Origin of the sequence: Methylobacterium adhaesivum, assembly GCF_022179065.1 — a bacterium.
GTDB classification, from domain to species: domain Bacteria; phylum Pseudomonadota; class Alphaproteobacteria; order Rhizobiales; family Beijerinckiaceae; genus Methylobacterium; species Methylobacterium adhaesivum.
On the sequence record NZ_BPQD01000026.1, the window covers coordinates 1 to 57,107 of the forward strand.

General features: G+C 70.3%; 42 protein-coding genes and 1 tRNA gene. 21 read left to right on the forward strand and 22 right to left on the reverse strand.

From position 1 onward, the window contains the following. Positions 1-552: 552 nt before the first annotated feature. From MFF01_RS17150 to MFF01_RS17160, 3 genes are all read left to right on the forward strand, one after another. Entirely contained in the window at positions 553-1,992 is a 1,440-nt protein-coding gene (locus MFF01_RS17150; protein ID WP_238227289.1) for a pentapeptide repeat-containing protein, read from the forward strand. Between the two features lie 75 nt (positions 1,993-2,067). Beyond that, entirely contained in the window at positions 2,068-5,037 is a 2,970-nt protein-coding gene (locus MFF01_RS17155; protein ID WP_238227291.1) for a response regulator, read from the forward strand. Between the two features lie 370 nt (positions 5,038-5,407). Then, the gene (locus tag MFF01_RS17160; RefSeq protein WP_238227293.1) at positions 5,408-5,935 is read left to right on the forward strand and encodes a hypothetical protein; all 528 of its coding nucleotides are present in this window, start codon (positions 5,408-5,410) and stop codon (positions 5,933-5,935) included. Positions 5,936-6,309: 374 nt separating this feature from the next. Here the strand turns inward: MFF01_RS17160 and MFF01_RS17165 are convergent, their stop codons facing one another. From MFF01_RS17165 to MFF01_RS17180, 4 genes are all read right to left on the reverse strand, one after another. Further along, positions 6,310-8,280 carry an AI-2E family transporter gene (locus tag MFF01_RS17165; protein WP_238227295.1) on the reverse strand — a complete coding sequence of 657 codons (1,971 nt, stop codon included), beginning with the start codon at positions 8,278-8,280 and terminating at the stop codon, positions 6,310-6,312. A gap of 46 nt (positions 8,281-8,326) precedes the next feature. After that, a complete protein-coding gene (locus MFF01_RS17170; protein WP_238227296.1) occupies positions 8,327-8,710 on the reverse strand; it encodes a response regulator in 384 nt (127 codons plus the stop codon). Between the two features lie 294 nt (positions 8,711-9,004). After that, complete coding sequence (locus MFF01_RS17175; RefSeq protein WP_238227297.1) at positions 9,005-9,190, reverse strand: hypothetical protein; 186 nt, start codon at positions 9,188-9,190, stop codon at positions 9,005-9,007. A 144-nt stretch (positions 9,191-9,334) separates the two neighbouring features. Next, positions 9,335-10,714: an FAD/NAD(P)-binding protein gene (locus tag MFF01_RS17180; RefSeq protein WP_238227299.1), complete on the reverse strand. Its 1,380-nt coding sequence runs from the start codon at positions 10,712-10,714 to the stop codon at positions 9,335-9,337. Between the two features lie 269 nt (positions 10,715-10,983). On the opposite strand from MFF01_RS17180, the gene chlG reads away from it, so the two are divergent. Then, positions 10,984-11,880: a chlorophyll synthase ChlG gene (gene chlG, locus MFF01_RS17185; RefSeq protein ID WP_238227301.1), complete on the forward strand. Its 897-nt coding sequence runs from the start codon at positions 10,984-10,986 to the stop codon at positions 11,878-11,880. Between the two features lie 12 nt (positions 11,881-11,892). Here chlG and MFF01_RS17190 read toward each other — a convergent pair whose 3' ends face one another. Continuing rightward, positions 11,893-12,243, reverse strand: a complete 351-nt coding sequence (locus MFF01_RS17190) for a hypothetical protein (protein WP_238227302.1) — start codon at positions 12,241-12,243, stop codon at positions 11,893-11,895. 645 nt (positions 12,244-12,888) lie between these two features. On the opposite strand from MFF01_RS17190, the gene MFF01_RS17195 reads away from it, so the two are divergent. From MFF01_RS17195 to MFF01_RS17220, 6 genes are all read left to right on the forward strand, one after another. Continuing rightward, on the forward strand, positions 12,889-13,611 hold the full coding sequence (locus MFF01_RS17195) for an amino acid ABC transporter permease (RefSeq protein WP_238227304.1): 723 nt from the start codon (positions 12,889-12,891) through the stop codon (positions 13,609-13,611). 41 nt (positions 13,612-13,652) lie between these two features. Beyond that, positions 13,653-14,345 (forward strand): ABC transporter permease subunit, encoded by a 693-nt coding sequence (locus MFF01_RS17200; RefSeq protein ID WP_238227306.1) that lies wholly within the window; start codon positions 13,653-13,655, stop codon positions 14,343-14,345. 86 nt (positions 14,346-14,431) lie between these two features. Continuing rightward, positions 14,432-15,160: an amino acid ABC transporter ATP-binding protein gene (locus MFF01_RS17205; RefSeq protein WP_238227352.1), complete on the forward strand. Its 729-nt coding sequence runs from the start codon at positions 14,432-14,434 to the stop codon at positions 15,158-15,160. Between the two features lie 82 nt (positions 15,161-15,242). Further along, positions 15,243-16,358, forward strand: a complete 1,116-nt coding sequence (locus MFF01_RS17210) for a hypothetical protein (RefSeq protein ID WP_238227308.1) — start codon at positions 15,243-15,245, stop codon at positions 16,356-16,358. A gap of 58 nt (positions 16,359-16,416) precedes the next feature. After that, entirely contained in the window at positions 16,417-17,232 is an 816-nt protein-coding gene (locus MFF01_RS17215) for an FAD binding domain-containing protein (protein WP_238227309.1), read from the forward strand. Continuing rightward, positions 17,229-19,982 carry a molybdopterin-dependent oxidoreductase gene (locus MFF01_RS17220; protein WP_238227310.1) on the forward strand — a complete coding sequence of 918 codons (2,754 nt, stop codon included), beginning with the start codon at positions 17,229-17,231 and terminating at the stop codon, positions 19,980-19,982. The genes MFF01_RS17215 and MFF01_RS17220 overlap by 4 nt, the downstream gene beginning before the upstream one ends. Positions 19,983-19,988: 6 nt before the next feature. On the opposite strand, the gene MFF01_RS17225 is transcribed toward MFF01_RS17220, so the two are convergent. The 4 genes from MFF01_RS17225 to MFF01_RS17240 form a co-directional block, all read right to left on the reverse strand. After that, entirely contained in the window at positions 19,989-21,425 is a 1,437-nt protein-coding gene (locus tag MFF01_RS17225; protein ID WP_238227311.1) for an acetamidase/formamidase family protein, read from the reverse strand. Between the two features lie 124 nt (positions 21,426-21,549). Then, positions 21,550-21,801: a hypothetical protein gene (locus MFF01_RS17230; protein ID WP_238227312.1), complete on the reverse strand. Its 252-nt coding sequence runs from the start codon at positions 21,799-21,801 to the stop codon at positions 21,550-21,552. 403 nt (positions 21,802-22,204) lie between these two features. Further along, on the reverse strand, positions 22,205-23,044 hold the full coding sequence (pucL, locus tag MFF01_RS17235; protein WP_238227313.1) for a factor-independent urate hydroxylase: 840 nt from the start codon (positions 23,042-23,044) through the stop codon (positions 22,205-22,207). An 85-nt stretch (positions 23,045-23,129) separates the two neighbouring features. After that, positions 23,130-24,545: a nucleobase:cation symporter-2 family protein gene (locus MFF01_RS17240; protein ID WP_238227314.1), complete on the reverse strand. Its 1,416-nt coding sequence runs from the start codon at positions 24,543-24,545 to the stop codon at positions 23,130-23,132. Between the two features lie 222 nt (positions 24,546-24,767). Between MFF01_RS17240 and uraH the strand changes: the two genes are divergently transcribed. The 3 genes from uraH to MFF01_RS17255 all read left to right on the forward strand — a co-directional run bounded on the left by uraH (position 24,768) and on the right by MFF01_RS17255 (position 26,266). After that, positions 24,768-25,619 carry a hydroxyisourate hydrolase gene (gene uraH, locus MFF01_RS17245; protein ID WP_238227316.1) on the forward strand — a complete coding sequence of 284 codons (852 nt, stop codon included), beginning with the start codon at positions 24,768-24,770 and terminating at the stop codon, positions 25,617-25,619. A gap of 78 nt (positions 25,620-25,697) precedes the next feature. After that, the gene (locus MFF01_RS17250) at positions 25,698-25,919 is read left to right on the forward strand and encodes a hypothetical protein (RefSeq protein WP_238227318.1); all 222 of its coding nucleotides are present in this window, start codon (positions 25,698-25,700) and stop codon (positions 25,917-25,919) included. 86 nt (positions 25,920-26,005) lie between these two features. Continuing rightward, complete coding sequence (locus tag MFF01_RS17255; RefSeq protein WP_238227320.1) at positions 26,006-26,266, forward strand: hypothetical protein; 261 nt, start codon at positions 26,006-26,008, stop codon at positions 26,264-26,266. A 76-nt stretch (positions 26,267-26,342) separates the two neighbouring features. Here MFF01_RS17255 and MFF01_RS17260 read toward each other — a convergent pair whose 3' ends face one another. The 9 genes from MFF01_RS17260 to MFF01_RS17300 form a co-directional block, all read right to left on the reverse strand. Then, the gene (locus MFF01_RS17260; RefSeq protein ID WP_373319797.1) at positions 26,343-27,413 is read right to left on the reverse strand and encodes a BMP family ABC transporter substrate-binding protein; all 1,071 of its coding nucleotides are present in this window, start codon (positions 27,411-27,413) and stop codon (positions 26,343-26,345) included. A gap of 61 nt (positions 27,414-27,474) precedes the next feature. After that, positions 27,475-28,401 carry an ABC transporter permease gene (locus tag MFF01_RS17265; protein WP_238227324.1) on the reverse strand — a complete coding sequence of 309 codons (927 nt, stop codon included), beginning with the start codon at positions 28,399-28,401 and terminating at the stop codon, positions 27,475-27,477. 29 nt (positions 28,402-28,430) lie between these two features. Next, positions 28,431-29,519: an ABC transporter permease gene (locus MFF01_RS17270; RefSeq protein ID WP_238227325.1), complete on the reverse strand. Its 1,089-nt coding sequence runs from the start codon at positions 29,517-29,519 to the stop codon at positions 28,431-28,433. A gap of 12 nt (positions 29,520-29,531) precedes the next feature. Then, complete coding sequence (locus MFF01_RS17275; RefSeq protein ID WP_238227326.1) at positions 29,532-31,136, reverse strand: ABC transporter ATP-binding protein; 1,605 nt, start codon at positions 31,134-31,136, stop codon at positions 29,532-29,534. A 2-nt stretch (positions 31,137-31,138) separates the two neighbouring features. After that, positions 31,139-32,503 (reverse strand): 8-oxoguanine deaminase, encoded by a 1,365-nt coding sequence (locus tag MFF01_RS17280; protein WP_238227327.1) that lies wholly within the window; start codon positions 32,501-32,503, stop codon positions 31,139-31,141. 63 nt (positions 32,504-32,566) lie between these two features. Further along, positions 32,567-33,571 carry a hypothetical protein gene (locus tag MFF01_RS17285; protein ID WP_238227329.1) on the reverse strand — a complete coding sequence of 335 codons (1,005 nt, stop codon included), beginning with the start codon at positions 33,569-33,571 and terminating at the stop codon, positions 32,567-32,569. A 646-nt stretch (positions 33,572-34,217) separates the two neighbouring features. Continuing rightward, positions 34,218-34,307: transfer RNA gene (locus MFF01_RS17290), tRNA-Ser, on the reverse strand. Between the two features lie 71 nt (positions 34,308-34,378). After that, positions 34,379-36,475, reverse strand: a complete 2,097-nt coding sequence (gene mdoH / locus MFF01_RS17295) for a glucans biosynthesis glucosyltransferase MdoH (RefSeq protein ID WP_238227353.1) — start codon at positions 36,473-36,475, stop codon at positions 34,379-34,381. 38 nt (positions 36,476-36,513) lie between these two features. Beyond that, positions 36,514-38,196 carry an OpgD/OpgG family glucan biosynthesis protein gene (locus MFF01_RS17300; protein WP_373319798.1) on the reverse strand — a complete coding sequence of 561 codons (1,683 nt, stop codon included), beginning with the start codon at positions 38,194-38,196 and terminating at the stop codon, positions 36,514-36,516. A gap of 379 nt (positions 38,197-38,575) precedes the next feature. Between MFF01_RS17300 and glmU the strand changes: the two genes are divergently transcribed. The 5 genes from glmU (at position 38,576) to MFF01_RS17325 (ending at position 44,832) form a co-directional block, all read left to right on the forward strand. Further along, positions 38,576-39,958 (forward strand): bifunctional UDP-N-acetylglucosamine diphosphorylase/glucosamine-1-phosphate N-acetyltransferase GlmU, encoded by a 1,383-nt coding sequence (gene glmU / locus MFF01_RS17305; protein WP_238227333.1) that lies wholly within the window; start codon positions 38,576-38,578, stop codon positions 39,956-39,958. A gap of 256 nt (positions 39,959-40,214) precedes the next feature. Continuing rightward, positions 40,215-42,041, forward strand: coding sequence for a glutamine--fructose-6-phosphate transaminase (isomerizing) (gene glmS, locus MFF01_RS17310; RefSeq protein ID WP_238227335.1), 1,827 nt, complete (start codon positions 40,215-40,217; stop codon positions 42,039-42,041). Between the two features lie 159 nt (positions 42,042-42,200). After that, entirely contained in the window at positions 42,201-42,620 is a 420-nt protein-coding gene (locus MFF01_RS17315) for a ribbon-helix-helix domain-containing protein (RefSeq protein ID WP_238227336.1), read from the forward strand. A 26-nt stretch (positions 42,621-42,646) separates the two neighbouring features. Next, complete coding sequence (locus tag MFF01_RS17320; protein WP_238227337.1) at positions 42,647-43,924, forward strand: extracellular catalytic domain type 1 short-chain-length polyhydroxyalkanoate depolymerase; 1,278 nt, start codon at positions 42,647-42,649, stop codon at positions 43,922-43,924. A 143-nt stretch (positions 43,925-44,067) separates the two neighbouring features. Next, positions 44,068-44,832, forward strand: coding sequence for a DUF502 domain-containing protein (locus tag MFF01_RS17325; RefSeq protein ID WP_238227338.1), 765 nt, complete (start codon positions 44,068-44,070; stop codon positions 44,830-44,832). 12 nt (positions 44,833-44,844) lie between these two features. Here MFF01_RS17325 and MFF01_RS17330 read toward each other — a convergent pair whose 3' ends face one another. After that, on the reverse strand, positions 44,845-47,325 hold the full coding sequence (locus tag MFF01_RS17330; RefSeq protein ID WP_238227339.1) for a putative bifunctional diguanylate cyclase/phosphodiesterase: 2,481 nt from the start codon (positions 47,323-47,325) through the stop codon (positions 44,845-44,847). Positions 47,326-47,417: 92 nt separating this feature from the next. Then, positions 47,418-49,562 carry an ATP-dependent DNA helicase RecG gene (recG, locus tag MFF01_RS17335; RefSeq protein WP_238227340.1) on the reverse strand — a complete coding sequence of 715 codons (2,145 nt, stop codon included), beginning with the start codon at positions 49,560-49,562 and terminating at the stop codon, positions 47,418-47,420. 215 nt (positions 49,563-49,777) lie between these two features. On the opposite strand from recG, the gene MFF01_RS17340 reads away from it, so the two are divergent. Both MFF01_RS17340 and mfd read left to right on the forward strand, forming a co-directional pair. Further along, on the forward strand, positions 49,778-50,071 hold the full coding sequence (locus MFF01_RS17340; RefSeq protein WP_091969628.1) for an FAD assembly factor SdhE: 294 nt from the start codon (positions 49,778-49,780) through the stop codon (positions 50,069-50,071). Positions 50,072-50,176: 105 nt separating this feature from the next. Further along, positions 50,177-53,776, forward strand: a complete 3,600-nt coding sequence (gene mfd, locus MFF01_RS17345) for a transcription-repair coupling factor (RefSeq protein ID WP_238227341.1) — start codon at positions 50,177-50,179, stop codon at positions 53,774-53,776. Positions 53,777-53,922: 146 nt separating this feature from the next. Here the strand turns inward: mfd and MFF01_RS17350 are convergent, their stop codons facing one another. Together MFF01_RS17350 and MFF01_RS17355 are read right to left on the reverse strand one after the other, a co-directional pair. Continuing rightward, entirely contained in the window at positions 53,923-54,264 is a 342-nt protein-coding gene (locus tag MFF01_RS17350) for a response regulator (protein ID WP_238227343.1), read from the reverse strand. Between the two features lie 293 nt (positions 54,265-54,557). Then, the gene (locus tag MFF01_RS17355; protein WP_238227346.1) at positions 54,558-55,766 is read right to left on the reverse strand and encodes an AMP-binding protein; all 1,209 of its coding nucleotides are present in this window, start codon (positions 55,764-55,766) and stop codon (positions 54,558-54,560) included. A gap of 517 nt (positions 55,767-56,283) precedes the next feature. Here MFF01_RS17355 and MFF01_RS17360 point away from each other — a divergent pair. Beyond that, the gene (locus MFF01_RS17360; RefSeq protein ID WP_238227349.1) at positions 56,284-57,045 is read left to right on the forward strand and encodes an invasion associated locus B family protein; all 762 of its coding nucleotides are present in this window, start codon (positions 56,284-56,286) and stop codon (positions 57,043-57,045) included. Positions 57,046-57,107: the final 62 nt, after the last annotated feature.

Here is a 57,107-nt window from a genome sequence, read left to right on the forward strand (position 1 = left end):
GAACCCACCATCGGTGGGCCGCCCCAGCGGTTCGGAGCGTCTAGAGCCCCGTCGCCGCCCTGTCAACCCGGACAATCCAGCGAACCCGCCAAACCACCCAACCGACAGAACAACATCCAAGAGACAAAAACAGTGGACCATCCAGCCAAAGCCGGATCATCCATCCGCTAAATCTCCAAGATGACCGGCAAACCGCCCCGCCAAGTCCCGTAAGACCCGCTGGCCGCCGCCGATGAACAGGCTTCTAGAGGCCGCCCCGCCCACCGTCAACCGCGAAATAACCGCCACGCGCATTTTTTGCGACAGGTCCAAGACAGCCCGCCCCAAACCCCTGAATTCGCTCGCAAACGGACCTCCACATGGCGAGCGGACTGGTTCGGCTCGTGGTCCGTGCGCCCAGACATGAGTGCGAATGGGCAGGGGAGGGGGCGCGACGCCGCTCCGGTTTGACACGGGTTCGACCTGCGTGAACACCGCCGGAGACTTGAGTCCCGCCGGCACGCGGCCGCGGACCGCCCCCTGGACGCTCGTCCGGAACGAAAGAGGCCTGCCTTGACGGATCAATCCGGCATTCCCCGCGCGCCCCTCGCGGGGATGGACCCGGGCGCCGATCTCCTGCCCGACGCCGATCCGCGGGCCACGGCCCTGCTCGCCCGGATCGAAGGCCTCCGGCAAACCCCCGAGGGGGCAAGTGGCTCCTCCCGGCACTTCGAGGGTCGGGGCATCGATCTGCGCGGTCTTCGGCTCGGTCGCTCGGCCACCGGATTCGTCCACGAATCCGGTGCGGTGCCGGACTGGTGGGACGGTGGGCAGGACGGCCTGCGGCTCACAGGCGCCGACCTGCGCGACGCGATGCTGGAAGAGACGGACCTGTCGGGCGCTCACCTCGCGGGCGCGCAGCTCTCCGGCGCCCTCGGCCGCTCCGCGCGCTTCGACGGAGCGGTCCTGGAAGAGGCGGATCTCGGTGGCGCCGATCTCAGTGGCGCCCATTTCACCGCCATCGCGGGCGGCGAGGCGAATTTCGACGAGGCCATGCTGGAGGATGCGCGCTTCGGGCAGGCCTCCATGCGGTTCGCCAAGCTGCGCCGCACCCTCCTCGACGGCGCGGACTTCACCGGCACCGACCTATGGGGCGCCGACCTCACGGGGGCGGATGCGGACTACACGGTGTTTCGCGGCGCCCACCTCGACGAGGCCAAGCTCGGCAACGTCAATCTCACCTATGCGGATTTCGAAGGCGCCAGCCTGAAGAAGGCCAACCTCACGGGTTCGCGCCTGCGCGGCGCGAATTTCACCGGGGTCAAGCTCGACGGAGCGAATCTCGACCACGCCGATTTCTCCGAAACCAGCCTGGTGCGGCTCAACCTCTCGACCTGTTCCCTGCGCCACGTGCGCTTCGCCGGGGCCTGGCTCAACGGCACGCGGATGCGGGCGGAGCAGCTCGGCGGGGCCGTGGGGGAGGAGATCGCCGGCGAGTACAAGGCCGCCCAGGCGAGCTACCTCGCCCTCGAGCAGAACTTCAAGAGCATCGGCGCCCATGACGAGGCGAGCTGGGCGTACAAGCGCGGCCGCCGCATGGGCCGGCTCCAGGCGGGCACCGAAGCCCGCGCGGCCTGGAAGGCCAGGGCCGGCCGGGACCTCGCCCGCCACGGCTACCAGTGGGTCGCCGACCGCTTCGTCGAGTGGCTGTGCGATTACGGAGAGAGCCTGTCGCGGATCGCGCGGGCGTTCGTTCTCGTCATCGCCCTGTTCGCAGCCCTCTACGGCGTCGCCGGCGGCCTCGTGCGCGAAGGCGGCGACGGCAGCCCGACCTACAACGTCCTCGATCTCGTGAGCTACAGCGCCCTCAACATGATGACGGCCAACCCGCCCGAGATCGGCATCAAGCCGATCGGGCGCTTCACCAACCTCCTCGTGGGCATCGAGGGCGCTGCGGGCATCATCCTCATGGGCCTGTTCGGCTTCATCCTCGGCAACCGCCTCCGGCGCTGACGCGTTCGGCCAAGGCCGACCTTCGGGCTCCGCGCGTCACCGCCCTCTTCCTCGATCTCCAGTCCAGGCCGCACGATGACCACAGCCTCCCCTTCGCGTTCGGCCGGCGGCCGGCGCGAGCCGCGTCTCCTCGCCGGCCTGCCGAGTTCCCCCGTCGCCCTCGTGCTCATCGCCATCGCCGTGATAGCGGGCGTCGCGAATTACTGGGTGGGCGAGCGGGGACGGGTCGAGGCCGCGCGCCAGCACGCCATCCTCACCCTGGGCGATCGCCTGCTCGCCAACATGGTCGAGCTCGAGACCGGCATGCGCGGCTTCATGCTGTTCGGCGCCGAGGAATACCTCGAACCCTATCAGGCCGCCGAGGCGACCATCGGCGGACAGCTCGACGCCCTCGAGGCCATGACCCGGGATTTCCCCGGGCCCGGCCCCGGACGCCTGCGCGCCTTCGTCGACGCCAAGCGCGGCTTTGCTGCCCGCGTCATCGCCGCCCGCCGGAACGAGGGCTACGACGCCGCCGTGACCCTGGCGCGGACCGGTGAGGGCAAGCGCACCATGGACGGGGTCCGCGCCGCCACGAAGGTGCTTCAGGACCACGCCAACGAGACCCTGGCCGAGGTCGAGGGGCAGGACCGGGCCTGGTCCATCGCCCTGCTCCTCATCTCCATCCTCTCGGCCCTGGGCGCCGTGGGTCTCCTCGCCCGCCTCGCCCTCGTGCGGCGGCGCGAGGAGCAGCGGATGGCCGTCCTCCTCGACGGCGTGTTCGCCAATGCCCCCGTCGGCCTCGGCTTCCTCGACCGCGACCTGCAGATCCGCCACATGAACCGGGCGCTCGCCACCATGAACGAGCGCGGCTTCGGCGCCGATCTCGGAGCGCCGATCTGGTCCGCCGTTCCGACGTTGCGGGAACAGCTGATGCCCAAGCTGCGCGCCGCCCGCGACGAGGGCCTCGTCACCACCAACGTCGACGTCGCCGTCCCGACGCCGAGCGCGCCGCGCGGGGTGCGCCACTTCCTCATGAGCTTCTATCCGCTCCGGGGCGGCGGCGGGCCGACGGGCGCCCAGGCCGAGGGCGTCGGCCTCGTCGTCTCCGACGAGACCCTGCGCAAGCTCTCCGAGGAGCGGATGCGCCACAGCGAGGAGCGCTTCCGGTCGCTGACGGAAGCCACGGCCTCCATCGTCTGGACCACCACCCCCGACGGCGGCTTCGAGACCGCGCCCTCCGAATGGACCCGCTTCACCGGCCAGACCGCCAAGGAGGCGGCCGGCCACGGCTTCATCGAGGCGATCTTCCCCGAGGACCGCGACCGGACCATGGCGGCCTGGAACCAGGCGGTCGAGACCCTGTCGCCCTACGAGATCGAGCACCGCATCCGCCGCCACGACGGGATGTGGCGCTTCATGGCCGCCCGCGCCGTGCCGATCCTGGAGGAGAACGGCAGCATCCGCGAATGGGTCGGTGCTCATACTGACATCACCGCGCGCAAGGAGGCGGAACTGGCGCTCGCCGCCGCCAAGGAGGCCGCCGAGGAGGCCAACCGGGCGAAAAGTCAGTTCCTGGCCAACATGAGCCACGAGCTGCGCACCCCCCTCTCGGCGGTGATCGGCTATTCGGAGATGCTGCAGGAGGAGATCGAGGATCTCGGCGAGGAGAGCCTCCTCGTCGACATGCGCAAGATCGAGGCGAACGCCCGCCACCTCCTCGGGCTCATCAACGACGTCCTCGACCTCTCCAAGATCGAGGCCGAGCGGATGGAGATCTACGCCGAGACCTTCTCCGTCGCCGAGATCGTGCACGACGTCGCCTCCACCGTCGAGACCCTCGTCGACAAGAAGGGCAACACCCTCGCGCTCGAGATCGGCGACGATCTCGGCGACGCGAACACCGACCAGACCAAGCTGCGCCAGTGCCTCATCAACCTCCTGAGCAACGCGGCGAAATTCACGGAAGGCGGCCGGATCACCCTCTCGGTGACGCGCAGCGAGGCGAGCGGGGCCGGCTGGCTGACCTTCAGCGTCAGCGACACCGGCATCGGCATGAATCCCGATCAGCAGGCCAAGCTGTTCCAGCGCTTCACCCAGGCCGATGCCTCGACGACGCGTCGCTTCGGCGGCACGGGCCTGGGTCTCGCCATCACCCGCGCCTTCGCCGACATGCTGGGTGGCGCCATCGAGGTGACGAGCCAGGAGGGCGTCGGCACCACCTTCACCCTGCGGGTGCCGGCCCGCTACGTCAGCACCTCGCCCCTGGAGGCCATCGGCCATGCCGGCGCGCATGCGGCGAGCCGCCTGCCCCTGCCCGACATGGCCTCGGGCGGCCAGGTCCTCATCATCGACGACGATCCCTCCACCCGCGACCTCCTCGCGCGCTTCCTCGAGCGGGACGGCTTCACCGTGGCGACGGCGAGCGACGGGCGCGAGGGCGTCGAGCGCGCCCGCACCCTGCGGCCCCGGGTGATCCTCCTCGACGTGACGATGCCGCGCATGGACGGCTGGTCGGTGCTGCGCACCCTGCGGGCCGACCCGGAGCTCGGTGCCACGCCGATCATCATGGTGACGGTTCTCGACGAGCAGAACCTCGCCTTCTCCCTCGGGGCCACGGACTACCTCCAGAAGCCCATCGAATGGGGGCAGCTGAAGACCGCCATGGAGCGGTTCAAGCCCTCGGAGACGGAAGGGCCGGTGCTCATCATCGACGACGATCCGGATGCTCGCGAGCGCATGGCGGCGATGCTGATCCGCGAGGGCTGGCGGGTGGCCTCAGCCGAGAACGGTGTGGCCGGACTCGAGGCGACGGCGGCGAAGAAACCCTGCCTCATCCTCCTCGACCTGATGATGCCGGAGATGGACGGCTTCGGCTTCCTCCGGGCCCTGCGGGCCAAGGCGGAATGGCGCGACATCCCCGTGGTGGTGCTCACCGCCAAGGACGTCACCGCCGAGGACCGCCGCCGCCTCGCGGGTCAGGCCGACCGGGTGCTGCAGAAGGGCCGCCTCAGCCTCAACGACCTGTCGGAGGCGCTTCGCTCGCTCGTGGCGCCGGGGGGGTGAGGGCGCTGAAGCGCGTCCTGCGATTTATTTTTCGCCGAACCGGTATTCACTTCGGCAAAAAATGCTCTCGCATATACCGGTATGCCCCCGCCGCCAGTTCGGGCGCGGGGTGAAACCCAATCCGTTCGATCGTGCGGAGGCCGGTCGAGGAGGGAGACCGTGTGATAACTCGATCGCAACCGAATGATAGAAGCGTCTCTTACGCCTCTGTCGTTTCACACGGCCTCCTCCTTTGCCGTGTATCTAAGCGATCAATCGAACATCACAAAATCAGTAATACGGCGGCGAATCTTGAAAAGAGGACCGGTTTAGAAATCTTACAAGCAACGTATAGATTTGATCGCATACTATTTGATACCTTGGGACGCTCATGAACGCCCTGTCACTAACAGCCTTGACCGTTGGAAGCCTTCTTGTTTCCACGTTGCCCAATTTAGCACAAGAAATCAGAACGCCATTTGGTTCTCTGCACATGAGAATGAGTATTATTGAAGCAGAATTGTCGCTCGGAGCGAAGTCTTATTCCACAGATCGGGGAGCGATTTTTATAGCGTCCAATTTTAATGGCCAGAGATATCTCGTATCATTTGACTGCCCTGATAGAAATTCACGATGCGATAAAGAAGCGATGAAGCCAAGGACCATCACAGCTTCCTATACCAATGAAATTATCATCGATCTTCGGCCAAGAGAAGCAAGCAAAATTCTTGAAAATTTTGGCTTTGATAGCGCAAAAGCTCGAAATTACGCGAATTGTGCGAAGTTAAATATAGCGAAGACTATAATTATTGCAGGTCGTATATGTGGAAATTGGGGAATCCGAATGAGATATTGGCGAGCTTTTCCGGACGGTTTTGGCTTGGGAGGTTTTACGCCGTGCACGGACAGCTGCTTCTGAGAATTTGCATCGCGTGCAATGGACAAAACGATGCCGTCCGTCCGAATGCGACGCCCTGAGCCCGCCTCCTCGTGGGCGGATTATCCGCTGTCTCAAAGGCCCCCCAGGGTCCCGGCTCTCAGCCACGACACGGACCGCCGGGACCTCACGGAGGAGAGGCGATGGAAGCAAAGGCCGATAGAATGGGCATGTTCTCAAATTCAGGTCGAGCGTAAGGCCCGCGCGCATCCCTTCTCCCCTCTGCGGGAGAAGGTTGCCCGCGAAGCGGGTCGGATGAGGGGAGAGCCAAATCTGGAGAGGTCGCCCTCTCTCCCGCCTGCTCCGCAGGCACCCTCCCCCGCAGAGGGGGGAGGGTCAGGTTCTCGCCCCCTGCTTCAAGCCGGAACGGCCGAACCCACCAGGAGTGGCCCCGCCGGCGCCGGCACCTCGACCATGTCCGCCTTGCGCTCCGAGAACCGCAGGGCCGCGTCCAGGGCCCCGTTCAGGGACGTCACCAGCACGTCGGCCGAGACCGTCCGACGTAGGCGCTCCAAGGTCGAGGGATCGCGCTCGCGCCAGAAGCCGACGAGAACCTTCACGCCCGGGATTGCCTGGCGGGCCTGGCGGACGTTGAGGCGGATCTGCGACAGGCTCACGGGCTCGAGATAGGAGAAGCACACCATGGCGATGCCCTCCACGACGGCGGGGCGCTCGCCCTGACGCAGGGCCGCCATGGAGACGACCTGCGCGGCAAGACCGTGCTGACCGAGGATCTGGCTCAGCATCAGGGTAGCGGCCTCGTCGAATGGACCGCGGCTCGACACGCACAGGACGGGGCAGGGACCGCGCCATCCTGGCGCGAGGTCGGCCGGGGTGCGCACGATGGCGGCGACCTGACGGTCGGGTCCGACGGCGGCCACCGCCGCCGAGGTCTCGCGGTTGCCGGTCTTGGCACGGCCGCTCTTCGCCCGGCGCACGGGCCGGGTGCCGAGACGCGTCACCACGGTCCGCAACGAGGCGCCGACCTCGCCCTGACGCTCGCGGTCGAGGGCGCCGCGGGCAAGATCGTCCTGCGCCATGAGGAGGCCGGCGAGCACCACCTCGTCGTAGTAGGTCACCAGGGCGCGGGCCTTGAGGAACAGTTCGCCCTGGTCGATGGCTTCGGCCGGATCGCTCGCCAGCATGCGCTGATAGAAGATCTCCGGCGGCGACAGGGCCGGCTGGTCGCCCAGGATCACGTCGAGGAACCACAGGCGTTCGATGTGGCGCCCCAGCACCACGAGGCAGACGGTGATGGGGGTGGCCAGCACGAGGCCGATGGGTCCCCACAGGAAGGCCCAGAGGGTCGCCGCCAGGATCACCGCGATGGGCGAGAGACCGGTGGAATGGCCGTACAGCAGCGGCTCGACGACGTGGCCGGCGATGGGCTCGACCACGAGGAATAGGGCCGCCGTGGCGATGACCATGGTCCAGCCCGGATCCACCGCCGCCGCCACCACGAGGGGCAGGAGCGCGCTGATGGCTGCGCCCACGTAGGGCACGAAGCGCATGATGGCGGCGAGCACGCCGAACAGGATGGGGTTCGGCACGCCGATCCACCACAGGCCGAGGCCGATGACGACGCCGAAGGCGATGTTGAGGCAGAGCTGGGCGAGGAAGAAGCGGCTGAGGCGGCTCACCGCGTCGTCGATGGCGGCCGTGGTCCGGCGCAGGTCGCCCGAACCGGCCAGGCGGATGGCCCGGTTGCGCAGGTCCTCCCGCTGCAGGAGGATGAAGATCGTGAAGATGAGGATCAGGCCGGTGGTGGCCAGGGGGTGCAGGATGGGGGCCACGACGGCGCCCAGGGTCCCGAGCAATCCGGCCTTCGCCGCCGCGATCTGAACATGAAGCGGATGGTCGAGGCTTCCGGCTTTTGGAGCCTCCGCGACGATGTCCTTCGTCTCCGGCTGAAGCTGCGCGCCGATGTCCTGCACCATGTCGATCACCCGCGTGAGGGTGCCGCTCCCGGCGGTCGCCTCCTTCAGAGAGGCGATCTTCTCCTTCATCGTCACCTGATAGCGCGGCAGGTCGGCGGCAAGCTGCGCCGTCTCGTTGGCGATGAGAAGCGCGATGCCGAGCAGGGCCCCGAAGGCGGCGATCACCACCAGCATCACCGCCAAAGCGCGCGGCAGGCGCAGGCGCCGCAGGAGACGGACCGCCGGCACCAGGACGAAGCTGAGCAGGATGGCGAGCGTCACCGGCACGAAGATGTCGCGGCCGAGATAGAGCGCCGCCGCGATGGTGATGACGAGCAGGCAGGATGCCAGGGTCGTGAAGACCGGCATCGCCTGCCGGAGGAGGCGGGCGGTGATGGGATCGTCGCTCATGGGTACGCTTACGGTCTCGACAGGGCGGGAGCGACGGACGGGCCGATCAGGCGACGGCCGGCGCCTGAGGGCCGACGGCGGCGTTGATCTGAGTCAGGAGCTTGGAGAAATCGACGGGCTTGGGGTGATAGTCGTTGCACCCCGCCTGGATCGCCTTGTCGCGGTCGCCCGACATGGCGTGCGCGGTGAGCGCGATGATCGGGATGCCCTGGGTGTCGCTGCCCGATTTGAGGACCCGCGCGGCGGACCAGCCGTCGAGGATCGGCAGGTTCATGTCGAGGAGGATCACGTCGGGCCGGGCGGTGCGGGCCTGCTGAACGCCGGCCTCGCCGTCATGGGCCAGGATGACGTCGTAGCCGCGCCGCTTCAGCCGGCGGGACAGGAAGTCCCAGATTTCCTCATGGTCTTCCACCAACAAGATCTTGGCCATCATCCGCTCCCTCAAGTTCCCCCGCGAACGGGACCATGCATGTCCCACGCCCGTGCCCGAAAGGCCGGGCGATTGTCCACCCTCGTACGTCCGGCACGGCGCGCGGGGAGGAGCCCCGCCCCGAAGGCCGGCGTCCCGCACGCCCGTGCCGCCCGTCGGACCGCGCTCACGAGTCCGGACCGGATCGCGCCGTTCCGGCACCGTCCGATCCCTCACCGTGCTGTGAACGCACAAGTCGTGCGAACGGTCCCGCACGATCCGCGGGCCGATCGCGCGGGACCGCGGCGGGACGCCTCACGGGCGGGCCGACGGGGAGGGGACGGGCTTCGTCGGAAGGAGGCCGCTGTCCTGCATCACGATCAGGCCGAGCATCGCCGCCAGCAGCGTCGCCAGGGAGGCGAGGCGCCCGAGATGGCGCCGCCGCACCACCATCAGGACGAGGACGACGAGCAGGGCCACGAGAAGCACGAGGGTGAGCATCGAATCCGCAACGGGCGAGAGGGGCGACGGGCGCGGGAGCGGCCCCGGGCGATCCCGACGCCCGGGGGCCGCCGTGACGCCGTGAGGCCCGGATCGTCACAGACTCCGCCCGCCTGGGCAAGGACGATGCCCGGCGGGCGCCCGTCAGGTCGGGTCGGAGAGCGTGCGCGCCGCGGCCTGCGCGAGACCGGCGGCCTGATTGCGGATGTCGGGCACCGCCGTGCATTCCCACAGGACGCCGCGCAGGAGCGGCCCGACCACCCAGAGCGGGCCGGCCTCCACCGGCCCGAGCGCCCTGAGATCGGGGGCGGCGTCGAGACCGAGGCCGAACGGCCCCGGCCGCACGAGGCCCCGCGCCATGAGCCGGCGGATCAGGGGATCGTCGGTTTCCACCACCCGCCCGATGCCGGTGGCGTCGAGGATGCACTGGACGGCGAGGGTCTCGTCCCCGGCCGCCCCGCGCGGGCGCAGGGTCACGCGGGCCTCGCCCGCCGTGTCGGCGATGGCGCGGATGCGCCCGGCCCGCACCGTCAGGGTGCCCCGGGCGATCTCGTCGGCGATGGCCTCGGCCGCCGGCGGGGCCGCGCGGTGGCGATGGACGTCCCAGAACGGCCGCAGATGGCGCAGGAAGCGATCCTTCTCGGGCGCGGGCAGGGCGCGCCACAGGGTGTCGGTGACCGGCCGCAGGGCGTCGATGACGCCGCGCCAACCGATTCCCGCCACCGCCGCCCGGTCGATCTCGCGCCGGATGCGGGTGGTGAGGGCGGACAGCGTCGTCGCGCCGGAAAGATCCGGCATCGGCCAGGGCTGGACCGGTGCGTGAGCGCTGGGCAGAAGGCCGCGCCGGGACAGGGCGACGATCGGCCCGGAGAACCCGTGGCGCCGCAGGGCCGCCACGGCATCCACCATGGTCAGGCCGGTGCCGACGATGAGGACCGGCCGGTCCGGATGGAGGCGCCCGAAGCTGTCGGGCGACCACGGATCGGCCTGATGCCGGCTGCGCGGTGCCCCCGGGGCCCCGAGATTGCCCATGGCGAGGACGGCGCCCGCGATCGGATAGGACGCCCCACCCTCCGTGCGCAGGGTGAAGCCGCCCGGCCCCGGCTCGAGATCGGTGACGGCGTCGTGGACGAGGTCGAGGCGCGGCGGGCCGTCGCCGCCGGTGACCGCGCGGGTGAGAAGCTCCGTGAGGTAGCGGCCATAGAGCCCGCGCGCCGCGAAGGTGCCGCCCGGCGTGACGCGGATCCCGGACGCCTCGGCCCTGTCGAAGGCCGTCGTGTCGAGCCACTCCGAAAAATGCTCCGGCCGGTCGGGATAGGCGCTCATATTCGTCGCCCGGACGTTGAGGAGATGGTCCGGGTTGACGGTGGCATAGGCCCGCCCCCGGCCGAACGTCCCCGCGCGCTCGCACAGGAGCACGCGCCGCTCAGGCTCCAGGCGCGACAGGAGCTGGATCGCGCTCATGGTGCCGCTGAAGCCCGCGCCGATCACGGCGACGGGGTGCGGGAACTCCTTCGACATCATCCGGCCTTCCCAACTCCGCCCATCGGCAGCGAGACTAGGGCCGTCCTTTAAAACGGACAAGGCTGGAACGGAAGCTCCGCGCCGTCAGGGTGAAGCCTCGGACTCCAATGGCATAATGCATACGGGATAGGGGCGGGCCAGGGGAAGATCATTCCTTAAAACGAACAGCCGGGCGGCCCGAACCGGCCGCTTCCGTTCGCTTCGCCGCCCTACCAAACCGCCGGAGCTTCCGTTAGCCTTCGGAAGGCGGCGCGCGGGTTGGGGGATGCATGAACGGGACACGCCTCCATCCCGGCACGCCGGCCCCGGCGGCGGTGCTGGAACTGCTCAAGCCGGTGACGTGGTTCCCGCCCATGTGGGCCTTCGGCTGCGGCGTCGTCGCCTCGGGCGTTCCCCTGGCGGGCCACTGGGGCGTCGCCCTCACGGGGATTCTGCTGGCCGGCCCCCTGGTCTGCGCCACGAGTCAGGCGGTCAACGACTGGTTCGACCGGGAGGTCGACGCCATCAACGAACCGCACCGGCCGATCCCCTCGGGCCGTATCCCCGGCCGTTGGGGCCTCGCCATCGCGTGCGCCTGGACCGGCGTGTCGCTCGCCGTGGCGGCGGCCCTCGGGCTCTGGGTGTTCCTCGCCGCCCTCCTCGGGCTGGCGCTCGCCTGGGCCTACAGCGCGCCGCCCCTGCGGCTGAAGCGGAACGGTTGGTGGGGCAACGCCGCCTGCGGGCTCTGCTACGAGGGTCTGGCGTGGGTGACGGGCGCGGCGGCGATGCTCGGCGGCGCCCTGCCGCCGGCCCCCTCCCTGATCCTCGCCGCTCTCTACAGCGCCGGCGCCCACGGGATCATGACCCTCAACGACTTCAAGTCGATCGCCGGCGACCGGCAGATGGGCATCCGCTCCCTTCCGGCGAGCCTCGGGCCCGCGCGGGCCGCGCGGGTCGCGTGCTGGGTCATGGCCGTGCCGCAGGCGGCGGTGATCGGCTTGCTCCTCGCTTGGGGTCGCCCGGTGGAAGCGGGCATCGTCGCGGCGTTCCTCGCCGGGCAGATCGCGATGATGCGCCACTTCCTGGCGAAGCCGACGGAGCGGGCCCTGTGGTACAGCGGCTTCGGGGTGCCCCTCTACGTGTTCGGCATGCTGGCGAGCGCCTTCGCGGCGCGGGCCCTGACCTGACCGGGCAGGCCGTCAGATCTGCTGCGATGCCCGCATGGCGTCGTCGTCGGCCGCCAGGAACCCCGCGAGGACGCGGGACGGCGTCGTATAGACGATCCGGAGCCCCTTCGGGATCGGGCCGCAGCCGAGGCAGACCGCGTAGTCCCAACGCTTCCAGATGCGGGTGTTGCGCGCCTCCACCGCCTGCTGCCGGAGCTGGCCGAGCCTGATCATGTTTCTGATCTCGGCGGCCCTCTCGTCGCTCGTCGCCTCCGCCGGCCGGGAGGGGGCGGAAGGCGGCCGAACCTGATCCTGTGCGGCGGCGGCCATGGGGAACAAGGGGACGAGGGGCGACAGGGCGAGGGACAGGGCGACGAGACGCATCGGGCGATCCTTCTGCAGCGAGGGATTTCTCCAAGTCTCCGAGGTTACGGTCCCGCCCTTCTCAAGGTTTCACGGGGCGATTCATTTTTTCGATCGCTCACGAAAGCTTGTGTTCGACGTCTGATAATCGCGAATGCTTGAGTCGGCTCGGTGGCCCCTTCCGTTCCGCGCCGATGCATCGGCAGACGTTCGGCCCCTGACCACGAACGACCGCGCAGTGACATCCCGTCGCCGTCCACAACCAGCGTAGGCGGGAGCGCCGCACGAACCCTTGTCGCCCTCGCGGAAGTCGGCAAGGCTGTGCGCGAAGCGATACTGCCATGTGCTTGTAGCAAGGCCGACGGGGATCGATGCGAACGCAATGCGGGACACCAGTGAAGCGAGCGCCGGGCGTGCCGGCCGTGGACGCACGTCCTGCGGCAACGGTCACGCTTTGGTCCGTTTGATGCTTAGCGAATCGGCCCGGTCACATCCGGGCCCCGCCGAGACTTCCGCCGTCGCCAGCAGCACACTCCCGGAAACATCGTCCCGCGTCGCGCGCGCCCCTTGGGCGATGTACGGAACCGTATCCGCGAGACCATCCGGCGACCCGACCGACGCGATCGATGGGGCCACGACCGCCCCGCCCACAAGGAAGACGATGCGATGAACTACAACTGGAACTGGGGCATCTTCTTCGAGGCGTCGCCGGAGGGGACCGGCACCTACGCGGACATGCTGCTGTCCGGCCTGACCTGGACCATCGTCACGGCACTCTGCTCCTGGGTCATCGCGTTCCTCCTCGGGTCCCTCGTCGGCGTGATGCGGACCCTGCCGAACCGGGCCGCCAACGCCGTCGGCACGACCTATGTCGAGTTGTTCCGCAACATCCCGCTCCTGGTGCAGATGTTCCTCTGGTACTTCGTCCTGCCCGAGGTGCTGCCCGAGCAATGGGGCTCCTGGCTCAAGCAGCTGCCCAACGCGCCGTTCTACACCGCCGTGGTGTGCCTCGGGTTCTTCACCGCCTCGCGCGTCGCCGAGCAGGTCCGCGCCGGCATCCAGTCCCTGCCGAGGGGCCAGAAGATGGCCGGCACGGCGCTCGGCCTCACCGTGGGCCAGACCTACCGCCACGTGCTCCTGCCCAACGCCTACCGCATCATCCTGCCGCCCCTGACCTCCGAATTCCTGAACAACCTCAAGAACACGTCCGTGGCCCTGACCATCGGCCTCCTGGAGCTCACGGCCCGCGCCCGCGCCATGCAGGAATTCTCCTTCCAGGTGTTCGAGGCCTTCACCGCCGCCACGATCCTCTACGTGATCATCAACGTCGTGGTGATCTTCATCTCGTCCTGGATCGAGCGCCGCGTCGCCATTCCGGGCAGCCGCTGAGGGTGCAAGCCCCGCCTTAGCCCCTTCAGAGGTCACCTCTCATGCTCGCCAATTTCGACTTTTCCGTCATCACCAGCTCCCTGCCGTACCTCTTCTTCGAGGGCATGCGCTTCACCCTGACCCTGACGGCGCTCGCCGCCTTGGGTGGCATCGCGCTCGGCACCCTCATCGCGATGATGCGGCTCTCGGGGCTCCCGGTGATCCCGCTCGTGGCCAAGACCTACGTCAACCTGTTCCGCTCCCTGCCCCTCGTGCTGGTGATCTTCTGGTTCTACTTCCTCGTGCCGTATCTCGGCCAATGGGTGACGGGGGCCGACCGCCCGATGACGGTGGGCGCCTTCACGTCATCGCTCGTGACCTTCACCCTGTTCGAGGCGGCCTACTTCTCGGAGATCATGCGCGCGGGCATCCAGTCGATCCCCAAGGGCCAGGCGGCGGCGGCACAAGCGCTCGGCATGACCTATTGGACCTCCATGCGGACGGTGATCCTGCCCCAGGTCTTCCGCAACATGACCCCGATTCTGCTCACCCAGACCATCGTGCTCTTCCAGGATACGTCGCTCGTCTACGTGCTCTCGATCACCGACTTCCTGGGCGCAGCCTCGAAGGTCGCCCAGCGCGATGGGCGCCTCGTGGAGATGTATCTCTTCGCGGCGGTCGTCTACTTCGCGGTGTGCTTCGTGGCCTCCATGGCGGTGCGCCAGCTCCAGAAGAAAATCGCCATCATCCGCTGACCGCCCCCAACCCGTCTTCCATCGAGGATCGCCCCATGCGCGCCCCCCTGAACACCTCGTCGGCCCCCGCCGAACCCACCGGCCCGATGATCGCCATGACCAACGTCAGCAAGTGGTACGGGGACTTCAAGGTCCTGACCAACTGCACCACGTCGGTGAACAAGGGCGAGGTCGTCGTCGTCTGCGGACCGTCGGGCTCGGGCAAATCGACCCTCATCAAATGCGTCAACGCCCTGGAGCCGTTCCAGGAGGGCCAGGTGGTGGTGGACGGCACCCCCGTGCGCGACAAACGCACCAACCTGCCGAAACTCCGGGCCCGGGTCGGGATGGTGTTCCAGCACTTCGAGCTGTTTCCCCACCTGTCCATCGCCGAGAACCTCACGCTCGCCCAGGTCATGGTGCTCGGGCGCGACCGGGGGGCCGCCCTCGACAGCGGCATGACCCTCCTCGACCGCGTCGGCCTCTCGGCCCACGCCAAGAAGTTTCCCGGCCAGCTCTCGGGCGGCCAGCAGCAGCGCGTGGCCATCGCCCGGGCGCTCGCCATGAACCCCATCGTGATGCTGTTCGACGAACCGACCTCGGCGCTCGATCCCGAGATGGTCGGCGAGGTCCTCGACGTCATGGTCCAGCTCGCCCGCGAGGGCATGACCATGATGTGCGTCACCCACGAGATGGGCTTCGCCCGCAAGGTCGCCAATCGGGTGATCTTCATGGACAAGGGCGAGATCGTCGAGGACGCCACGAAGGACGACTTCTTCGGCCACGCCCGCTCGGAGCGGGCGCAGAACTTCCTCTCGAAGATCCTGCAGCACTGAGGCGAACGGCCCGGGGCGCTCGCTCTTGACCGGGGCGGCGTTCCGGGGCCGGCTTCCCGGAACGCGTTCGGGTGGGCCGAGGATGGACAGGAAACCGATTCTCGCCTGGGGCGGCCTCGTCCTGGCGGGCCTGCTCCTGGCGGGCAGCGGGGCGGAACTCCTGCCGCGGGCCCATCTGGCCTGGCGGCTCCTGCGGGCGGCCGACGATCCGCCGGCCCTCGCGCGCCTGCGCCTCGAACCCGTGGCGACGCCCGAGCGCCTGGCCGAGGAGATCGACGCCGCCGTCGCGGCGCAGGACGACACCCTCGCCCAGAGCTTCCTCGACCTCGCCGACGGGCGCGCCATCCCGGTGGACGCAGCGCGGCGCGGGCGTGTCGAGGCCCTGTGGGAGGCCGCCCCCTTGCGCACGGCGCGGGCCTTCGCCGACGGCGCCCTCACGGGGCAGGTCGACAGCGGCATCGGCCTCGCCGGGGCCTTCGCGGCCGACCTCACCGGCCTCGGCGACCTGCGCGACCTTGCCCGGGAAGGCGGCCACCTCGTGCGCGACGAGCCGTACGACTCCCTCGTCCTCGGACTGGCGAGCGTCGGGCTGGTGGCGACGGCGGCGACCTATGCGGGCGGCCTCGGCGCCGTGGCCCGTGGCGGCACGACCTTGCTCAAGGCGGCTCACCGATCCGGGCGCCTGTCGCGCCCCCTCGCCGCGAGCCTCGGGCGGTTGGCGCGGGAGAGCGTCGATCCGGTGGCCGTGCGCGCCATGGTGGCGGCCGCCGGCCGGTTCGACCTCGCCGCCACCCGCACCGCCGCGCGGGCCGGCCTGCGCACGGGCGCCGTCGCCGAACTGGCGGCCCTCGGCGGACAGGCCTATGCCCTCCAGGCCCGGATGGGATCGCGCGGCGTGCTGCAGGTTCTGTCCCTGGCGCGCTCCCCGGCCGAGATCGGTCGCGCGGTTCGCCTGGCGGACGGTCTGGGGCCCGTGACGCGGGCCGTCCTCAAGCTCCTCGACCGCGCCGCCCTGGTGATCGGGGCCGTCCTGATGGAACTCGTGCGGACCGTCTGGCTGGCCCTGGGCTGGTGCTGGGGGCTCACCCTGTTCTGTCGCCGCCTCGGCTTGGCGATCGGGCGCCTGATCTGGCCAAAGCCGCGCCGCGCACGCGACAGGCGCCCGTCGGCGCCGGGCGCGACGGTCCTCGCGGCGTAGGGTCGGCTCCGGGGCGGTCACCCCGGAGGTGGACGGAGTCTTGCTTGCGGACCGAGCCATGGATCTCAACGGCGTCACATCCATCCTCACACCGGGACAGGCCGACGCGCTGCCCGACTGGCGGGACGGCGATGCGTGGCTCGCGGGGGGAACCTGGCTGTTCTCGCAGCCGCAACCGCACCTCAGCCGACTGATCGACCTCGCCGGCCTCGGCTGGCCGACGCATACGGCCTCGGAGGACGGCCTGACCCTGTCGGCGACGGGGACCATCGCGGAGCTCGACCGATTGGAGCTGCCCACGGCCTGGGTCGCCGCGCCCCTCGTCGGGCAATGCTGCCGGGCGCTGCTCGGCTCGTTCAAGATCTGGAACCGGGCGACCGTCGGTGGCAACCTCTGCATGGCCCTGCCGGCCGGACCGATGATCGCCCTCGCCGTCGCCCTCGAGGGAGTCTGCACGATCCTCACGCCGGGCGGGGGCGAGCGGCGTCTCGCCGTCGCCGACTTCGTCCTCGGCCCCGAGCGGACGGCGCTGCGGCCCGGCGAGATCCTGCGCAGCGTCGCCCTTCCGGTGGCGGCGCTGTCCCGGCGGACGGCGTTCCGCCGCATTGCCCTGAGCCCGAACGGCCGCTCCGGAGCCCTGCTGATCGGGACGCTGGACCGGGCGGGGGCGTTCGCCCTCACGGTGACGGCGGCGACGCGCCGCCCCGTGCGGATCGCCTGCGCGGCGTTGCCCGACGCGCAGGACTTGCGGGCGCGGATCGTGGCGGCGATCCCCGGGTCCGACTGGTACGACGACGTCCACGGCGCGCCGGATTGGCGGCATCACGTCACCCTGCTCCTCGCCGAGGAGATCCGGCAGGAGCTCAGCCGATGATCTTGACCGTCAACGGGCAGGCACAGGATGCCGCGCCGCGCCCCGGTCAGTGCCTGCGGACCCTCCTGCGGGATCTCGGCTGGTTCGGCGTCAAGAAGGGCTGCGATGCCGGCGATTGCGGCGCCTGCACCGTGCATCTCGACGGTGAGCCGGTGCATTCCTGCCTCCTGCCCGCCTACAAGGCCGAGGGACGTGCCGTCACCACCATCGAGGGCCTCGCCGGGCCCGGCGCGCCCGGCGGCGAACCGGCCCTCCACCCCATGCAGAACGCCTTCCTCGACGCGCAGGGCTTCCAGTGCGGGTTCTGCACGCCCGGGATGATCATGACGGCGGCGGCCCTGGACCAGGGCCAGCGACAGGACCTCGGCACGGCCCTGAAGGGCAACCTCTGCCGCTGCACCGGCTACCGCGCCATCCGCGACGCGGTGGCGGGCACTCGCCATGCCGAGGCCCCCGGCACCTGCCTCGACCCCGTCGGCCGCAACCTCTCCGCGCCGGCGAGCCGCGGCGTCGTCTCGGGCACGGCCGCCTATACCCTCGACCTCGCGGTGCCGGGGGTGCTGCACCTGAAGGTGCTGCGCTCGCCGCACGCCCATGCGCGCATCGTGGCGCTCGACCGGCAGGCGGCGCTCGCCGTTCCGGGTGTGGTGGCGGTGTTCACCCACGAAGACGTGCCGCCGCGCCGGTTCTCGACAGGCCGCCACGAGAACCCGGCCGACGACGCGCCCGACACCCTCATCCTCGATCCCGTTCTGCGCTTCGTCGGCCAGCGGGTCGCCGCCGTGGTGGCCGAGAGCGAAGCCGCGGCGGAGGCGGGCGTCCGGGCCCTCGTCGTCACCTACGAGACGCGGCCGGCCCTCCTCGATCCGGAGGCGGCGCTCCACCCGGACGCGCCCCTGGTGCACGACCCCGGGGACCGAGTCCCGCTTCCCGCGGGGGAGGATGCCCCGCCGCTTCTGCCCCATCCGAACCTCGCGGCCGAGGCCCACGGCGCCATCGGCGACGTCGCGGCGGGGTTCGCCCTGGCCGACCTCGTCCACGAAGCGGAGTACGTCTCCCAGCGCGTGCAGCACGCCCATCTCGAGACCCACGGCGCCGTGGGATGGCTCGACGCGGACGGCCGCCTCGTGGTGCGGTCCTCGACGCAGGTTCCGTTCCTCACCCGCGACGCCCTCTCTGCCCTGTTCGCCCTCGACCGATCCAGGGTCCGCGTCCTGTGTGGCCGCGTCGGCGGCGGCTTCGGCGGCAAGCAGGAGATGCTGACCGAGGACCTCGTCGCCCTCGCCGTGCTGAAGACCGGCCGGCCGGTGCGGTGGGAGCTGACGCGCGAGGAACAATTCACGGCGACAACCACGCGCCATCCCATGCGGGTGCGGGTGAAGATGGGGGCGAAGGCCGATGGCGCACTCACGGCGATCCAGCTGACGGTGCTGTCCAACACCGGGGCCTACGCCAACCATGCCGGCGGCGTGCTGCATCACGGCTGCAACGAGTGCATCGCCGCCTACAATTGCCCGAACAAGCGGGTGGACGGATACAGCGTCTACACCAACACCCTGCCGGCGGGGGCCTTTCGCGGCTACGGCCTCAGCCAGACGATCTTCGCGGTGGAATCGGCCCTGGACGAGCTGGCGCGCGGCCTCGGCCTCGATCCCTTCGCCATGCGGCGGCGCAACGCCGTGCGCCCGGGCGACCCGATGGTCGCCACCAGCCTCGAACCCCACGACGTCGCATATGGCTCCTACGGCCTCGACCAGTGCCTCGACCTCGCGCAGGCGGCCCTCACCGAGGACCCGGGCCTGCCCCCGCCCGGACCGGACTGGCGCGTCGGCGAGGGCATGGCCATGGCGATGATCGACACGATCCCGCCGCGCGGCCACTTCGCCCATGCGCGGATCCGCCTCGACGGGGACGGCTACGCCCTGGCGGTCGGCACAGCGGAATTCGGCAACGGCACCAGCACCGTCCACGCCCAGATCGCCGCCCAGGCCCTCGCCACCACGCCCGACCGCATCCGCCTGATCCAGGCCGATACCGACGCCGTCCTCCACGACACCGGCGCGTATGGCAGCACCGGCATCGTGGTGGCGGGTCAGGCCAATCTGCGCGCGGCGACGGCCCTGGCCGAAGCCCTCACGCAGGCGGCCGCCGAGCGGGTGGGGGTCGCACCGGAGGCCTGCCGCCTGTCGGGCGAGGTTGTGGAGACCCCCACCGGTCCCGTTCCGCTCCAGGCCCTGGCGCCCCTGGAGGCGCGGGGGGAGGCAGACGGCTCGCCGCGCTCCGTCGCCTTCAACGTCCAGGCGTTCCGCGTCGCCGTGCATCCGGTGAGCGGCGAGGTGCGGATTCTCGCGAGCATCCAGGCCGTGGATGCCGGGGTTGTGATCAACCCGATGCAGTGCCGGGGGCAGGTCGAGGGCGGCGTCGCCCAGGCGCTGGGCGCGGCCCTCTACGAGGATTACCGCTTCGACGGCGCGGGCGGCGTGCTCACGCGGACATTTCGCAACTACCACATCCCGGCCTGCGCCGACGTGCCGGACACCCGAGTGCTGTTCGCCGACACCCACGACCGCATCGGGCCGCTCGGGGCCAAGTCCATGAGCGAATCGCCCTACAACCCCGTCGCCCCGGCGCTGGCCAACGCCATCCGCGACGCGACGGGCGCACGCCTCACCGCGACGCCGTTCGCGCCCGACCGGATCTTTCGGGCCGTGATGACGGCGGTCGCGGCGCGCGAAGGCCCCGCGACCTGACGCCGGTCAGGCCGTCCGCTCCGCGAAGAGCGCCTTCTTGACGATGGCGTGGACGCCCCAGTTGCCGTCCACCACCTGGGTGACCCCGAAATCCACCGCGATGGACATGAGCGAGATCGCCTCGTCCTCGGTCAGCCCCTTCGCGTGCATGAGGAACGACCGCATCTTCCGGAAGGCGTCGCGCATGGCGAGGTCGAGGGAGGATTTCTGGAAGATCGTGTTCTGCGCGTCGGGGCCGAGGTCCCGCAGGTAGTTCGGGTAGCTGAAGCCCGACAGCACCCACTCGTCCTTCGTCTCGATCATCGGGAAGTCGAGGGCTTCGAGCGACGTGCCGGCGAGATCCCGTTTCTTGTGCAGGATGAACTGGAACGTGCCCGTGAGCGAGCACTCGATGGCCGTGCCGCAGAGTTCGGAATCGCCCTGGCTCGCATGGGGATCGCCCACCGAGAACAGGGCGCCCGGCACGGCCACGGGATAGTACATCGTCGCGCCCTTGCCGATGCGCCAGTTGTCGATGTTGCCGCCGGTGTAGCTCGGTGGAATCGAGTTCACCCGCTCGGCCTCGGCCGGCGCGAGGCCCATGGTGCCGAAATGCGGGCGGATCGGCACGCGGATGCCCTTGAGCACGTCGAAGGTGCGCGTCGTCTTGGTATGGTCGACGGGAAGGCCCGGATAGTCGATGGTCGGGTGCAGGATCCCGTTCGGATCGGTGACACCGGGCCAGGGGAAGCTGTAGACGGCTTTCGCCCAATCGCGGTCGCCGCTGGCATCGACCTCGTAGATGGTGATGACCTCGCGCTTCTTGCCCTCCAGCATGTCGCCGTAATGGTAGCCCCACCAGGCGGCGGCGTTGCTGCCGAAGGTCGAGCCCTTGAATTTCGGGTTGGCGGAGGGGCGCGGCGCCACGTCGAGGATGCGCACTTCGAGGACGTCGCCGGGCTCGGCGTCCCGGATCGCCACCGGCCCGGTGCAGATATGGACGCCGAGGCCGCCGCCCGGACCGAGCTTGGCATCGTCGGGGCCGGCGCCGCGCCGGGCGACGCCCTTGCGCTCCTTCGTCCAGAGGAACACGCTCTCAGCGCCGGGATCCCCGGTGACCATGCGTTCGGCGTCGTCGTTGGCGTGGTGGGTCAGGGTCTCGATGGTGACGTAGTCGCCGGACGCGATCTCGACCTGCGGCGTCAGGCTCCGGCTGAAATAGCCCCAGTGCACGGTCTCGGCCGTGGCGGGGAGGTGGTGATGCACCGATGGCCTCGCGCCCTTTCCGACCTCGGCCAGGGCCGGGCTCACGAGGGAGAGCCCGCCGGCGGCCAGGGCGGCGGCGCCACCCGAGGCCACGAACCCGCTCTTGAGGAAGGCCCGCCGCTCGGGCTGCATGTCACGCCTGTAGCGCAGGCGGTGCTCCGCGAAGGCAGCGCAGGTCGGATCGTCGCCAAGGCACATCTCGTCGCTCCGGTGGGAAACATCCGGAGTCGTGTACGCAAGGCTGCGGCCAAGCCTGATGGTTCAGGCCCGACCTGTCAGCTCAGGGCAGCCGTGCCCACCCTGGCGTGGGCCGGCCTTTGCCTCAGCGTCCGCGCTGGGACGGGGCGACCCTCACCGATCCGGTGGCGTCCGTATCCAAGGCGCCGGCCCGTCCGGACACGGCGTGGGGCAGGCGGCCGGCATAGGCATCGACGTTCCGGGGGGCGGCCTGTCCGGAGAGGCCGCCCGGTGCCGTCGCGGCGGGAATGCCGGCCGGGGCGGTGTAGCTCTGGGCGAGGGCGGCGCCCGACAGGGCGAGGCCGAAGGTGGCGCTCAAGAGGAGGCGTAGGGTCATGGATGGTCTCCCGGGTGCGCGGCCGTGTCCGGGAAAAAACCGGACGGCACGCTATAGTCCCGGAATTTGTGCAGCGACGCATCGAAAAGCAACATTTCGTGCGCAAGCCTTGTGCATCAAGTTGATGCACACGGAACGGAACAAGAGCTTCCCTCACTCAACCACGACGGATAAATCATGCCAGGCCAATGACTTGCTCGCGATGCCCACTTTTATTACAAGTTTTGGCGCCGTTGGCACGCGTCTTTCCGCGGCCCCATGGGAAGGACACGCGAGGCGTCAGGAAGGTCCGGCCCCACAGGAATCCCACTCGGAAGTCATACCGGTTCCCGTATGATCACTTCGGGTCGAGCCCGCGTTTCACCGCTTCACGAACGGATGAGGCGGGCGCTTTGTGAGGCACTCACGCCCGCCCGATCGTCGCCTCGATCTGCCCATGGGGCTCGTCGGTCGGCAGGAATACGGTCCCGGGGTTCTCCAGGCCGAACGGCGTCAGGTTGATGGGAATGTAGTGCTTGTTCGGCATGGCGAAGCCGATCTCGGCGATCTCCGGGACGGCCGCCAGGACCGCCTCGCCCATGCGGTACATGCTGTCCTGGATGCTGGCGCTATAGGTGGTGCCGAACACCGCGATCAGAATGTCCCGCACGCGCGCGTTGGTCGCCGTCGGGTCGGTGGGTTCGGCCGCCCAGGTCCAGGTGGCGTCCATGGCGGTCGCGGCGATGCGGTCGGTGGCATCGGGCAGGGTGCGATAGGCGTCGTCGACGAAATTCGCCCAGCCCGATTGCGTGGTCTTCATGACGGTGAAGCCCCGCAGCCCCGACCGGAGCACGCTGCCGTCGCGGCGCGCCTCCAGGGCGACGTAGCCCGTCCCGTTGCCGTCGAGGGTGAAGACGTGACCGTGCGGCGCTCCCTCGATGGAGTGACGCAGCCAGCGCGTCTCCGCCCCCTCGATCCGCATCTCGTCGATCTGCGGATAGGTCTCGAGGAACGTGGCGGCGACGACCCTGACGAAGGCTTCCGCGTCGAGGGCCGGATTCTTCGCCGCGACCACGTTGACGATGTTCTTCACGCTGTCGGTGGCGACGCAGGCCCGGTTGTCGCCCCCGGTCCAGGCGGCGTCGAAGGCGCCCTTCATCAGCACCGTCAGGGTGAGTTCGCGCGGGGTGTGGTGGTCGCCGTCGCGCGCGAGCCGCATCACCCGCACGCGGCCCTTGCCGTATTGGGAGGCGGTCAGAGGCATGGTTCTCTCCACTCGGGTGGGGCTGGACAACACGATGACGACGTCCGCCTCGCGCCTGCCGAGGCGGCGGCTTCGGGCGGCCGGCTCAATGCGCGGAGACGGCGGCCTGCCGCCGGACCGCCTCGCGCGCCGCACCTTGGCCGGCGAGGCCGTTGAAGAACAGGTTCAGGGCGACCGCCGCGAGGGCGCAGAGCAGGATGCCGGACTCGAGCAGCGGGTGCAGGGCGTGCGGCATCTGTTTGAAGAAGGAGGGCGCGACCAGGGGAATCATACCGAAGCCGATGGAGACGGCGACGATGAACAGGTTGTTGCGATTGCGGGAGAAATCGACGGTGCCGAGAATGCGGACCCCGGTGGCGCCGACCATCCCGAACATCACGAGGCCGGCCCCGCCCAGCACGCATTGCGGCACCGCCTCGACGAGGGCGGCGAGCTTCGGGATCAGGCCGAGGCCCAGCATGATGACGCCGCCGACGACGGCCACAAACCGGGTCCGGACCCCGGTGACGCCCACGAGGCCGATGTTCTGCGAGAACGAGGTGTAGGGAAACGTGTTGAAGACGCCGCCGATGACGGTGCCGAGGCCGTCGCCGCGCAGGCCCCGGGTGAGGCGCGCCGCGTCGACGGGGTCGGCGCAGATCTCGGCGAGTGCCAGGAACATCCCCGTCGACTCGATCATCACCACGATCATCACGATGCACAGGGTGACGATGGAGACGGGATCGAAGGTCGGGGAGCCGAAGGCGAAGGGGCGCACCACGTCGAACCAGGGCGCAGCGGCAACGTGGCCGAGATCGACCAGGCCGAAGAAGGCCGCCACGATCGTCCCGACGACGATGCCGATGAGCACAGAGGCCGAATTGACGAAGCCGGCACCGAAGCGGGTGATCGCCAGGATCACACCGAGCACGAAGGTGGCGATGGCGAGAAAGAGCGGGTCGCCGTAGCGGGGATTGCCGATGCCGCCCGCGGCCCAGTTCACGCCGACCTTCATCAGCGACACGCCGATCACCAGGATGATCGTGCCGGTCACCACCGGCGGGAACAGCGGCAGGAGCCGTCCGATCAGGGGAGCGGCGAGGAAGGCGAACAGGCCGGCGGCGATGACGGCGCCGTAGATGCCGGTCAATCCGATGGCCGGGTTGGTGCCCATGGCGACCATGGGGGTGACGGCCGCGAAGGTGACGCCCATCATCACCGGCATCCGCACCCCGACGCCCGGCAACCCCCAGCTCTGCAGGAGCGTCGCGAGACCGCACGCGAACAGGTCGGCACTCACCAGCATCGCCACCTGATCCGGCGCGAGCTTCAGGGCGCGGCCGACGATCAGCGGAACGGCGACGGCGCCGGCATACATCACGAGGACGTGCTGCAGCCCGAGCAGGCCGAGGGCGATGGGGGGCACCTTCGTGACGGATGCAGTCGCGGCGCCGGGCGGCGGGAGACCGGGCGAATGGAGGACGGCATCGTCGGGGGCCGCGATCATCGGGGCGCTGTTCATCGGATCGACACCTCTGCCGCGACGCGCAGATCCCTCACCGGGGATGCCGGCTCCAAGGGCGCAAACCGCGTGCCACACGTCGGGGCGATCTCCCCGGAACGGCGGAGCCGGCCGCGTGGCCCGTTGCCTGCACTCGTCTCGCCCGCGATGCGTCCCCATCGCCTGATCCAAGCCTTTCGCTTGATCCAAGCCCTGCGCCTGATCCAAGGGAGACCGGCCGTCATGCCCGCGACGCTCGCTGATCTGAATGAAGCCCCGGCCGCGGCGTTCGTGGCGGTGCTCGGCGCCGTCTTCCCGCATGCGCCATGGATCGCCGACGCGACCGCCGCGCAACGGCCCTTCGCCACCGTCGAGGCCCTGTTCACCGCCCTGCGCGGCGCGGTCGAGGGCGCCTCGGACGCCCGGCGGCGCGCGCTGCTCGCGCCCCCGCCCGCCCGTATCGAGCCGGCCGCGAGTGGCCTCGATCGCCTGTCGGAGGCGGACGCCGCCCGCTTCGCGGCGCTGGAAGCGGCCTACCGCGAGAGGTTCGGGCATGCCTTCATCTTGTGCGTCGAGCGGCACGGCCGGGCCTCCCTGCTGGCGAACGTCGAAAGCCGGCTGGCCGCGCCTCTGGAGGCGGAGCGGCGCACGGCCGAGGCGGAACTGATGCGGATCGCCGCGATCCGCCTGAACGCCCTGGTCACCGGCCCGGGGGCGCTCACCACGACGGGGCGGATCTCGACCCATGTCCTCGACACCGTCCAAGGCAAGCCCGCCGCCGGGGTGGCCGTCACGCTGGTCGAGTGCATCTCGGAGACCGACAGTGTGGTCGTGGCCCGCGCGGTGACCAACGCGGACGGGCGCACCGACGCGCCGCTCGTCCACGGGCGTCCCGTCCCGCGGGCGACCTACGAACTCCGCTTCGGACTCGGCGACCACTTCCGGCGGATCGGGCCGGCCCTCGGCCTCGCCCTGCCCGAACCGCCGTTCCTCGATGTCGTGCCCCTGCGCTTCGGCGTCGACGATCCGGAGGGCCACTATCACGTGCCCCTGGTGGCGACGCCCTGGAGCTATCAGACCTATCGCGGAAGTTGAGACGCCGGCGGGCCGGCCGGGCCGGCACGGCTATTGCTGTGCCCAGATCCGTGAACCCCGGCCCCAGGAGCGTGCCCGATGCGTCCGTCCCGAATCATCGGCCTCGGCCTCCCCGTGGCGGCCTGGCTCTTCGCCGGGGGCTTGGCGGGGTGCCTGTTGGGCGGTGGCGGTCTCGGCGTCGTCCCGGAGGCCCGGGCGCAAGCCAGCCTGACGCCACCGGCCGGCCAGTCGCGTCTCACGGCCCCTGGCGGCCTTCGCGGCCGGGCGATCCGCCGCCACCGGACACACCGCCGTCGCTGACCCGGCAAACCCGCGCGGGCCGGCGCCGCGTTTCATCGTGCCCCCGACGACTCGTTTCCTCCGACTGTCCTGGAAGGTCCCCGATCATGCGTCTGACGATTTCGGTCCTCGCCCTGTGCGGCGTGCTCGGTCTGACCGGCACGGCGTTCGCCCAATCCGTGGGCGCTCCCGCCGGCAACACCCCCGCCACGGCGCCCGGCGGCACCGAGGGCCGCGCCGGCCTCCGGAACGAGCGGGAGGCGATCCAGAGCGGCGACGCCGTCCCGGCGCCCCCCGGCATCGGCGAGCCGGTTCTCCCGCCCCCCGGCGCGCCGGCGCCCGACCGGCCGGCAGAACCGCGCCCTTAATCCACCCATGCCACCGCAAGCCCCGCCGGTTCGCTCCGGCGGGGCTTCGCGCGCCTCCGATCCGTTGCGGAACGCGCTACGGCGTGAGCTTGTCGTCGATCCCCTTCACGTACCAGTTCATTCCGAGGATCATCGGGTCGGGGGCGGTCTCGCCCTGCTTCACCGCGACGGTTCCGTCCTGCTTCGTCACCGGTCCGTCGAACGGATGAACCTTGCCGTCCACGATGGCCTTGGTGGTCTCCTCGGCCATGGCCTTCACGTCGTCGGGCATGTTGGTGAAGGGCGCCAGCACCACCATGCCGTCCTTGATCCCGCCCCAGGTGTCGCTGCTCTTCCAGGTGCCGTCGCGGACGGCCTTCGCCTGGGCGATGACGTAGCCGTCCCAGTCGTCGGTGATGGAAGTGAGCTGGGCCTTCGGGGCGAAGCGGAACTGGTCGGAGGACTGGCCGAAGGCGAGCTTGCCCTGCTTTTCGGCCTCCTGCAGGGGGGCTGCCGAATCGGTGTGCTGGGTGAGGATGTCGGCGCCCTGCGCCAGCAGGGCCTTGGCGGCCTCCGCCTCCTTGCCCGGATCGAACCAGGTGTTCACCCAGACGATCTTCACCTTGATGTTCGGGTTGACCGCCTGTGCTCCCAGCATGAAGGCGTTGATGCCGCTCACCACCTCGGGGATCGGGAACGAGGCGATGTAGCCGACGGTGCCCGATTTCGAGAGCTTGCCGGCGATCTTCCCGCAGACGTAGCGCCCCTCGTAGAAGCGGGCCGAATAGGTCGCGACGTTGTCGGAGCGCTTGTAGCCGGTGGCGTGGGCGAACTTCACCTTCGGGAACTTCCGGGCGACCTTCAGGGTCGGCTCCATGAAGCCGAACGAGGTCGTGAAGATGAGGCCGGCGCCGGAGCGGGCGAGCTTCTCGATGGAGCGTTCGCTGTCGGCCTCGGGCACGTTCTCGAGGAAGGTGGTCTCGACCGCGTCGGGCATTGCGGCGGCCAGCGCCTTGCGGCTGAGGTCGTGCTGGTAGGAATAGCCGAAATCGGCCACCGGCCCGACATAGACGAAGCCGACTTTCAGCTTGTCCGCCGCGAGGGCCTGCCCGGTGAGGACCGGCCCCACCGCGACCATCGCCCCCAGCACCGCACCCCCGAGCCTCATCGACCTACCCCGCATCGTGTCGTCCCTTCTCGATCCGTTTGCGCGCCGTCGTCGGAGCGGGTCACCGGCTCGGCGTGAAGACACGTCCGAGGGCGGCGGGCGCCGGCGAGCCGCCCTGGCGCCCGCCCAGGGAGAGCAAGACCAGGGCCAGGACGGTGGCGAGGTAGGGCAGGGCGGAGAGGAGCTGGCCCGGCAAGCCGAGGCCGGCGGCCTGGGCGTGGAGCTGGAGGACCGTCGCCCCGCCGAACAGCAGCGCGCCCGCCGCGACCCGCAGCGGCCGCCAGGTAGCGAACACGACGAGGGCGAGCGCGATCCAGCCGCGGCCCGCCGTCATGCCGGGCGACCAGAACGGGGTGTAGGCCAGCGCCAGATAGGCCCCTCCGAGCCCGGCGCACGCACCCCCGAACAGGACGGAGAGGAAGCGGACCCGGCGCACCTTCAACCCGAGCGCATGGGTCGCGATGGGGTCGTCGCCGATGGCGCGCAGGGTCAGGCCGGCGCGCGTGCGCCAGAGGAACCACGACACGGCCGCCACGAGGGCGACCGCCGCGTAGACGAACGCATCCTGCCCGAACAGCAGTCGCCCGATCCCGGGCAGGTCGGTGAGGCCGGGGATCGCGAGCTGGGGCGCCGGATCGCGCTTGATGCCGACGTAGTTCGCCCCCACCAGGCCCGACAGGCCGAGCCCGAGGATGGTGAGGGAGAGGCCGGAGGCGACCTGATTCGCCGCGAGCCCGACGGTGAGGAGGCCGAACAGGGCGGCGAGCCCGAGGCCCGCGCCAGCGCCGCCCAGGGCGCCCAGAAGGGTCGAGCCCGTCTGCATCGCCACCGCGAAGCTGACGGCCGCGCCGAAGATCATCATGCCCTCGACGCCGAGGTTGAGCACCCCGGCGCGCTCGGCGACGAGTTCGCCGATGGCGGCGAGGATGAGGGGGGTCGCGGCCGCCAGGACCGTCACGAGCACCATCTGGACGATATCGAGGGTCATGACCGGCTCCGGCCCTGTTCGTGCGGACTCTACGGTGCCGTGCGGCTCACCGGGCCGCCGGGCACGAGCCGGACGTGGTAGCGGGCGAACACGTCGGCCCCGAGGACGAGACCCAGCAGCAGGCCCTGGAAGGCCCGCGTGAGGTCGAGGGGCAGTTTCAGATCGATCTGCGCACCCTCGCCGCCGATGGTGGTCAGCGCGATGACGAGGGCCGCGACGAGGATGCCCGGCGGCGAGAGCCGGCCGAGAAAGGCGACGATGATCGCCGTGAAGCCGTAGCCCGGCGAGATCTCGGGCTGGAGCTGCCCGATCCGGCCGGCCACCTCGACGATGCCGGCGAGGCCCGCGGCCCCGCCCGAGATGGCGAAGACGGCGAGGGTCAGGCGCGCATCGGAGAAGCCGGCAAAGCGCGCGGCCCGGGGGCTCGCCCCCACGAGCCGCACCTCGAACCCGAACAGGGTGCGGGCGAGCACGAAAGTCCCGAGCCCCACGGCAGCCAGGGCGATCAGCACGCCCGCATGCAGGGTCTCGCCCTCCATGAGGTAGGGCAGGCGCGCGGCCGCCTCGAAGCCGACGCTCTGGGGGAAGTTGTAGCCCGCCGGATCGCGCAGGGGGCCACGAACCATGTAGTCGAGCAGGAGTTGTGCGACGTAGACGAGCATCAGGCTCGTCAGGATCTCGGAGACCCCGAGGCGGACCTTCAGGACGGCCGGGATCAGGGCGTAGGCGGCCCCCGCGAGGGCTCCGGCGGCGAGCATGGCGGGCAGGATCCAGACGGAGCCGCCCGACCCGTGGGTCGCCACGCCGACCCATCCGCCGGCCAGCCCCCCGACGACGAACTGGCCCTCGGCGCCGATATTCCAGAGGTCGGCGCGGTAGCAGAAGGCGAGGCCCGTCGCGATGAGGGCCAGGGGCGCGGCCTTGAGGGCGATCTCCTGAAGCGACCACACGTCGCTCAGGGGCGTGACGAAGTAGGTCACGAAGGCGGCGCCCGGGGAGACGCCGAGGGCCGCCACGGCGACGCCGCCGACCATCACCGCCGCCACGAAGGCCAGGGCCGGCGCGAGGATGTCGAGCACCGCGGAGCGGCGGATGCGGGGCACGAGGTCGAGGCGCATGGACTCTCCCGCTCAGTGCGTGCGCGCCGGCGCAAGCGCCGGTGCTGGCGCGAGCGCCGGTGCGGCGTCGCTCGATCCGCCCATGAGCAGGCCGATGGCCTCGCGGCTCGTCTCGGCCGTCGGCACCGGCGCCGAGAGCGTGCCGTCGTGCAGCACGGCGATGGAACCGGCGATCTCGAACAGCTCGTCGAGGTCCTGGCTGATGACGACAATCGCGCCACCCTGTGCCGCGAGATCGACCACCGCCTGACGGATGTGGGCGGCGGCCGCCGCATCGACGCCCCAGGTCGGCTGGTTGATCACCAGCACGCCGGGCTGCGCCAGGATCTCGCGGCCGACGACGAACTTCTGGAGGTTGCCGCCCGACAGGGTTCCGGCGGCGGGATCTGGTCCGGACTTGCGCACGTCGAAAGCGGCGATCACCCGTTGGGCGAGATCGCGCGCGGCCCCCGCCCGGAGCAGACCGGCCCGGGTCAGGGGCGCCGTCGGATGGCGGGACAGCAGGGCGTTCTCGGACAGGCTCATCAGGGGTGCGGCCGCGTGGCCGTTGCGCTCCTCCGGCACGAAAGCGGCCCCGAGGCGCCGGCGTGCGTTGATACCGAGGCCCCCGACGGGCTTCCCGTCGAGGCGCACGCACGCCGGATCGGCCGCCAGGGCCTCGCCCGACAGGGCGGCGAAGAGTTCGGCCTGCCCATTGCCGGCGATGCCCGCGATCCCGAGGATCTCGCCGCCGGAGACGCGCAGCGAGACGTCGCGGAGCGCGGTGGCGTGCAGGCCGGGGGCGGGGAGGGCGAGGTGATCGAGGCGCAGGCGCTCCGCGCCGATGGCCCGGACCGCGCGCGCGCTCACCTCGTGCACGGCACTTCCCACCATCATCGCCGCAAGGGAACGGGCCGTTTCCTCGCGCGGGTTGCAGGCGCCCACGACCCTGCCGGCCCGCAGGATGGTGGCGCGCACGCAGAGCCGCCGCACTTCATCGAGGCGGTGGGAGATATAGAGCAGCGCCCGCCCCTCCCGCGCCAGGCGTTCCAGCACGGAAAACAGCGCCTCGGCTTCGCCGGGGGTGAGCACCGAGGTCGGCTCGTCGAGGATGACGAGCTTCGGATCCTGCAGCAGGCAGCGGACGATCTCGATGCGCTGGCGCTCGCCGGCCGAGAGCGACCAGACCGGACGGTCCGGTTCGAGATGCAGGCCGTAATCGATGCCGAGCTTGGCGATGCGGTCGGCCAGGGCCCGGCCGGAGAGTTCCGGCGGCATCACGAGGGCGATGTTCTCTTCGACCGTGAGGTTCTCGCACAGGGAGAAGTGCTGGAACACCATGCCGATCCCGAGCCGGCGGGCGGCCTCCGGATTGGGCAGCTGCACGATGTCGCCCCGGTGCGTGACCACGCCCTCGCTGGGCTCCAGCAGGCCATAGAGGATCTTCATCAGGGTGGATTTGCCGGCGCCGTTCTCGCCCAGCAACGCGTGGATCTCGCCGGCCCGGATCTCCAGGTCGACGCCGTCATTCGCCGTGAAGCTGCCGAACCGCTTCACGATGCCGTAGGCGCCGAACAGGGGCGTCGGCCCCGCCGTCGCGCGGGGCAGGGGAGCGGAGACCGGCCGGGCGGCCTCCATCGCTAGAAAGAGCCGAACAGGTGTCGGGCCAGCCGGCCGTGCTCCTCGCGAAGCCGGCGGGTGTCGAGGCCGACGGGATGGCCGTCGACCACCCGCCATTGCCCGGCGACCATTACCCGGTCGGCCCGGTGGGCGCCGCAGAGCACGAGGGCCGCCAGGGGATCGTGCGCGCCGGAGAAGCGCAGTTCGTCCAGGGTGAAGAGGGCGAGATCCGCCTCGCGCCCCTCCGAGAGGCGACCGATATCGGAGCGCCCGAGGCAGGCGGCCGAGCCCTCCGTGGCCCAGCGCAGGGCGTCGAGGTGGGTGACCTTCTCGGCCCCGTAGGTGAGGCGGTTCAGCATCAGGGCGTGGCGGACGCCCTCCATCAGGTTGGAATTGTCGTTGGAGGCCGAGCCGTCGACCCCGAGCCCCACGGGGGAGCCGGCGGCCTCGAGTTCGCAGGTCCGGCACTGGCCGGACGCCAGGGTCATGTTCGAGGTCGGGCAATGGCACACGCCGACCCCCGCCCGCCCGAGGCGGGCGACCTCGTCGTCGTTGAAGTGGATGCCATGGGCGAGCCAGGCGCGCGGGCTCATCCAACCGACCTCCTCGAGGTAGTCCACGGGGCGTTGCCCGAACGCCGCGAGACAGTAGGCGTCCTCGTCGAGGGTCTCGCCGAGGTGGGTGTGCAGGCGGCAATCGTGGCGCTCGGCCAGGGCCGCGCTCTCGCGCATCAGCCGCTTCGTCACGTTGAAGGGCGAGCAGGGGGCAAGCCCGATCTGCACCATCGCGCCGGGCGCGGGATCGTGGAACAGAGAGAGCACCCGCTCGCTGTCGGAGAGGATCGTATCGTCGTCCTGCACGAGGGCGTCCGGCGGCAGGCCGCCGTCGCGCACGGACAGGCTCATGGAACCCCGCGTGACGAAGGCCCGGATTCCGAGGGCCCTCGCCTCCTCGACCTGGATGTCGACGGAGGCCTCGAGCCCCTTCGGAAACAGGTAGTGGTGGTCCCCCGCCGTGGTGCAGCCCGACAGGAGCAGTTCGGCGTAGGCGAGGCGGGTGGCGAGGCGGAACGCTTCCGGGGTCAGCTTGTCCCAGACCGTGTAGAGCGCCTGAAGCCAGGGAAACAGCGGCTTGTTGATCGCCAGCGGGTGCGCACGGGTCAGGGTCTGGAAGAAGTGGTGGTGGGTGTTGACGAGGCCGGGGATCACCACGTGGCCTGCAGCGTCGAAGGTCTCGTGCACCGGCGCCGCCGGCCGGGCGCCCGCGGGCACGCGCTCGACGATGCGCGTGCCCGCGACGACGAGGCCGCCGCCCGCATCCTCCGCAAGGATCGCCAGGGGATTCTTGATCCAGAGACGACGGGGTCCGGTGTCGTGCAGGCTCATTCCGCTTCCCGATTCCGCGTGGCCCCGAGGGAGAGGCTTGTCAGGCCGTATGTCGGCCGTCCGTCAAAAGATGTGGAACGCGATGCCGGCCAGGAAGCTCTTCTCCTCGGTGCCCTTGAAGGTCGCACGCTCCACGTTGCCGAACTTGTTGAGCCAATACTGGAAGCCCACGAAGGCATCGAGCTTGTTGGGCTGGTTCCAGATCATCTTGCCGACGTCGAGCACGAGGTTCGTGCGCGACAGGAACTCGACGCCGGTTCCGGGATAGTAGCCGCCCGGGTAGTTGAACGGGTCGCGGATGCCCTTGCCCTTGGGCATGACGATGTTGTTGAACCCGGCGAGGCTCAAGGGAACGTTCGGGAAGAAAGTGATCGGAAAGTTATAGACGATCTCGAATTCGGGAACGGTGTCGAAGCTGACGTCGCGGTCGCCGCCGACATTGAAGCCGTTCCGGTTCCATTCCTTGTAGGCATGGGCGCTGACGTTGAGGAAGCCGGCGGGCACGTCGACCGAGAAGGTCAGGCCGCCGACGACGTCGCGCTTCTTCGGACCGAAGGCGGTGTTCTTCGTGTTCGCGTCGAACCCGAAGGCGAGCGAAACGTCCTTGACGAGGCCCGGAACCGTGAAGGCCTTGCTGCCGGTCAGCGCGTTCAGGCTGAGGGTGCCGCGATAGAGGCCGTAGGCTTCCGTGGCCCCGTTGTCGTACTGGGCGAAGCCGCCCGGGGCATTGGTGGTCCCGGCCGGATCCTGCGAGGTCGATTTCAGGATATCGAGAGAGAAGAAGTTCGTGCCGTACGCCCAGGCGTCGGCGTGCGAGATGTTGGTGATGTATTTCGGAATGTCGCGATTGCGGAAGCTGCCATCCGCCCGCTGGATCTGCACCCCTGGCTCGGCCGCGGGGAACTGGTAGCGAAAGCTCACCTGGGTGTCCGAAAACAGGAAGAAGGACGGTTCCCTGATCGGCGCGGCCTCTGCCACGTCGGGTTTTCCGGTCTTGAGATCGGCGGCCATGCCGGCCCCGATCGTGGCGAGTGACAGAGCCACGGCCGTGAACGTCCTTGCGATCATCGTTCGTCTCCTCGAACTCGCAGATGCCGTGTGAGGGACCGCAACCGCCGTGCCAGGCGCCGCCCGCGCCGCGACACCGAAGCTCGCCGTCACATAACGGCAACATTCCCGGCATCGTCCGGGGCGGCAGGTCGTGATGCGGAGAAGGCGGGAGACGCGTGCCGCCCATGGGGGGCGCGGCCCCGCACCGATGGCGTGTCGCAAACCAGCCGAAACGGGGGCGCGCCGATCAAAGCCAGCCGGATACGGGCCGCCTCCGGCGTCGGGGGGTCTCCCATCCCATCAGTCTGCACAGGGCTTGGTCACGCGGGCCGAAACGCCGCGCCTTGGCGGGTGGGATTTGGGCACGCGCGCCGACCGGATCCATCCCTGGTTCGCGCCCGGCCCTCACGGACCGAGAGCCCTGAGCGGCCCTTTCTCATCCTCCGGGACCCGGACAAATCAGAGGGGGCATGGCGCTCGGCGCCTGCCCGCGACGACCACCGGGGATCGATTCACGCAGCTTGCGGGGGGTGGTCGCCAAGCATGAGACGCGGCGGTGCCGGACGGACGTCGAACGAGGCGGATCTCGAGGCCCTTCGCTGAAGGCACCTCATCGCCTCGGAGCGTCGACGCGTCGGATCTGATGGTGGGCTTGGGAATACATTGGCGGAAGGGGTGGGATTCGAACCCACGGTGGAGTTGCCCCCACGGCGGTTTTCAAGACCGCTGCCTTAAACCACTCGGCCACCCTTCCGACCGCGCCGGCATGGCTCGGCGGGGTGGTAAGGGTTCTAGCCGAGAACGGGTCGGCCGGGAATCGAAAACTCAGGCGGGGTTGGGCTCGAGGCGGCCGAGGCGGTCGAGGAGGGCGCGGTCGTGGAGGAGAGCCATGCGCTCCTTCGGGGAGAGCCAGGCGGCGGCTTCCTCGAGGGTGTGGGCTTCCACCACCTTGGCCTGGGCCAACGCCCGATCCGTGTCGATGACGCCGCGCGGGCGGGGGGCAGCGGTCGGGAGCATGGCGGCGTGGGCTTGCGCGAAATCGGGCTCGGCGTGGAGCGCACGCAGGGCGTCGGCGTCGTCGAGGCCCCGCGCGGCGTTGCGGGCGGCGAGGCGGCCGGCCTCCAGGGCGATGGCGGGGGGCCTGCGCTCCTCCGGCGTCATGAGGAGGCCGAGGCGCTTCAGGGCGAGGCCGAGGCTGAGCTGGCCGCTCGCCCAGGAGATCGGGATCGCCAGCACGAGGCCGAGGATGGTCGGCGACATCCAGAGGAACAGGGAGGTGGCGATGGCGAAGGCCGCGATCCCCGTGACGAGGCCGAGCGCCATGTGCCAGCGGTGGCGGCGGACGATGTCGCCCCACGGGATCGAGCCGTCGTCGCGCCGCTGCGGATTCCAACCGGTGTCGCGCCCGAGCAGGATCTGGAACACCGAGCCCGACTGGATCAGCATGGCGATGGGCGCGATGAGGGCCGAGAGCAGGATCTCGATGAGGCTCGACAGGACGAGGCGGCCAGCCCCGCCGCAGGCCCGGCGCACCGGTCCGTCGATCAGCGCCAGGATCAGTCCCAAAAACTTCGGGGCGAGCAGGATGCCCATGGTGAGCCCGAACAGCTGGAGCGCGCGCACGGGGTCGAAGCGCGGCCAGACGGGATGGAGCCCGAACTCGCTCGTGAAATATTCCGGTCGCACGTAGGCGGTCTGGAGCACCAGGGCGATACCGACCACGAGCTGGGCGAGCCAGAGGGGCGAGGCGACGTAGCCGGCGATGCCCGTGGCGAAGTGCTGGCGCGAAGCCGGTTTCAAGCCGGCGGCCCCGATGATGCGGCTGTGCTGGAGATTCCCTTGAGCCCAGCGCCGGTCGCGCACGGCGACATCGATGAGGGAGGGCGGGCTCTCCTCGTAGGAGCCGGGAAGCGCCGGCAGCATGGTGACGCTCCAGCCGGCCCGCCGGATCAGGGCGGCTTCCACGAAATCGTGGGACAGGACGTGACCGCCGAAGGGCGGCTTGCCCGGAAGGTCCGGCAGACCGCAGGCGGTCGCGAAGGCCCGGGTCCGGATAATGGCGTTGTGACCCCAGTAATTGCCGTCGCGGCCCGACCACACGGACAGGCCCGTGGCGATGACCGGCCCGTAGATGCGCGCGGCGAATTGCTGGACCCGGGCGAACAGGGTGTTGCGGTTGATGATCAGCGGCAGGGACTGGATGATGCCCGAATCCGGGTCCGCCTCCATGGCGGCGGCGAGATGCACCACGCACGCGCCCGTCATCAGGCTGTCGGCGTCGAGCACGAGCATGTGGTCGTAGGCGCCGCCCCAGCGCGAGACGAAGTCGCCGATGTTCCCGGCCTTGCGGTGATGGTTCTTCGCCCGATGGCGGTAGTAGAGGCGGGCGTCGCCGCCCCAGCGGGCGCGGAGCTCCAGGAAGGCGCGTTCCTCGGCGATCCAGGCGTCCCCTTGCGTCGAATCCGACAGGACGAAGTAATCGAAGGCCCGGCCCAGCCCCGTGGCGTCGATCTCGGCGCGCATGGCCTCGAGGGCGGCGAAGGTCCGGGCCGTGGCCTCGTTGTAGACCGGCATCACCACGGCGGTCCGCGTCGCGAGCGCCGTGGGCAGGGCAGGGGTTCGGGGACGGCGCAGGAGCACGAGGAAGCCCAGGATCGCGCCCGTGAAGGCCAGGGCGATCCAGGAGAAGTTCAGGGTGAACAGGGCGAGCAGCACGTACTGCAGGGCCGTGGTGCCGCCGGAGACCGACACCACCTCGTACATCTGGAACGCGCCGTAGGCGGTCAGCAGCGCAGCCGCACCGAACACGAAGAGCCGGGCGAGCCAGGGCTTGGCGTGGGGCCGGACCGGGACATGCCCCGCGGCCCCGTCCCAGGTGTCGAGGCGCTGCACCGGCATGGCCAGGGGCGTTTCGGGCGGCATCGCCGGGCGGAACGGGGCGATGGGGGGCACGGGTGCGTTCACGGAGTCCAACGGTACAGCCAGGTTTCGGTCAGGGGCGTGTCGTCCCGTAGCAGGGCGAGGCGCAGTTCGCAGGCCTTTTCGCCGCGTGGATCGAGCTCGAAGGCGACGCGGACGGTCTTGCGGTCGGGGTAGCGGTAGAGCCGGCTCGTCACGATGGCGCCGGGCCCCACCGAGAGCTGGGTCCGCAGGTCGCCGGCCTCGGCCAGGCCCTCGCCGGTGAAATCCACGAGGAACAGGCGCCGTGCCTCCGTCGTGCCCCGTCCGCTGCGCGTCCCCGAAACCACGGCCACGGGCACCGGCTCGGGCGGCTGCCAGCACCAGTGCTGGCGGTAGCTGAACGCCAGCTCGGCCCGCGCCGCGAGGCCGGCTTTCGGCCGCCAGTAGGCCAGGATGTTCTCGTTGAACTCGGAATCGCTCGGGATCTCGAGGAGGGTCACGGCGCCCGGTCCCCAGGGCGCGAGGGGTTCGAGCCACAGGGACGGGCGCCACTCCCAGTGCTGCACGTCGTCCTGGAAGGCGCGGTAGTCGCGCGCCCGCTGCATCAGCCCGAAGCCTTTCGGGCCGTCGTCCATGAAGGAGGAGACCTGCAGGGTCTCGGGGTTGCGCACCGGGCGCCAGATCGCCTCACTGGCGCCCGTGCGGATCTGCAGGCCGCCCGAGGAATGGACGGCGGCTCGCGCGTCGTCGGCCCCGCGCCGGTCGTAGGGGCCGAACAGGTAGCTCGTGGTCATGCCGCCGAGGCCGAGATGATCGATGGCGTTGCGCGCGAACACCGTGCCCTCGACATCGCACAGGGAGGCCGCACCGGGGCGCAGGCTCATGCGCAGGGCCGCCGTGGCGGAAGGGGAATCGACGAGCGCGTGCACGACGAGGGGCCCGCCGGGACCCGGCCGCTCGATCCAGATGGCGCGGAACTCCGGAAATTCCTCGCCCCGGGCGTCGGCCGGCCGCAGGGTAAGGGCGCGCGCGGTGACGCCGAAGCCCTGGCCCGTGGCGATGAGGCGGTAGAACGACGCGCCCTGAAAGTAAGCGAAATCGCTGAGCTCGCCGCCGTCGAAGCGGGCCCGGATCTTGAAGCCGGAATAGCCCAGATCCTCCTTGAGGGTGGGGATCTGCACGGTATCCGTCTCGAACCGGGCGCGGTCGTAGGCCAGGGGACGCACCACCCCGTCCTCGACGAGCGCCAGGGCGACGCGGTCCCGGAACACCGAGCCGCGATGCAGGGGCTCGAGGGTGAAGCCGAGGCCGGCCTCGGCCCAGACCGCGCTGCCCGGCGCCGTGCGGATCCCGGCATATTGCTCGCGGTTGAGGTCGGCCAGGGCCCCGGGCAGATCGTCCGTGCGGGGCGCGACGTAGGCCCGCGCGGCAAGGGCCCGGGCGAGGTCGGTGACGAGCCCCGCCTGGAACGGCGTGCCGGCCGCCGGGAGGGCAGGGGCATCGTCGGCCAGGGCCGCACCGGGCAGGGCCGTACCGGGCAGAACGGCGGAGATGGTGAGCGCCCCGGCGCCGCGGATGAGATCGCGGCGGGTATGGCGCCCCGCCTCCGCCGTTACGGGATCCTCGGTCGTGGGAGCGGCGGCATCGGGGACGTCTCGGAACGGCGGCGTCACGGGGGACCTGTCGTTTGGGCGCGGCGGCGCCGGATCAAGAAAGCGCGGACTTCCACGGCCGTTTACCATGCGATGGCCTGAACCGAAGGTTAAGTTCGACAGAAATGCCGACGGCACCGATCCCGTTCGACCGGTCCGAATACTGCCGGCCCCTGGCCGAAACGTCGCACCCGTGCGACATCGAAGAGATCAACACGCGTCGTCGACGCGGCAACGGAGGCGTTCATGGTGTCGATGCCATGCTTGGCCGCGGCCAGCCCGGCCCGAAACCTCTCCCGCGCGGCGGGGGCGGCGGCATGGTCCCGCATGATCGACCGGGTGGCCGCCCTCACCCCCTCGGGACGGCGGGTCCGGCGGAGCGGTTGCCGGCCTCTCGCCGACCCCTTGCCAGCCCCTCGGGCAGCACAGTAGCGCACCGGCATTGAACGAAGCGGAGGCGAATCGACCGATGAGCGCAGCGACGACGACAACGACCGGGCGCAGCCTCACCGCCATCGTGCTGGCCGCCGGCAAGGGCACGCGGATGCGCTCGGACCTGCCGAAGGTCCTCCATGCCGTGGCCGGGCGGACCATGCTCGGCCACGTGCTCGCCGCCGCCCGCGCGGCGGGGGCGGGCCGCATCGCCGTGGTGGTGGAGCCGGGGCAGGCCGCCGTGGCCCGGGAGATCGAGCGGGCGGCTCCGGGCGCCGCCGTGTTTCCGCAGACCGAGCGCCTCGGCACCGCCCATGCGGTGCTGGCCGCCCGCGAGGCTCTGGAAGCCGGGGACGACGACGTGATCGTCGCCTTCGGCGACACCCCCCTCGTCACCGGCGCCACCCTCGCCCGTCTGCGTGCGCCCCTGGCCGACGGCGCGGCCGTCGCGGTCCTGGCCTTCGACACCCCGACCCCCACGGGTTACGGCCGGGTGCTGACGGAGGGTGGACGGGTGGTCGCCATCCGCGAGGAGAAGGATGCCACTGCCCCCGAGCGCGCCGTCACCCTGTGCAATGCGGGACTCATGGCGCTCTCCGGCGCGCACGCCCTCGCGCTTCTCACGCGCATCGGCAACGCCAACGCGGCCGGCGAATACTACCTGCCCGACGCCGTGGCCCTCGCCGTGGCGGACGGCCTCATGGTGGCCGTGGTGGCCGTGGACGAGGCCGAGGCTCAAGGGGTTAACGACCGGGTCCAGCTCGCCGTGGCGGAGGCGGAGATCCAGGGCCGGCTACGCCGCGCGGCCCAGATCGGCGGCGCGACCCTGGTCGCCCCCGAAACGGTTTTCCTGAGCGCGGACACGGTGTTGGGTCGGGACGTTCTGGTGGAACCTCACGTGGTGTTCGGGCCCGGCGTCACCGTCGGCGATGGCTGCACGATCCATGCTTTCTCGCATCTCGAAGGCGCGTCCCTGGCGCCCGGCGTCGCCGTCGGTCCCTATGCCCGCCTGCGCCCCGGCGCGGTGCTGGAGACGGGGGCGAAGGTCGGAAACTTCGTCGAGATCAAAAACGCGCGCCTCGGCGCCGGCGCCAAGGCCAACCACCTGAGCTATCTCGGCGATGCCGAGATCGGCGCGGGCGCCAATATCGGGGCCGGCACCATCACGTGCAATTACGACGGGGTGAACAAGCACCGCACCGCCATCGGGCCGGGGGCCTTCATCGGCTCGAACACCGCCCTCGTCGCCCCCGTGAGCGTCGGGGCCGGGGCCATCGTCGGAGCAGGTTCGGTGATCGCGGATGATGTCGCCGATGAGGCTCTGGCCGTGTCGCGGGCCCGCCAGCGCACCATCGCCAACTGGGCACCGGGCAAGCGCGCGGCCCTCGCCGCAGAGAAAGCTAGGCGCACAAAATCCTGATCCTCCAAGCTCTTGGTCCGGCCTCCTCAAGCTTGACTTGAGAAATCACCGGCGGTGTTGAGCGTAAGAAGTACCTCATGAAACGCCGGTCTCGGTCGATCCTCGCGTAGCGCAGGACGGCGACCGGCGTTTCGCGAGAGACGCGAAGACCGGGCGGGCCGGGTGGCATGCCCGTTCCGATCCGGTACAAGCCGGGGTTTGCGAGGCGCATCCCGGCGGTCTTTGGCCGGCGGCCCGTTTGTGAGAGACACGACCCATGTGCGGAATCGTTGGCATCGTCGGACGGGACGCCGTGGCCGGGCAGCTCGTGGAAGCCCTGCGGCGGCTCGAGTATCGCGGTTACGATTCGGCCGGCATCGCCACCGTGACGCAGGGGCGCCTGGAGCGCCGGCGCGCGGAGGGCAAGCTCGCCAACCTCGAGGCGCGCCTGCGCGACGAGCCGCTGGGCGGGTCCATCGGCATCGGCCACACCCGCTGGGCGACCCATGGGCGGCCCAACGAGACCAACGCCCACCCGCACGCCACGGCGCGCCTCGCCGTGGTCCATAACGGCATCATTGAGAACTTTCGCGAGCTGAAGGCCGAGCTGCAGGGCTTCGGTGTCCGCTTCGAGAGCGAGACCGACACGGAGGTCGTGGCCCAGCTCGTCAGCCGCGCCATGGACGAGGGCTTAAGCCCCATCGAGGCCGTGGCCGCCTGCCTGCCGCGCCTGCACGGCGCCTTCGCCCTCGGCATCCTGTTTTCCGGCTACGACGACCTCCTCATCGGCGCGCGGCACGGCGCTCCGCTGGCCATCGGGTTCGACGCGGGCGCGACCTATCTCGGCTCCGACGCCCTGGCGCTCGCGCCGTTCACCGAGGAGATCACCTACCTGGAAGAGGGCGACTGGGCCGTCCTGTCGCGGGCCGGCGCGGTCATCCACGACATCGACGGCGGACTCGTCGAACGCCCGCGCCAGCGCATCGTCGCCCAGGCCTACCGGGTCGAGAAGGGCAATCACCGTCACTTCATGGCGAAGGAGATCCACGAGCAGCCCGAGGTCGTGGGCCGCACGCTCGCCCATTACGTCGATCTCGCGAACGGCCGCGTCGCCCTGCCCGGAGACCTGCCGTTCGATTTCGGCAAACTCTCGCGCCTGTCCATCACGGCCTGCGGCACGGCCTACTACGCCGGCCTCGTCGCCAAGTACTGGTTCGAGACCCTGGCACGCCTACCCGTCGAGATCGACGTCGCCTCCGAGGCCCGCTACCGCGAGCCGCCGCTGGACCGCGACGGCCTCACCCTGGTGATCTCGCAGTCGGGCGAGACCGCCGACACCCTCGCCTCGCTGCGCTACGCCAAAGCCCAGGGCCAGCACACCCTGGCGGTGGTCAACGTGCCGACCTCGACCATCGCCCGCGAAGCCTCGGCGGTCGTGCCGACGCTGGCCGGCCCCGAGATCGGGGTGGCCTCCACGAAGGCGTTCTCGTGCCAGCTCACCGTGCTCCTGTGCCTCGCCATCGCGGCCGGCCGGGCGCGCGGCACTCTGAGCGCCGAGCGCGAGCGGGAACTGGTCGACGCCCTCATCACCGTGCCGGGCCTGATGGCAGAGGCGACGAAGCGCGAGGGCGAGATCGAGATCCTCGCCCGCGAGGTGTCGAAGGCCCGCGACGTGCTCTATCTCGGGCGCGGCACCAGCTACCCGATGGCGCTGGAAGGTGCCCTGAAGCTCAAGGAAATCAGCTACATCCACGCCGAAGGGTATGCGGCGGGCGAACTCAAGCACGGCCCCATCGCCCTCATCGACGAGAGCGTGCCGGTCATCGTCATCGCGCCCCATGACGCGATCTTCGAGAAAACCGTGTCGAACATGCAGGAGGTGGCGGCACGGGGCGGGCGCATCATCCTCATCGGCGACGCCAAGGGCGCCGCGGCGGCGGGCCTCGAGACCCTGGCCACCGTGACCATGCCGGATTGCGACGCGGTCGTGGCCCCCATCGTCTACGCCGTGCCGATCCAGCTCATCGCCTACCACACGGCGGTGTTCATGGGGAAAGACGTGGATCAGCCGCGCAACCTCGCGAAATCCGTGACGGTGGAGTAGCCCGTCGGCCTCGCGAGGCCGGACAGTCCCCCAGACAGGCGCCCTCGGCGCGACCGGCACAGGATCGCTTCGAGGGCGTTCGCATGTCTGCCCTTGCACTTCCCCATCCTATTACCATCTTCAGACCATCCAACCGGATGGTCTGAGGGGGTTCGAGAGATGGAAGACAACGTTCACGCCCTGCGGCCGAAGCTGCCCGACAGCGAGAAGGTCACGGTCAATCTCGGCTTCGTCGACCTCGGGCACATCGACCTGATGGTCCGCGACGGTTTCTTCGCCAACCGGGCCGACTTCATCCGCACCGCCGTGCGCAATCAGCTCGAACGCCAGGGCGAGGCCGTGCGCCAGTCCGTCGCCCGCAAGGGGCTCGAACTCGGCCTGTCGCATTACAGCCGCGCCGCCCTCGAGGCGGCGCGCGACGCCGGCACGCCGCTCCACATCCAGGTGCTCGGCCTCGCCAGCATCGCCCCCGACGTCACACCCGACCTCGCCCGCGCGGCCATCGCCTCCGTGCAGGTGCTCGGCGCCTTCCAGGCGAGCCCGGCCGTCAAGGCGGCTTTGGCCGACCGCATCGCCTGATCTCCCACCGACAAGGAACCCGGTTCATGGGCTCGTTCACCACAAGTCATTTCCCCGCCATCGACATGGCCGCCGTCACCCGCCTCACCCAGGCCGGACGGCTCTCCGAAGCGATGGCCCTGCTCCAGGGCAAGCCGGCGCCCGACACGGCGACGCCGAAGGCGGCCGATCCGCGTGCCGTCCTCGACATGCTGGCGCCGAGCGACGCCACCGGTGCCTGGACGGCCCCGGGTGCCCAGGCGGACGCCCCGACGCCGCCGCACTCCGATCTCGCACAAACCCTGCGCGGCCTGACCGAGCGCTTCGCCAAGTCCGGCGGCCAGGCCGGCGGCTTGGCGGGCGCGATGCCGAACCTCGAAGGGCTCGGCAAGGGATTGGGTCAGGGATTCGGGCGCCGCCCCGCCGCGAAGCCGGTTCCCGTGCCCGAGGGGGCGCGCTTCGAGACGCGCCGCTTCACCGGCGCGACGGGGGCCCGCGACTACAAGGTCTACGTGCCGAGCGGTCGGGCGGAGACGAGACGGCCGGTGATCGTGATGCTCCACGGCTGCACCCAATCGGCCGACGACTTCGCCGCCGGCACCCGCATGAACGCGCTCGCCGAGGCGCAGGGCTTCCTCGTGGCCTATCCGGAGCAGCCCCCTTCCGCCAACGCACAGAAATGCTGGAACTGGTTCAGCGCCGGGGACCAGCAGCGGGAGGGCGGCGAGCCGGCCCTCATCGCCGGCATCGCCCGGGCGGTCCTGGCCGAGTTCGGCGGCGACGACACCCGCGTCTACGTCGCCGGCCTCTCGGCGGGCGGGGCGGCCGCTGCCATCATGGCCGCGACTTATCCCGACCTGTTCGCGGCGGTCGGCGTCCACTCGGGCCTCGCCTGCGGGGCGGCGCGCGACATGCCCTCCGCCTTCGCGGCCATGAACGGGGGCGGGGCGGTCCAGCCTCGCGGCGACGGCCCCGCCGTGCCCACCATCGTGTTCCACGGCGACGGCGACCGCACGGTCCATCCCGTCAACGGCGAACGGGTGATCGCCCAAGCCACACCCACCCAAACCACGGCCGCCCCGGCGCTCGGCACCACGGTGACGCAGGGCACGGCGCCGGGCGGCACGCGCTACACCCGTACGGTCCGGACCGAGGAGAGCGGGCGCTCGGTGCTGGAGCACTGGCTCCTGCACGGCACCGGCCACGCCTGGTCGGGCGGCAGCCCGGACGGCTCCTACACCGATCCGCGCGGGCCGGACGCCAGCGCCGAGATGGTGCGGTTCTTCCTCGCGCACGCCCTGACGGAGCGTCCGACCCGACACTGAGCGACAGGCCGGGGGGCCGGCCTTGAGCCCGGCCGGGGGGCCGGCCTTGAGCCCGGCCCCCGCAGGGGCTACCTCTAGCCAAAGGGGGGCCGGGGCCGGCCGACGATCCTCGCGCGCCGTTCCCCACGGCCGAAAGTGCATCCGTGGCGACACTCATTCCGCCGGTCCCCGAACCAGACCCCGCCGGTGCCCGCCCACGGGTCAGCGCGCGCGGGCGGTTGCGGACCTACTTCCTCACCGGCATCATCGTTTCCGGGCCGCTCGCCATCACCATCTACATCACCTGGTGGTTCATCAGCCTCATCGACGGCTGGGTGAAGCCCCTGGTGCCGGCGAGCTACCTGCCCGACCATTACCTGCCGTTCTCGATCCCAGGCCTCGGCCTCCTCATCGCCTTCCTGGCCGTGACCCTGCTCGGTTTCCTCACAGCCAACCTCGTCGGCCGCAGCGTCGTCGAGTTCGGCGAGGTGCTGCTCGCGCGCACTCCGGTGATCTCCGGCCTGTACAAGGGCCTGCGGCAGATCTTCGAGACGCTGTTTTCCGCCAACGGCACCTCGTTCCGCACGGTCGGCCTCGTCGAGTTCCCGGTGAAGGGCACGTGGTCGGTGGTGTTCCTCTCGGCCCCGGCCGCCCCCGACGTGCAGAACGCGCTGGCGCCTGGCGGCGACCATGTCGGGGTGTTCCTGCCCTGCGCGCCGAACCCGACCACGGGGTTCTTCTTCTACCTGCCGCGCCGCGACATCGTGGAGATCGCCATGAGCGTCGACGACGCGGCCAAGCTCGTCATGTCGGCGGGTGTGATCCAGCCCGACGACCCGCATGCGCGGATCCAGGCCATGGCCGCGACCCTGCGCGCCGCGCGGGGGGAGGACGCCCCGGCGCCCGCTCCCCAGAGGACCGAGGCCTGAAGGGAGGCCGGATCAGACCGCGCGTCGAACGGGCACCGTCTCGACGGCCGCCTCGCCGATCAGCCACCGGGCCCGGCCGACGGGCATCGGCCGACCGAACAGGAAGCCCTGGACCTCGTCGCACCCGGCCGCCCGCAGGCGCTGGAACTGCCCGTCCGTCTCGATGCCCTCCGCGGTGGTGAGGATCCCGAGGCTGGCCCCGAGGTCGACGATGGCCCGGACGATGGCGGCGGCCTCCGGATGGGTCTCCATCTCGCTCACGAACGAGCGGTCGATCTTGATGCGGTCGAAGGGGAACGACCGCAGATAGCCGAGCGACGAATAGCCCGTTCCGAAATCGTCCATGGCGATGCGCGTGCCCAGCGCCCTGAGCTGGTGCAGGGCCGCGAGGTTGGCCGCGTTCTCGGCCAGAAGCACGGTCTCGGTGATCTCGAGCTCGAGGCGATCCGGCGCGAGCCCGGTCTCCGCCAGCACCCGCCGCACCGTGTCGACGAGACCGCGATTCCGGAACTGGACCGGGGAGAGGTTCACGGCGACTCGCAGGGGTGCCGGCCAGGAGGCCGCTTCGGCACAGGCCGTGCGCAGGATCCATTCGCCGATGGGGTCGATGAGGCCGGTCTCCTCGGCCATGGGGACGAACTCGGTGGGGGAGATGAAGCCGCGCTCGGGGTGGCGCCAGCGCAGGAGCGCCTCGAACCCCGCGAGCCGCCCGGAGGCGGCCAGCAGCACAGGTTGATAGTAGATCTCGAGACCATCCGCCGCGAAGGCGGCGCGCAGATCCTGCTCCAGGGCCCGCCGGGTCTGGATCTCGGCCTCCATCGCGAGGGTGAAGCAGTGATGCCGGTTCCGGCCGGCCCCCTTGGCCCCGTAGAGGGCGAGATCGGCGTTGCGCAGCAGTCGATCTGGGTCGGTGCCGTCCTGCGGCAGGCGCGCGACACCGATGCTGACGCCGACGCGGACCTCCTGCCCCTGGATTGCGAACGGCCGGCTCACGGCCTCGATGAGGCGGGCCGACAGGGCCCCGGCCGAAACCTCGCGCTCCGCCAGGATCGCGAATTCGTCGCCCCCCATGCGGGCGATGAGGTCTCCGTCCTCCAGGCACGCCGCCAGGCGCTCGGTCACGCCACGCAGCAGGTCGTCTCCGGCGGAATGACCCAGGGTGTCGTTAACGGTCTTGAAGTGGTCGAGGTCGAGGAACAGCACCAGGGCCCCGGTGCCGGTCTGCCGCTGGCGGACGATGGCATCGCCCAACCGCGCCCGGAACAGGACGCGGTTGGGCAGGTCGGTCAGGGCGTCGTGGTGCGCCATGTGGGCGATGCGCGCTTCGGCCCGGCGGCGCTCGGTCACGTCGATCACCGCCGTCAGCACGGCGGCACGGCCGTGAACATCGAGGACCCGCTCGAACAGCGTCACCTCGATGCGCGACCCGTCCGCCCGCCGGTGCGTCCGCGGCGCGGTGGGACCGTAGAGCTCGTCCGGGGCCGGCACGGGGCCGGTGACCATGGGCTCGAGGTCAGCCAGGGTCATGCCGTGGAAGCGCTCGAGGCTGTAGCCGTAATGGGCCAGGGCCGCGTCGTTCACCGCCAGGAAGCGATGGGTGTCGCGATCGATCAGCCACATGGGCAGGGGGTTGTTCTCGAACAGGAGGCGGGCGGACGCCTCGCGGGCCTTGAGGTCCCCGACATCCACGAAGGTCAGGGCCAGGAGTTCGCCGATGCAGCCGGCCTCGATCTTGAGGTGCAGCTCGCACCCGTCGCCCCCCGTCAGGCTGACCTCGAAGACGTCCCGGCGCTCCGACGCGATGACGCCGATCAGGCGAGCGAGGACGTCGCTCTGGGTCAAGCGCGCGGAGACCCGGGTCAGGCGCTGCCATTGCAGAGCGGAGATGGTGGTGCCGAGGAGGCGAGCCGCCCCCTCGTTCGCCGCCACGACCTTGAAATCGCTCACCCGCCCGTTGCCGCTACGAATGGTGCTGAGGGCCAGCATCCCCTGGTCGGTCGCCCCGAACATCGCCTTGACGAGATCGTAGCGGGACTGGGTGCCGACGAGGCTGAGGAGCACCAGGGGCGCCTCGTCCAGGCGTGTCAGGGGCAGGCCGAGGAACTCGATGCTGGTGACGATCCCGTCATGGACGCGGTCGCACCGCGTGCGAGCCGGGCCACGAAGCGCCAGGGCCCGTTCCACCACTTCGTGCAGGGGCTGGCGGACGTCCTCGCTGAGGTCGGTGACGGCGAAGCGCTGAATCGCGGGTGTCTCGCCCCCGCGCGGAGCCCCGAAATCCCGATTGAGCCAGGCGAGGAAGCGGGCGCCGCTCCACAGGATGTCGTGCGGTTGCCCCGCCTGGGTGGCGACGAGGGCGGCGTGATCGGCGTGGCGTCCGAGATTGCCGAGAACCACGGCCTCGTAGGAGGGAAGGTCCTCACCCGGCCGTCGCGCCGCCTGCCAGCGCTCGATCAGGGACGTGGAACTCAACCCTGTGCTCTCGATCGGCATGGTCCCCAATCTCGTTTTCCGGGGCGACCCGTAACCCCGAGACGTTGACGCCAAGTTCATGAGCCAACTCACGAATTTGGCGGGATGGGATCCTATCCGGCGCCGAGGAGCCGGATCGCGGCGTCGCGCTCGAACAGGTAGAGCAGCACCCGCAGGGCCTGTCCGCGTGGGCTCTTCAGACCGGGATCGCGCTGGACCATGAGTTGGGCGTCGTCGCGGGCGACCTGCAGCAGGGCGGCGTCGCTTTCGAGGTTGGCGAGACGGAAGGCCGCCATGCCGGACTGGCGGGTGCCGAGGACCTCACCTTCGCCGCGCAGGCGCAGATCTTCCTCCGCGATGCGAAAGCCGTCCTCGGTCTCGCGCATCATCTCCAGGCGCGCCCGCGAGACCTGTCCGAGGGGGCCGCGATAGAGCAGGAGGCAGGTGGACGCGCGTGAGCCCCGGCCGACGCGGCCGCGCAGCTGGTGGAGCTGGGCGAGGCCGAATCGCTCGGCATGCTCGATGACCATGATGGTCGCCTCCGGCACGTCGACGCCGACCTCGACCACGGTGGTGGAGACGAGGATCCGCGTCTCGCCCGCCGCGAACCGCTCCATGGCGGCGTCCTTGTCCGGCCCCGGCATCTTGCCGTGGATGAGGCCCACCGCGTCGCCGAAGCTGTGACGCAGATCCTCGAACCGCTCTTCGGCCGCCGCGAGATCGACGAACTCGGATTCCGCCACGAGGGGACAGATCCAGTAGACCCGGTCGCCCGCCGCCAGCGCCCGGCCCAGGGCCGCCACCACCTCGTCGAGGCGATCGGTGGAGACGAGGCGGGTGACGATGGGCTGGCGCCCGGCGGGCTTCTCGTCGAGGACCGAGACGTCCATGTCGCCAAAGCAGGTGAGCGCCAGGGTGCGGGGGATCGGGGTCGCGGTCATCACGAGGATGTCCACGGCCTGGCCCTTGGCGCCGAGCGCCAGGCGCTGGTGGACGCCGAAGCGGTGCTGCTCGTCCACCACCGCCACACCGAGATCGGCAAAGACCACGCTGTCCTGGAACAGGGCGTGGGTGCCGACCACGATGTCGACCTCGCCCGCCGCGAGGGCGGCCAGCGTCGCCCGGCGCTCGGCCGCCCGGTCGCGCCCGGTGAGGAGGCGCAGGCGCAACGTCCCGGCCATGGGGCCGAGGCGCTCGAAATGCTGGCGGGCGAGGATTTCGGTGGGGGCCATCAGGGCGGCCTGCCGGCCGACCTCGATGGCGGACGCCATGGCGAGCAGCGCCACCGCCGTCTTGCCCGAGCCGACATCGCCCTGGAGCAGGCGCAGCATCCGCCGGTCGGAGGCGAGGTCGGCCCGGATCTCCGCCACCGCCCGTTTCTGCGCGCCCGTGAGCCCGAAGGGCAGGGCGGCCTCGATCCGGTCCACGAGATGACCGTCGCCGGCATTGGCCCGGCCCGGCGCGCGGCGGTTGCGGGCGCGTAGGAGCGCGAGCGCGAGCTGCGAGGCCAGGAGCTCGTCGTAGGCGAGGCGCTGGCGGGCGGGCGGGCGCGGGGCAGCCGCCGCCCCCTCGGGCACGGGGGGCGGGGCGTTCTCCGGGCGGTGCTCGGCCCGCAGGGCGTCGGCGAAGGCGGGCCAATTTTCGCGGGCCAGCCAGGCCGGATCCTGCCACTCGGGCAGCACCGGCAGGCGCTCCAAGGCGGCATGCGCCAGTTTCGAGATCGCCCGGGAGGTCAGCCCCTCCGTGGCGCCGTAGACCGGTTCCACGGCGGGGAGGGCGGCGAGCGCCGCCTCGTCGATGATGCGCGAGGGATGCACCATCTGGCGATGCCCATCGTAGAGGTCGATGCGGCCGGTGATGTAGCGGTGGGCGCCCAGCGGCAGCATCTTCTCCACGCGGGGGCCCGGCATGCCGAAGAACACCAGGGTGATGTCGCCCGTGGCGTCCTCCACCAGCACCCGGTAGGGCCGCCGGCCGGCACCCGGCTGCGGCGGACGATAGCCCGTCACGGTGACGCCGAGCGTCACCGGCTCGCCCGGCGGCGCCTCGGCGATGGAGCCGAGCAGCTTTCGCACCACGCCGCCCTGGGGCAGGTGGAACAGCAGATCGACGATGCGGGCGGGCTGCTCCGGGGTACCGAGCAGGCGCTCGATCATCGGCGCCATCTTCGGGCCGATCCCCGGCAGGCCGCGCGCGGGCGCGAAGAGCGGATCGAGGATGGCGGGGCGCAGGGGGGCGGGGCGGGCGTCGTCGGTCATGCGGCTCGGGCGAGGGCGGTTTTCGCGGACGCTACGGCGCCTGTCTTAAGAGGTTGGCGCAGGCACCGGGCGGGATGGTGACGCGGCGCGGGGCTTCTATATACATCCTGGACGGACCGGTCCCGGTGCGGATGCCGCATCGGACGGACCGGGATCCTTCGATCCGAGGATCCCGAGATCCTGTCATCCCCGGATCGCAGCATCACAGGCAACCCATGTCCGGAACCACCCGCACCAGCGCGGACCTCGATCCGCGCCGCCGCCGCACCCTCTTCCGCGCCTGGCACCGCGGCATCCGCGAGATGGACCTCATCATGGGCCGTTTCGCCGATGCGGAGATCGGAACCCTGACGGACGAGGAGCTGACCCTGTTCGAGGCGCTCATTGAGGTGCCCGACCGCGACCTGTTCCGCTGGCTCACGGGCGAGGACGAGACGCCGCAGAACTACGATACCCCCGTGTACCGCCGCCTCAAGGCGTTCCATAAGCACGACGCGCCGATTCATTAGGGCCTACGCGCCCACACGGATCAGCCTTTCCACCCTCGCTCCCTTCCCTGAAGGGCGAGGGCGCGGTGCGCATCGTCCACCGAACGAGTTCAAATCACCGACCCGATGGCCAAACCTCAGCCCAAAGCCCCCGCGCCCGCCCCGAAGCCCCCCGTGGCGCGCTTCGCCCTGCCGAAATCCGGGCCCCTGGCCCGGGCGCTGGAGGCGCTCAAGCGCGGCGACAGCCCGACCCTCGCCAATGTGCCGGAAGGGTTCGACGCCGTCGTGGTGGCGGACCTCGCCCGGGCGCTCAGTCGCGGCTTCGAGGGGCCGGCGGTCCTCGTCCACGTCGCGCGCGATTCCGGGCGCTCGGCGGCCTTCGTCAACGCCCTGAAGTTCGTCGCCCCCGAGATCGAGACGATGAGCGTGCCGGCCTGGGATTGCCAGCCCTACGACCGGGTCTCGCCCAACGCCGCCATCGCGGCCCAGCGCATGACGGCCCTGTCGCGCCTGTCCCGCTCGCGCTCGTCGGAGGAGCAGCCGCGCATCCTCTGCACCACCGTCAACGCCCTGATCCAGAGGGTGCCTCCCAGAGAAAAGATCGCCGTCGAGACCTTCTCGGCCGCCATCGGCAACGTGGTGCCGATGGATCAGGTCACCGCCTGGGTCGAGGCCAACGGCTTCCTGCGCACCGGCACCGTGCGCGACACCGGCGAATACGCCGTGCGCGGCGGCATCCTCGACCTGTCGCCGCCGGGGCTGCCCAACCCCATCCGCCTCGATTTCTTCGGCGACACCCTCGAATCGATCCGCGCCTTCGATCCCGAGACCCAGCGCACCATCGGGCAACTGCGCTCCCTCGATCTCGTGCCCATGAGCGAGGTGCAGCTCACCACCGAGACCATCCGGCGCTTCCGCCAGGGCTATATCGGCAGCTTCGGCGCCGCGACCCGCGACGACCGGCTCTACGAGACCATCAGCGAGGGCCGGCGCTACGCCGGCCTCGAACACTGGATGCCCCTGTTCTACGACCACCTCGACACCCTGTTCGACTACGTCGCCGGGGTGCCGATGGTGTTCGACGCGCAGGTGGACGAGGCGGCGGGCGAGCGCCTCACCCTGATCCGCGATTATTACGACGCCCGCGCCGAGGCGATGAAGACCCCGTCCCCCGGCGTCGCGCCCTACAAGCCCCTCAAGCCCTCCGCCCTCTACCTGACCCCGAACGAGTGGCGCGACCGGGTGGCGGCGGCGTCTGTCGCCCGGCTCTCGCCGTTCGCGATCCCGGAGAGCCCGGAGCGACTGACCATCGACTGCGAGGGCAAGGCCGGGCGCACCTTCGCGGCCGAGCGCGCGGACGAAGCCGCCAGCGTGTTCGACGCGGCGGTGGCCCACGTGAAGGATCTCCAGGGATCCGGTCATCACGTGATCCTCGGATCCTGGTCCGACGGCTCGCGCGACCGCCTGTGCAGCGTGCTCTCCGATCACGGGTTGAAGAAGCCCATCGCCATCAACACCCTCACGGCGGTGAACGCGCTCAAGCGCGGCACCGACGTTGCGGTGGCGGTGTGGGGCCTCGAATCCGGCTTCGTCGTCGACAAGCTCGCGGTGATCTCGGAAGGCGACATCCTCGGCGACCGGCTGGTGCGCCAGAAGCGCAAGGCCAAGCGCCCGCAGGACATCATCCTGGAGGTGCAGGCCCTCCAGCCCGGCGACCTCGTGGTCCATGCCGACCACGGCATCGGCCGGTTCGTCGGCCTGAAGACCGTGACGGCGGCGGGCGCCCCCCACGATTGCCTCGAGATCCAGTATGCCGGCGGCCTGCTGCTCCTGCCCGTGGAGAACATCGAACTCCTGACGCGCTACGGCTCGGAGGACGCGGAGGTCGCCCTCGACCGGCTCGGCGGCGGCGCCTGGCAGGCCCGCAAGGCCAAGATGAAGAAGCGCATCCTCGAGATGGCGGGGCAGCTCATCAAGGTCGCGGCCGAGCGCTTCGTGCGTCAGGCCCCGCGCTTGGCGGCGCCGGACGGGCTCTACGGCGAGTTCGCCGCGCGCTTCGCCTTCAACGAGACCGAGGATCAGGCCAACGCCATCGACGCGGTGCTGACCGACCTCAATGCCGGCCGGCCCATGGACCGCCTCGTCTGCGGCGATGTCGGCTTCGGCAAGACCGAGGTGGCCCTGCGCGCCGCCTTCGCGGGCGCCATGGGCGGCAAGCAGGTGGCCGTGGTGGTGCCCACCACCCTGCTCGCGCGCCAGCACTTCCGCACCTTCGCCGAGCGCTTCAAGGGGCTGCCGGTCAACGTCGCCCAGCTGTCCCGCTTCGTGCCCGCCGCCGAGATGAAGCAGAACCGGGCCGGCATCGCCGCCGGTACCGTCGACATCGTGGTCGGCACCCACGCCTTGCTCGCCAAGAACGTCGCCTTCAAGGATCTCGGCCTCATCATCGTCGACGAGGAGCAGCATTTCGGCGTGGCGCACAAGGAGCGCCTCAAGGCGCTCCAGGCGGATGTCCACGTGCTCACCCTCTCGGCGACCCCGATTCCCCGCACCCTGCAGCTCGCCATGACGGGAGTGCGCGAGCTCTCCATCATCGCGACGCCGCCGGTGGATCGCCTCGCCGTGCGCACCTCCGTAACGCCGTTCGATCCCCTCCTCGTCCGCGAGGCGTTGCTGCGCGAGCGCTATCGCGGCGGCCAGTCGTTCTACGTGGTGCCGCGCATCGAGGATCTCGCCGAGGTCAAGCGCTTCCTCGACCAGGAGATGCCCGAGACCAAGGTCGCGGTGGCCCATGGCCAGATGGCGGCGGGCCAGCTCGAGGACGTGATGACGGCCTTCTACGAGGGCAAGTTCGACGTGCTGCTCTCGACGACGATCGTCGAATCCGGCCTCGACATCCCCACCGCCAACACCCTCATCGTCCACCGGGCCGACATGTTCGGTCTGGCCCAGCTCTACCAGCTGCGCGGCCGTGTCGGGCGCGCCAAGGCACGGGCCTACGCCCTGTTCACGACGCCCGCCAACCGCACCCTCACGGTGCAGGCGGAGAAGCGTCTGAGCGTGCTCCAGACCCTCGACACCCTGGGGGCGGGCTTCCAGCTGGCCTCCCACGACCTCGACATCCGCGGCGCCGGCAACCTCCTGGGCGATGCCCAATCGGGGCACATCAAGGAGGTCGGCTACGAACTCTACCAGCAGATGCTGGAAGACGCGGTGACGGCCCTGAAGGCCGGAATCGAGGAACCCGTGGAGGAGGCGTGGTCGCCCACCATCGCGCTGGGCGCCCCAGTCACGATCCCGGAGCATTACGTCGAGGACCTCACCGTGCGCCTCGGCCTCTACCGCCGGCTCTCGACCCTCGAGAACGATGCCGAGATGGAGAGCTTCGGGGCCGAGCTCATCGACCGATTCGGGCCGCTGCCGCCGGAGGTTGAGCAGCTCCTCAAGATCGTCACCATCAAGATCCTGTGCCGCGACTGCAACGTCGAGAAGGTCGAGGCCGGCCCGAAGGGCGTGGTGATCCACTTCCGCGACCGGTCGTTCGCCAATCCGCAGGGCCTCGTGGCTTTCGTCGCCGGTCAGGCCTCCTTCGCCAAGGTGCGCCCGGACATGAGCATCGTCTTCATCCGCGACCTCGATTCGATCCCCGAGCGGCTCAAGATCACCACCACGATCCTGCGCGAACTGTCCAAGATCGCCCACGCCAAGAAGGCCAAGGCCGCTTGAACGGACAAGGCCACCGGAACGCGAAACGGGCGCGCTCGCAAGCGCGCCCGTCAATCTGAACTTTCTGTTTTGGGATCGAGGCTTACAGCCGGACGCTCGTGCCCTGTCTCAATGCCGCGACGGCGCGACGCGGCCGAACGAAGGTCTCAGAGATCGGGTTCGTTGAGGACGTAGGGGCCGATTTCACTCTGCAGATCGATGCGCGTTCCAGCTTGGCCCGCCATCACCTCGTCCACGACGATGACCGGGATGCCGGCATGGCGCATCTGCTCGCGCAGGCGCTCCGACAACGCGGCGTAGGCGGGATCGCGGGAGGATGTCTGAAGCAGGACGGCGGCCGGGCGCGCGATCACAGCGAGCACGTCCTGCGCGGCCTCCAGGGAAGCCGTGACACTGGCATAGCCGAGCTCAGCGAGCTCCGCGGCCAGCGAACGGTCGATGGCGCGGTGGCCATCATCGACAACGAGAACCTGTTGCAGCGCACCCATGAGCGTCAGCGGTAATCCATCCCTCGTCCCATGGAAAGGGACCCGTGTGACAACACACATGACGGGATTTGGTTCGCCGGCGCGAAAAGAAGGACTTTCGTAACGTTTGATCGGTTGAAAGCCCATCGGGCGGGTATCGATCCCTCATCGATCACATTGGAAAAATTCTACAAGCGCTTGTTGCAAAACGGAAATTTACAAATCTTCAGCGATTCGTTCACCCGTCCGCAAAACAAACTTCGATTTTATGACGATTCGCGTCCGTTTCCGCCCGGAGGAGCGCTGCGGTGGCGTTAATCGCGGACGATCTGCGTGGCGCGGTCGGCCTCGACGAGGGTTCGGAAAGGCGAGGGCATCCACTCGTCGATGAAATCCGGCTGGGGGATGCCGCGCTGCAGCGCTCCCGCGTGACAGGCGCGACCGCGGAAGGCGAGGGCGCCGTCGGGATCGCGGCGCAGGCTCATCAGGGTCGACAGGGGATTGGCGCGCTCGGGTGCCGCCAGGATCAGGGCGACGTCGCCATCGGGGCGCGCTCCCGTGAGCAGCGCCGTCTCCTCGAAGGCGACCACGTCGATCACCGTGGCCCCGTGCGATCGCGGGGAGAGCCGGTGCGGCGGCAAGCGGGCCGGGGCGCGGTGGGCCAGGACGATGCTGGCCACGGTCGCGGGGAGGCGGCTCGCGGCGAGATTGGCCTCCAAGGGCGCCGGCACCACGAGGTGAGTCGTCACCGGCCGTGCCAGGGCTTCGGCGAAGCGCGCCGCGTCGAACATCGGCAGGGGTTCGAAGCTCGCACCCGCCATCAGGGCGGCGCCGAGGCCGGTGACGAGGCCGCGCAGATCGCTGCCCGGCAGGAGGGTGAGGAGGCGGTCGCCCGGTGCCATCCGGGCGGTGACGCAATGGGCGGCGATGGCCGCCGTGAGGGCCTCGACGGAGCGGTGCATCGGCCGGGCGGGATCGCCGCCGGCGAAGGTCACGACACCACCCGGTCCCGGAGCGAAAGCCCCTCCGGGCCGCTCGACCACCATGGCGTCGAGGTTGATCACCCCATCGGGCACGTCCGGCCCGAAGGACGCGAGGTAACGCAGGCCGAAATACCGCGCGGCCACCCGGCGCATACGCTCGGCCGGACGGGCCGTGCCGAAACGCGATTGGGTCAGGACCGCGCTGATGCCGGCGGCCTGGACGGCGGCGACGAGGCCGTCCTCGTCGAGGAGGGCGGGCAGGAGCACCGGCACGTGGCCGGCCGCTTCCACCGACAGGATGGCGAGCGCGGCCTCGACGCCGTCCGATACGGCGACGCCGATCCGGCTCTCCGTCGGCAGGCGCCAGCCGCACAGGCCGCCAGCGAGGCGCGCCACGATCTCGGCCGCCGTCCCGTACGTCCAGACGATGGCCGGCCGGCCGCTCCAACCGGGCTTGCCCGGCGGATCCACGAGGGCGATGCGCTGCGGGTGGGCGTGGGCGGTGGCGGCCAGGAGAGCGCACAGGCGCTGCGCGCGCAAGGGGAGGCCGGGTGCATCGGCCGCTGGACCCGGAGGGCCCGCGTCCGGGCTCACCAGGGCGGGACGGGGCGGGGCCGGGGAGCGAGGCGCGGTGGCCTCGGTCGCGAAGCCCGATGGGGGGGATGAGATGGCTTGCTGCGCCGACACGTGCGCTTAAACTCCCGCTGCCCTCCTTTCATGAAGGTTTAAGGTTAATCCGGCCTTAAGAGGCAGGCCCGATCGACCCATTGGACGGCCCGAACCGGGCCGGTGTCATGTCTTCGCCGCATTCCGGAGGAAAGCAGGCCGCGCAATCGTTCGGGCGAGATCGGGACCCTCCCGATATCCCGGCGTGGGGCTTCGAGCCGGCCAGGGCCGGGTTCGTCGTCACCGTCCGGTTTCGCGTTCGAGCACCCACCGGGACCCCCTGTCCCGGTCGCGAGTCCGCAACACGCCAAATTCGCCCGCGCCGAGTCCATTCACGCGACGCCAAGTTCGTTGAATTCCAAGTTCGTTGAATTCCAAGGGGTCTGACCTGATGTCCTTCGCCAACCGTCCCGCGCGCCCGCTGCGCATCGCCGCGTTCCTCGCCCTGGCGGGTCTTGCCGGACCGGCGCTCGCGCAGAACCCGAAGGCCAAGCCGGCGGCCCCGACGGCTCCCGCGCCAGCGGCTCCGGCCGCGCCCGCCGCAGGTGGCATGGCGCAGCAGCAGACCGGTCCTCAGACCGTCAACGTGAAGTCCGAGCCGTCCCAGACCGAGTGGACCAAGGTCTGCGGCAAGGATCAGGCGAGCGCCACGGACGTCTGCTACACCACCCGCGACTTCGTCTCCGACCAGGGCCAGCCCGTGCTCGCCGTCGCCGTCTACGACATGAAGAACGCCCAGCAGAGCGTGCGCGTGGTGCGCTACCTGCTGCCGCTCGGCCTGCTCCTGTCGCCGGGCATCCGCTTCACCGTCGACGGCCAGCAGGCGACGGCGGGCAAGTTCGCCGTCTGCTTCCCCAACGGCTGCTTCGCCGAGGCCGGCGGCGTGAGCAACGACGTCGTCAACGCGATGAAGAAGGGCACCACCCTCAACGTCAGCGTCCAGAACCAGACCCAGCGCGAGGTCACCTTCGCGGTCCCGCTCGCCGGCTTCGGTAAGGCCTTCGACGGCCCGGCCATCGATCCGAAGGTGCTGGAAGAGCAGCAGAAGAAGCTCCAGTCCGAGCTGGAGAAGCGCAGCGACGACATGCGCAAGAAGCTCGAGCAGCAGAACGCGGCCGGTGCCGCCGCCCCGGCCACGGCGCCCAAGCCCTGATCCCACCCCCGATCGTGGCCCGGCCACGATCGGATCGACATCCAGACGAGAAAGGCCGGGCG

Coding starts and splice junctions, on each gene's coding strand:
- MFF01_RS17285 (WP_238227329.1), bottom strand. CDS start 33,571: ATGATCGCAAGGACGTTCACGGCCGTGGCTCTGTCACTCGCCACGATC.
- MFF01_RS17270 (WP_238227325.1), bottom strand. CDS start 29,519: ATGCGCCTCGACCTCGTGCCCCGCATCCGCCGCTCCGCGGTGCTCGAC.
- MFF01_RS17170 (WP_238227296.1), bottom strand. CDS start 8,710: ATGGCCAAGATCTTGTTGGTGGAAGACCATGAGGAAATCTGGGACTTC.
- MFF01_RS17320 (WP_238227337.1), top strand. CDS start 42,647: ATGGGCTCGTTCACCACAAGTCATTTCCCCGCCATCGACATGGCCGCC.
- MFF01_RS17255 (WP_238227320.1), top strand. CDS start 26,006: ATGCGTCTGACGATTTCGGTCCTCGCCCTGTGCGGCGTGCTCGGTCTG.
- pucL (WP_238227313.1), bottom strand. CDS start 23,044: ATGCCTCTGACCGCCTCCCAATACGGCAAGGGCCGCGTGCGGGTGATG.
- MFF01_RS17340 (WP_091969628.1), top strand. CDS start 49,778: ATGTCCGGAACCACCCGCACCAGCGCGGACCTCGATCCGCGCCGCCGC.
- MFF01_RS17195 (WP_238227304.1), top strand. CDS start 12,889: ATGAACTACAACTGGAACTGGGGCATCTTCTTCGAGGCGTCGCCGGAG.
- MFF01_RS17265 (WP_238227324.1), bottom strand. CDS start 28,401: ATGACCCTCGATATCGTCCAGATGGTGCTCGTGACGGTCCTGGCGGCC.
- MFF01_RS17330 (WP_238227339.1), bottom strand. CDS start 47,325: ATGCCGATCGAGAGCACAGGGTTGAGTTCCACGTCCCTGATCGAGCGC.
- MFF01_RS17180 (WP_238227299.1), bottom strand. CDS start 10,714: ATGATGTCGAAGGAGTTCCCGCACCCCGTCGCCGTGATCGGCGCGGGC.
- chlG (WP_238227301.1), top strand. CDS start 10,984: ATGAACGGGACACGCCTCCATCCCGGCACGCCGGCCCCGGCGGCGGTG.
- MFF01_RS17250 (WP_238227318.1), top strand. CDS start 25,698: ATGCGTCCGTCCCGAATCATCGGCCTCGGCCTCCCCGTGGCGGCCTGG.
- mfd (WP_238227341.1), top strand. CDS start 50,177: ATGGCCAAACCTCAGCCCAAAGCCCCCGCGCCCGCCCCGAAGCCCCCC.
- MFF01_RS17360 (WP_238227349.1), top strand. CDS start 56,284: ATGTCCTTCGCCAACCGTCCCGCGCGCCCGCTGCGCATCGCCGCGTTC.
- MFF01_RS17210 (WP_238227308.1), top strand. CDS start 15,243: ATGGACAGGAAACCGATTCTCGCCTGGGGCGGCCTCGTCCTGGCGGGC.
- MFF01_RS17280 (WP_238227327.1), bottom strand. CDS start 32,503: ATGAGCCTGCACGACACCGGACCCCGTCGTCTCTGGATCAAGAATCCC.
- MFF01_RS17220 (WP_238227310.1), top strand. CDS start 17,229: ATGATCTTGACCGTCAACGGGCAGGCACAGGATGCCGCGCCGCGCCCC.
- MFF01_RS17275 (WP_238227326.1), bottom strand. CDS start 31,136: ATGGAGGCCGCCCGGCCGGTCTCCGCTCCCCTGCCCCGCGCGACGGCG.
- mdoH (WP_238227353.1), bottom strand. CDS start 36,475: ATGCCGCCCGAAACGCCCCTGGCCATGCCGGTGCAGCGCCTCGACACC.
- MFF01_RS17240 (WP_238227314.1), bottom strand. CDS start 24,545: ATGAACAGCGCCCCGATGATCGCGGCCCCCGACGATGCCGTCCTCCAT.
- MFF01_RS17160 (WP_238227293.1), top strand. CDS start 5,408: ATGAACGCCCTGTCACTAACAGCCTTGACCGTTGGAAGCCTTCTTGTT.
- uraH (WP_238227316.1), top strand. CDS start 24,768: ATGCCCGCGACGCTCGCTGATCTGAATGAAGCCCCGGCCGCGGCGTTC.
- MFF01_RS17200 (WP_238227306.1), top strand. CDS start 13,653: ATGCTCGCCAATTTCGACTTTTCCGTCATCACCAGCTCCCTGCCGTAC.
- MFF01_RS17175 (WP_238227297.1), bottom strand. CDS start 9,190: ATGCTCACCCTCGTGCTTCTCGTGGCCCTGCTCGTCGTCCTCGTCCTG.
- MFF01_RS17230 (WP_238227312.1), bottom strand. CDS start 21,801: ATGACCCTACGCCTCCTCTTGAGCGCCACCTTCGGCCTCGCCCTGTCG.
- MFF01_RS17300 (WP_373319798.1), bottom strand. CDS start 38,196: ATGGTAAACGGCCGTGGAAGTCCGCGCTTTCTTGATCCGGCGCCGCCG.
- MFF01_RS17350 (WP_238227343.1), bottom strand. CDS start 54,264: ATGGGTGCGCTGCAACAGGTTCTCGTTGTCGATGATGGCCACCGCGCC.
- MFF01_RS17260 (WP_373319797.1), bottom strand. CDS start 27,413: ATGAGGCTCGGGGGTGCGGTGCTGGGGGCGATGGTCGCGGTGGGGCCG.
- MFF01_RS17155 (WP_238227291.1), top strand. CDS start 2,068: ATGACCACAGCCTCCCCTTCGCGTTCGGCCGGCGGCCGGCGCGAGCCG.
- glmU (WP_238227333.1), top strand. CDS start 38,576: ATGAGCGCAGCGACGACGACAACGACCGGGCGCAGCCTCACCGCCATC.
- MFF01_RS17165 (WP_238227295.1), bottom strand. CDS start 8,280: ATGAGCGACGATCCCATCACCGCCCGCCTCCTCCGGCAGGCGATGCCG.
- MFF01_RS17315 (WP_238227336.1), top strand. CDS start 42,201: ATGGAAGACAACGTTCACGCCCTGCGGCCGAAGCTGCCCGACAGCGAG.
- MFF01_RS17190 (WP_238227302.1), bottom strand. CDS start 12,243: ATGCGTCTCGTCGCCCTGTCCCTCGCCCTGTCGCCCCTCGTCCCCTTG.
- recG (WP_238227340.1), bottom strand. CDS start 49,562: ATGACCGACGACGCCCGCCCCGCCCCCCTGCGCCCCGCCATCCTCGAT.
- MFF01_RS17215 (WP_238227309.1), top strand. CDS start 16,417: ATGGATCTCAACGGCGTCACATCCATCCTCACACCGGGACAGGCCGAC.
- MFF01_RS17205 (WP_238227352.1), top strand. CDS start 14,432: ATGATCGCCATGACCAACGTCAGCAAGTGGTACGGGGACTTCAAGGTC.
- MFF01_RS17225 (WP_238227311.1), bottom strand. CDS start 21,425: ATGTGCCTTGGCGACGATCCGACCTGCGCTGCCTTCGCGGAGCACCGC.
- glmS (WP_238227335.1), top strand. CDS start 40,215: ATGTGCGGAATCGTTGGCATCGTCGGACGGGACGCCGTGGCCGGGCAG.